Origin of the sequence: Paenibacillus sp. JCM 10914 (assembly GCF_001315105.1) — a bacterium.
Lineage (GTDB): Bacteria > Bacillota > Bacilli > Paenibacillales > Paenibacillaceae > Paenibacillus_AQ.
Genome location: NZ_BAZR01000010.1, coordinates 1 through 57671 on the forward strand (window position 1 = coordinate 1; position 57671 = coordinate 57671).

Sequence of the window (57671 nt, forward strand, 5' to 3'; positions counted from 1 at the left end):
CTATTTTGGTACGGGGGATGGGGCTTGGGCGAAGTTTGCTCTCCGGCGTGTTAACGATGACCTTGCTCGTGCTTCCGATCATCATTGTGGCCGCACAGGAAGCGATGCGGGCTGTGCCTAAGAACCGGCGCGATGCTTCGTATGCTCTTGGGGCAACCAAGTGGCAAACGGTATCGAAATCGGTGCTTCCATCCGCGATGCCGGGCATCATGACCGGGGTCATACTCGCCTTGTCGCGTGCCATCGGCGAAACGGCGCCGCTGATTATGATCGGTGCGTTGACGTACGTCGCCTTCTTACCGGAGAATCTGCTCGATTCCTTTACGGTAATGCCGATTCAAATCTTCAACTGGGTATCGCGTCCGAGCGAGGCGTTCCATGAACTGGCGGCCTCAGGCATTATCCTGTTGCTGATTATGCTGTTCATTATGAACATTCTGGCGGTATGGATTCGTCATAAGTATTCGAAGAACCTCTAAGCCTCAGACAGAGCCATCGCGAATCATAAAGGAGACATGAATGACCAATGGAACCCATTATCCAAATCGATAAATTGAATTTGTACTATGAAACCTACCATGCGCTAAAAAATGTGAAGTTGGATATTCCCGAGAAGGCGGTAACGGCTTTCATCGGTCCCTCCGGCTGCGGTAAATCAACTTTGCTGCGCACGCTTAACCGAATGAACGACATGATTCAGGGCACTCGAATCGAAGGTAGCATCCAGATTGGCGGAACCGAGATTTACGGTGACGATGTCCACGTAGAAGCTCTGCGCAAGAAGATCGGCATGGTATTCCAACAAGCGAATCCGTTCCCGAAATCGATATACGACAACATTGCATATGGACCGAGACTGCATGGTATTCGGAACAAGGCAGAGCTTGACGTAATCGTAGAGCAAAGCTTAAAGCAAGCGGTCCTCTGGGATGAGGTCAAGGACTATCTGAAGCGCTCAGCATTAAGCTTGTCAGGTGGACAACAACAGCGTCTGTGTATTGCGCGCGCGCTTGCCGTTCAGCCCGACATCCTGCTAATGGATGAAGCAACGTCTGCACTGGATCCGATTTCTACGCTGAAGATTGAGGAGCTTGTCCAGGAACTGAAGAGTAATTATACGATCGTTATGGTTACGCACAACATGCACCAGGCAGCGCGGGTATCCGGGCAAACCGTATTCTTCCTGAATGGTGAGGTTGTAGAGTCGGCGAATACAGAAGTGTTGTTCTCAACACCATCCGATGCCCGGACAGAAGACTATATTTCCGGCCGCTTCGGTTAAAATATCGCAAGATTTTCATATATGGGACAGGAGGAGCAATAGATGATCCGGAGAATCGAGTTTGATCAGCAACTGAATGAACTTAGGTCATTGCTTCAAGATATGGGGAAGCATATGGAAGAGGCATTGGCGAATGCGGTCTTGTCGCTTCAAACGCTGGATGCGGACAAAGCCCAGAGCATTATTAAGAACGATATACAGTTAAATGCAATGGAAGAGCAGATCATGGAGATCGGATCGAAGTTGATCGTAACACAGCAGCCTGTGGCCAAGGATTTACGCCGAATTCTGGTCGCATTTCGGATTGCCAGTGACTTGGAGCGAATGGGGGACCTGGCCCGAGATGTCGCCAAGGTTACGATTCGTCTGCAGGGTCAGCAATTGATCAAGCCCCTGGTTGACCTTCCGCGTATGTCGGATATGGTGCGGGTCATGGTTTCTGAATCGATCGAATCGTATTTGTCGGAAAACACGGATCTCGCCTATAAGATGGCCCAAGATGATGATCAGGTGGATCACTTGTATAGCGTCATTCTTCAGGATCTGTATGCGCATCTCACCTCCGATCCCGATTCTGCGAATCAGGCGATGCTGCTGATTATGGTCGGCCGCTATATTGAACGGATCGCAGATCACGCCACGAACATCGGCGAGAGCACGGTCTATCTGGTGACAGGCCACCGCCCAGATTTAAATCAATAGAGAAGGTGGGAAACGCTGGCGAAAGCCGGCGTTTTGCCGTTTACGGGATTGAATTTAACGGAATCCGTTGGATTGTTCGGAAATAGGGGAAACCTATGTTATCATGTGGAAAGGAAGTCATATTGTGCGAGGTGTTTTCATGGATAAGCTGATATTAATTGATGGAAATAATATTATTTACCGCGCCTTTTTTGCGATGCCGCCGCTGACGAATGCAAGTGGTCAGCAAACGAATGCGGTCTATGGCTTCACAACGATGCTGCTTCGATTGATTGAAGAGCATAAGCCGACGCATATGATGGTCGCTTTTGATGCCGGTAAGGAAACATTCCGACATGCAGATTATAAAGACTATAAGGGCGGACGACAGAAAACGCCGCCAGAGCTGTCTGGCCAATTCCCACTCTTGAAAGATTTGCTGCGCGGCCTTGGCGTGTCACAGTTCGAGATTGGCGGTTATGAAGCCGATGATATTATCGGTACGATTACGCGCCAAGCAGATGAGGCCGGCCGCAAGGTGATGGTAGTATCCGGGGATAAGGATATGCTGCAACTTGCTTCGGAGCATACCACGATTGCGATGGTTCGCAAGGGTGTGACGGAGATTGAGTATTATGGACCGGAGCAAATTAAGGAGCGTTATGGACTCACGCCGGATCAGATCATCGATCTGAAGGGGCTTATGGGCGATGCTTCCGACAATATCCCGGGAGTACCAGGCGTAGGGGAGAAGACGGCGCTGAAGCTGCTTCATGAATTCGGCTCAGTTGAGGCCGTCGTGTCACGGACGGATGAGCTGAAGGGCAAGATGAAGGAGAAGATCGAAGAGCATGCAGAATCGGCTGTTCTAAGTAAAAAGCTCGCCACCATCTTCCGCGAAGTGCAGTTGGAACAGTCACTGGACGACATGGCCTTTCCCGGCTTGAACGAGGAGACGGCTGGCCCTGCATTGGCTAAGCTGGAATTCAAATCGCTCATCGAACGACTGAATCTGAGTGCGAGCGGGATGACAGCAGATGGGGCAGAAGCCCCTGCGGCAGCAAAGATCAATGTAACGGTAATCGATGAAGACGGGGTATCCGAGGTTGCGGAGCTGTTGGATCAGATTGGGCATTTGCATGTCGAGACACATGGAGACAATCCGCATCATGCTGATGTCATCGGTCTGTCGCTGGCAACGGAGGATCGGCAGTTCTATCTTCCGTTTGATGTGCTCCAGTCCGGGGCTGCACAGCCGATTCGTGATTGGCTCGCGGACAGCGGTATTCCCAAGCGCGGGTATGATCTGCATCGAATCGAGATTGCGCTGCACTGGCAGGGCATTGCCTTTGCAGGCGCATCCTTTGACGTACATCTTGCCGGGTATCTGCTCGATCCAACCGAATCGAATCAAAGCCTGAGTTCGCTCGCGGCGAAATATGGATTAGCCTATCTGCAGGCAGACGAGGAGATATTCGGCAAAGGAGCTAAGTATAAGGTGCCTGAGCTGGACAAGCTTAGCGAGCATATGGCACGGAAATGTCTGGCTGTTACGGAGCTTGTACCGGTTCAAGAGCAGGAACTGTCTACCAACGGTATGCTGCCGCTCTTCTATGATCTGGAGATGCCGTTATCCCGTATTCTCGCGGATATGGAGAAGCAGGGAATAGCCGTCAATGCAGAGGACCTGAAGCAATTGGGCCATGAATTCGAGAGCCAGATCGAGAAACTGGTCGCCGAAATCTACGAGATTGCGGGAACGGAATTCAACTTGAACTCACCTAAGCAGCTTGGTGAAATCTTGTTCGTCAAATTGGAACTACCGGTGATCAAGAAGACGAAGACGGGTTATTCTACCGATGCTGAGGTATTGGAGAAGCTGGCGCCTTATCATGATATCGTACGCTTGATTTTGCAGTATCGCACGCTGGCGAAGCTGCAATCGACGTATGTGGAAGGACTGCTCAAGGAAATTTCGACCGAAACGGGAAAAGTCCATACGTACTACCGGCAGACGATTGCAGCGACAGGGCGCCTTAGCAGTCAGTATCCCAATTTGCAGAATATTCCGATCCGGCTGGAGGAAGGCCGCAAGCTGCGCAAGGTATTTGTTCCTTCTGAGCCAGGCTGGAGCATACTGGCAGCCGACTATTCCCAGATTGAGCTTCGTGTGCTCGCACATATATCCGACGACGAGCGACTGAAGGAAGCTTTTGTCCATGATATGGACATTCATACGAAGACCGCAATGGACGTATTCGGCGTAGGCGTCGATGAGGTGGACTCGAACATGCGCAGATCCGCTAAAGCCGTTAACTTCGGGATCGTGTATGGCATTAGCGATTACGGTCTGTCCCAGAACCTGAACATCACGCGTAAGGAAGCCGCGGCGTTCATCAACCAGTATTTCGAAGTGTTCCAGGGTGTTCGCAGATACATGGATGTCATCGTCAAGCAAGCGAAGGAAGATGGTTATGTGAAGACGCTGCTGGAGCGCAGACGGTATTTGCCGGAGATCAATGCCAGCAACTTTAACCTGCGATCATTTGCTGAGCGCACGGCGATGAATACGCCGATTCAAGGCACAGCAGCCGATATCATTAAGCTTGCCATGGTTCATATGGACACTGCTCTACAGGAACGCAGACTGCGCAGCCGCATGCTGCTCCAGGTGCACGATGAGTTGGTGTTCGAGGTGCCGGAAGATGAGCTGGAAGTGATGAAGGAACTCGTTCCGGAAGTGATGAGCCATGCGCTTGAACTCTCCGTTCCGCTCAAATCCGAGGTGAGCTTCGGCACGAATTGGTATGAGGCGAAGTAGGGTTCCCGCAAGGTGCCGTCTTCCGGTATAATGAGAATGAGGTGAAGGATTATGCCGGAATTGCCGGAAGTTGAAACAGTCAAACGAACCTTGAATCAATTGATCAAGGGTAAACATATAGATCATGTAACTGTGAATCTGCCCCGAATTATTCAGCGACCAGATGACATCGATGCGTTTGCATTCATGTTGCAGGGCCACACCATTGAAGGTGTGGAGCGTCGCGGGAAGTTTTTGCGGATATTGCTGGACGGATTGGTGCTGGTCTCTCACCTTCGCATGGAAGGACGGTACGGTGTGTATCGATCCGGAGAACCCGTGGAGAAACATACGCATGTTATCTTTCATTTCTCGGACGGAACGGAGCTGAGATACAAGGATGTGCGTCAATTCGGTACGATGCACTTGTTCGCGCCGGGAGAGGAATTCACCCAAGCTCCTCTGGTTAAGCTCGGCTACGAGCCGCTGGGCGATACGCTGACGCCGCGGACCTTTCAGGAGATTATCGGCACGAAGAAGACGAAGATCAAAGCTGTGCTGCTGAATCAGGCATATGTCGTTGGGATCGGCAATATATATGTCGATGAGGCGTTGCACCGGGCCGGCATTCATCCGGAGCGTAACGCCAACAGCTTGTCTGAGACGGAGCTTGAGATATTGTACCACGCGGTTGTGGATACGTTGAACGAAGCGGTTGCAGCCGGAGGATCTTCCATTAAATCCTACGTCGATGGCCAGGGTGAGATGGGGATGTTCCAGAAAAGTCACAAGGTATACGGGCGTAAGGACGAGCCGTGTTATAAATGCGGTGGTCCGGTCCACAAAATCGTGGTCGGCGGTCGCGGAACTCACTTCTGTCCTGCCTGTCAGCCGGACAAGAAATCATAAAATAGGCATGCACCCATTCTTTTCTCCCCACATATACTGTGAAACATATGTGGAGCGCTGGAATAACAGCTCTTCTTCAGGAATGAGCTGGTGAAGATGGCGCTTTTTTCGAGGAGGGAACAGGGTGCTCAGTCATATTATCCCGTCTGTGCTGCTGGCCATGGCCATTAGCCTCGATGGATTCGGGGCTGGTGTTACATACGGTCTGCGCAAAACAAAGATCCCGGCGTTGTCTGTGCTGATCATCTCATTCTGCTCAGGTCTGGTTCTGTGTATATCCATGATGGCAGGCTCGTTGTTACAGCGATATTTATCGCCAGACGTCGCTTCCATCATCGGTGCAGCTATCCTCATCGTGCTCGGCGGTTGGTCCTTGTACCAACAGCTGATCAGGAAGCCTGACTCGGACGTGGCGTCAGGCAATGCTAGCAGGGAAGAACAGACGATCAGCAGTGGTGAAGTCGTGATGGAAACAGCGGCGGCGACGGAGGTCAATGACATGACTGCCCGTAACGAGCCAACGCTGATTCCCAAAGCCGTATTCTCTTTAGAGATTCCCAAGATGGGTGTCGTTATTCAGATTCTGCGGAGCCCTTCCAAAGCCGATTTGGATGACTCGGGCAGCATCTCTCCTTGGGAAGCAATGTGGTTAGGAATCGCGTTATCCCTCGATGCGTTTGGTGCGGGGCTCGGAGCAGCCATGCTAGGCTTCTCTCCGCTTGGAACAGCGGCGATTGTCGCGTTATTTAGCGGTATTTTTCTCATCATGGGGATGAAGGTTGGTCTTCGATTTGCATCCAGAAGCGGGATGCGGTTTATCTCTTTCGCGCCTGCTCTTCTGTTAATGGTAATGGGTATTATGAAGCTGTTATGAGGTGAAGTCATGAAAATCGGTTTAACCGGGGGAATAGCAACAGGCAAGAGCACCGTGTCCTCGATGTTGGCCAAGAAGGGAGCACTTCTCGTCGATGCAGATGCCATCGCGCGGGAAGTGATGCTTCCAGGCCATCCGGTGCTGGCTGAAGTGACCGCACATTTTGGACAAGATGTGCTGCTCGAAGATGGTACGCTTAATCGTAAGAAGCTAGGAGAGATTATATTTCATCAACCTGACCAACGGCAGGTGCTGAACGAGATCACGCATCCTGCGATTCGCAGAGAGATCGAGGAACGGATGGCGCGCTATGAGGCGCAGCACCCACAGCGGCTCGTGGTGGCCGATATTCCGCTGTTATTGGAATCCAGAGCGCAGTATCCTTACCTGGAACAGATTGTGGTAGTGTACGTGCCGCGGGAGGTGCAGATTGGGCGTCTGATGGAGCGAGATGCTCTGACTAGAGATGCGGCAGAAGCCCGCGTTGCCAGTCAGATGGACATTGAAGAAAAGAAGCAGATGGCGGATTGTGTCATCGATAATAGCGGTACTCTGACGAATACGCAGTTGCAAGTGGACAAGCTGTGGCTGCAGATGGTACAGCTATGAGGTGGCTGCGTAAAAAAAGAGTGCTGCTATTGTTGTTTATATCCTTTGTCGCGTTGTTGTTCCTGAGCTCCAACTGGATGGTTCTCTTGTATCCGATCCATTATAAAGATGAAATCCGCAAGCATGCGGTCCATTATGAAGTGGACCCGTTTCTCGTAGCGTCGATCATCAAGGTGGAGACTAACTTCAAGACGGGGAAGGAATCGAAGAAAGGTGCGCTCGGTATCATGCAGTTAATGCCGGATACGGCGAATTGGGCCATGGATATGGCCAAGCTTCCAGCCGTTACGCTGCAGCATGTGAGGAATGAGGCGGATGCAAATATACAGCTGGTACATGGTATATTCAGAAACTTCATCAAGAGATGGATGGCAATCCGATTGCCGCTATTGCGGCTTATAATGCCGGTCCAGGGAATGTGAAGAACTGGATCAACAAAGATATGTGGGACGGAACGTACGATAACGTCAAGAGCATACCGATCGGTGAGACCCGGCATTATGTACAACGTGTCATTTATTATTATAATCAATATACGGACCTGTATAAGGACGGCTTTTGAATAATTGAAAAAGAGCGTTGGCACGGCTCTTGCGAGCTGCCAACACTCTTCTTTAGAGGAAGAATCAATTATTTGAATTGACCAGCCAATTGTTGTTCAGCCAGGGTTACAAGACGCTTCGTGATGTAACCACCGATCGAACCGTTCTCGTAGGAAGTCATGTTACCTTGGTATCCGTCTTGTGGGATGGAAATACCAAGTTCTTGAGCTACCTCGTATTTCAGTTGCTCAAGAGCAGCGTTAGCGCGAGGTACAACCAGGTTGTTAGAGCTGTTGTTTTGTGCCATGTGAATGTTCACCTCCTTGAGTTGGTAAAAGTATTATGTCTCGGGTTTCGCATTTTCATAACATAATCAACAAAAGATTTACTGGTAATTTTTTCTGATGCCAGAATGACTTATATAGCTTGAGTTTAAGAAAGTGAGGTCACCATATGAAATGTCCCTATTGCAGTTTTTCGGGCACCAAAGTGCTGGATTCCAGGCCAGCTAACGAGAATAAATCGATCCGCAGGCGCAGGGAATGCGAGCAATGCAGCAAAAGGTTCACTACGTTCGAGATGGTAGAGGAAACGCCGCTGATCGTGGTTAAGAAGGATGGAAGTCGTGAGGAGTTCAGCCGGGAGAAAGTGCTGCGCGGTCTAATCCGTGCGTGCGAGAAACGTCCTGTATCCGTTGATCAGCTCGATATGATCGTCTCCGATGTGGAGAAAGCGCTGCGCAATACCGCTGCTGCCGAAGTCGAGAGCCGATTAATCGGTGAACTGTTAATGGAGCGGCTGTATCCGGTGGATGAGGTTGCTTACGTGCGGTTTGCGTCCGTTTACCGTCAGTTCAAAGATATCAATATGTTTATGAAGGAACTGAAGAGCCTGTTGTCCAAGGATGGTCAAGGTCAGGAACTGTAAGAGCGCTCTCGCGAAAAGCGAGCGGTGCTCTTGTGGCGTCTTCTTTTTAGAGTAAGGCTATGGGTCTGAGTTTCTGAGTTGTCTAAGTCCCATTGAAAAAGACCTTGTCCTGAACAGCCGCGCATGGCGATTGTTGGAAAGGTCATGGTGTAGATCGTTGCTGGATCGTTCATCATGTCATTAAGGTTCGCGGTTGTTTCTCCACTCATCCACAATCTTTGTTGACAGTAGTAAGGAAACGAGTCCGGCGATGGTCAGATAGCCGAGTTCTAACAAGCTCTGATACAGCAGTGAATCGAGCTGGAAGAGATCGAATAGGACAAACCGTCCGAACAGATAGAATAAGGTTATTACAGGAATGAAGATGATCGTTCTTAATACGTAGGTCATAGGATGGCACCACACTTTATATTTATGAGGAGTCTTTAGCTCCGAGCTATGTACCATTATAACATCTGACACGTCAATTTCAGAAATACGATATAACCTACCTTGTTCACCAAAAAATGCTTGCAGCGTTGTGCTCTCATATGTTATATTATTCGAGCGGGAAGAAATCGACAGCTCGTACGCAATTTGAATAAGGGGCCTTAGCTCAGCTGGGAGAGCGCATCGCTGGCAGCGATGAGGTCAGGGGTTCGATCCCCCTAGGCTCCATAATTAGAAAACCCTTGAAATCAAGGGTTTTTTGCTATTTTAATACCTCTTTTGTCCTGGCCATAGATGGTATTGGGGACGAAAATTGAGCATAATAAAAGGTGAAACGACGATGCGCCGTTCTGCTGTGGAGAGAAAATAAAGTAATAGACTAGATCTGCTGGTTGCCAAGTGATTTTTCAAATACCGTCAGTGTCCGAGAAATAAGGTTTAGACTAACCCAAATATAAAAACAGCGGTAAGCCTTGGACGAGAAAATAAAGTCCTAGACTGCGCTGTTTATTAAGCAAACGTTAAGCATGTATACATCTGTCGTAAAAGGACAGTTACTTTTGCACAATCTGAATAAGGTTGCCGCATGTATCGTCAAAAACAGCTATGGTGAGTTCGCCCATTTTTGTCGCTCCATAGTAAACTTTACGCCGTGTCCCAATAATCGTTTGTACTCGTTATCAATATCTTCAACGTTAAACATTGTTGCTGGGATGCCATCCGCCGATATCTTCTTTTGAAACTCTTTGGCGGCAGGATGGTCATTCGGTTCAAGTAAAAGCTCGGTACCGTCTTGCTCATCGGGAGAAACAAGCGCTATCCACCTAAATTCTCCGACGGGAACATCATGCTTTTTTACAAAGCCCAGTGTTTCTGTATAAAACTCCAATGCTTTATCTTGATCTTGAACGAATATACTGGTAACAATGATTTTCATAAATGCCTCCTTTAATATTTGCGACGTTCGTGCTCTGTTAACATTGGCTCCAAACAGAAAAACATACATTCATCAGAACTTATTAATAAAAATTATTCTATCCATCGTTTCAGCAAATTTTTAAGTGGTTCGTTGTTGAATATAACCACTCGATATTTCCCCCGTTTTTCAGATTTTACGAGCCCTGCATCTTCCAATGTTGTAAGATGTTTAGCTATCGCTTGTCGTGAAATGGTGAGGTGGTGCTTCATAATGAGACGGGTCGTAAGTTCATACAACGTCAGCTCGTTGCGTTCGGATAGTTCGTCTAATATAAGCCGCCGAGTCGAGTCACCAAGTGCATTGAATATAGCGTCTTTGTCCCAATTCATATATTGATTATATGCAACTCTGAGGTTGCTTGTCAAGATAAGAAACCCTGATGTTACTTGTAATTGGCTATTCCTTGACCTAAAGCAACATACAGTCCCGGTTGCCGTACTGGGACGGATTATGGATCCCATGTTTTCGATTCGGTATGATCTTACTTTGAAACAATCGCTTTTGGATTTCTATAAATTGAATCTAGCAGCGAAGGGCATTAGATATTTATTTTGATTTGTTAGCTGCTTTTCACCTGTCGTTTGGTAGGCAATTGATTCCCGAAAATCGTTGGGTCATATAAGCGTGTTTATGTGAGATCTGCAGAACAGGGGGATGATGGAATGGACATTAATGATAGGGAGTTCGCGCCCATTGAAGAGTTTCGGTCAGAATTAACCGCATACTGTTATAGGATGTTAGGGTCCATCTTCGAAGCGGACGATGCCGTTCAGGACACCTTATTGCGTGCATGGCAGAGTTGGGATAAGTTTCGGCAGGAATCCTCGCGCAGACACTGGATGTATAGAATTGCGACCAACGTATGCTTGGATAGACTGAGGACCGCGAAGCGACGTGCCCTTTCCATGAACCTGTCAGAACCCGCCTCGCTCATCGTGGAACCTAGCGACACATTGCCACATTCCGCGTGGATCTGGCCGGCACCTGATATTTTTTCGGCGAATCCAGCGGAATGGGTCGTTCAAAAGAATACGATTCGATTGGCGTTTATTGCAATACTGCAAACCTTGCCTCCTCGTCAACGCGCCGTGTTCATTATGCGTGATGTCTTTAGCTGGTCTGCCCAGGAGATTGGCGATGCGATGGGGATGACTGCAACTGCAGTCAACAGTGCGTTACAACGGGCTCGAGCGATCATGCATCGCACCAATCTGCAATCGGATACACTGCGTGATACAGACAGTACCATCGACAGCGAACTGCTTGACCGTTATGTTGAGGCTTTTGAAAAATACGACATTGAGGCGCTCCTGGCCTTGTTCCACGAAAAGGCAAGCTTATCGATGCCGCCTTTTGCCATGTGGGTTCGCGAACGCGACAACCTCGCTTCATTCTATGAAGCGACAAGGAGTCATTGCTTTGGATCCAAGCTGCTTCCCATCAAAGTCAGCGGACAAAGCCCTGCTTATGCACAATATTTCCCTGCTGGAGCCGAAGGGGATTTGAAACCGTGGGGCATCCATGTACTTGAAATTCAAGGTGGAAAAATCGCTCATATCCATACATTTATCGATTCTGCTCTGTATTCCCGGTTTGGTCTCCCCTCACATTTGAAAAAATAGCTGCATGTATTTTTTTGAGGAAGGACCGATGAATTTGGAACCGCTTGTTCGTCTATATCTATAGAAGTAGCTGTAAGCATTTCAAACAAACGACGAAGGAGAAGGTCACTATGTTTCTAAATAATTATTCTTACAGCAGCTTTGGGGTAGACGACATCGCCAAGGCTGCCATTTTCTATGGAAATACGCTCGGACTCAAGGTTGAAGAGGATGGTTTTGGCTTTAAGCTGTCGCTTAATGGCACCGAAGTGTATGTTATGCCAATGGGTCCCCATTACCAGCCAGCCGCTTATCATGTGTTAAACTTCGATGTCAGCAATATTGAACAAGCTGTTGCCGACCTCAGGCAGCAAGGTATCGCCATAGAAGTCATTGCCGGAATGGAGCATGATGAACTTGGGATTATGCGAGGCAAAGCTGCGGGTACAGGCCCAGATATGGCCATTTTTAAGGATCCGTCGGGCAACATGTTGGCGGTTATAGAAGAGTAAAGCTTATGCGAATCGAGCAATAAAGAAGGAGGCAGCATGAAAACAACCCAATCCAAAGATGGAACTCCCTTAGCGTACGATGTCTACGGCAGCGGGCCTGCGCTCATATACATTACGGGAGCTAGCTGCTATCGCTCATTTAAGCCGGTAGTACAGGATGCCAAGGTATTTGCCGCTGCATTCACCGTTTATACCTATGACCGCCGTGGACGCGGTGATAGTGGCAACACGCTGCCTTATTCTATGGAGCGTGAAATTGAAGATATCGAAGCGATGATCGATGCAGCCGGCGGCAGAGCTTATTTATATGGCCATTCTTCAGGTGCCGTGCTGGCACTTGAGGCTGCTCTGCGGCTTGGCGGCAAAATACAAAAGGTAGTGATGTATGATGCCTCCTATGTGCACGATGAACAAGAAAAGGCCGAATATCAACAGTTAAGCCAAACCATACACAAACTTCTCGATCATGGCAAAAACGCCAAAGCCATGAGCACCTTCTTGAAGGGGATTGGCATGCCCAAAGCATTTGTGCTGCTATTGCCGCTATTTCCTGGCTGGCGAACGATGAAAGCTCTGTCCCCAACCCTGGCTTATGACATCACGCTAACTCAGGACATGCCGCCAGTTGAACGAGCCACTCAAGTTTCTATACCGACGCAAATCATTGTTGGCGAAAAAGTCCAGCTCCATCCATGATGTCGGCCGCCAACTCATGGAGGCCATTCCCGACGCAACGTTCACACAGCTTGCAGGGCAAGACCATATGGTGAACGCCAAAAGCCTGCTGCCCCTGCTTTCGGGCTTTCTCAAATCATAACTGACAAGGAAAAGAACAAAGGTATGGATCAGGTGCACCTTCGGCTCCCGTGGGAGAGTGCATCGCTGGCGGCGATGAGGTCAGGGGTTCGATCGCCCTAGGCTCCACTATAATTTTAAGCGCACACTCATTATTAGAGTGTGCGCGTTTTTTCTGTGTTCCAGCATGGTACTAACCAGGTTATACGCTTTTTGATTCAACATAATACTGAAAGGTATGTTGCTTAGTACAAGCGAAGCAAACTCTTTGCTGAAGATGTGCATGGCCTTTTTTAAAATGGCGATTTCTTTTTTTAGATCGTCAATTTCACGCTTTTGATCGTCGATGACCTCGGTTTGCTGGCGAACCATTTCCATTTGGTTCACGGGCTCATGTTCAAATTCCCGGTACTTGCCGACCCAGTTGCGAAGCGTGCCTAGATTAATATTTAAATCATCAGCGAACTGGACGATCGATTTGGACTGCTTGAACATATTTTACAGCTTCACATTTAAACGTTTCATTGTAATGTTGTCTGGACTCGTTCATTTTCGCGACCTCTTTAGTCGTAGTATACTTATTTTCAAATGTAAACTAAGAAGTGTCTACTATTTATTCTAGCTGCAGTCCGCATCGCTAAAGCGCCGGGAACGCCGAAATTGTGAGTCGTAAGGATGTATCGCATCGCTGCTACAGCAGCACATAACGCGAACGGCGTGCGTATGGGATCTCTTCCCATAGGCACGCCGTTCCTCTTGAAAAGTCAGCCTCCCGCCTGCCCTTTCACGGAGCCGCTGCGGTAAACTAACCTACGCAGCAAGACGTCCAGCGGACCGCGTTGATTCCGCTTTTCCAAATAAGTTGCAAACAACACCGATACCCCCCATGCGCCTATGGCAACGAGCGCCGCACCCGCGCTGTGAATCTTCCCGCCCAATCCGAACAGCGGCTCTGACAGCACGACAGCGATCAGCGTGGATTGCAGCACGTAACACGTCAGCGATCGTTTGCCGGCCGCTGCGAGCATTCGAGCCACGACGCCCGGATTCCGCTGAATGCGGATGCTGATCAGCCCGAAGACGGCCGCATAGCCGATCCCGCCGAACATGCCGGTGAGGACTTGCACCCCGAACATCAATCCGCTTATCTCGACACCCGGCGCCCACCATCCAATCTCCGTCAGTGTGATGGGTAAGGCGCCCGCGACGGAAATGGGGATTCCGATGAAAGCCACCTTTTTCAACAATGACACATGACTTTCCGGTTTGAACAAAATGCCGCGCCGCCCGGCCCACATGCCAATGACGATAATGAGCAAAATTGGGAAGAGCACCAAACTGAACAAAATAGCAAAGGGATAAGAGAAAATGCGTTCGATCAAGCCCGCAATGGAATAATCCGGAACGGGTGCCATAACGTCGTTCGTAACCATGAAGATGCCGAGAACCCAGGCGGTCAGCACCAAGATCGGCGCCATAATCAGAACGGCTTTCTTAAGTGCGCGGTCTTGCCGGAACAGAAGCCAGCCCAGCAGCAAGGTGGCGATGCCGTAAGGGCCAAGAATTTCGCCGCCGTAGACGAGAACGCCGTGAACAAAGCCGAATAACAACAGGAACAGCCCGCGCCTGCGAACCAAGCGGCGGATTTCCGGATCAGGCAAGCCCGCTGAACGTTGTCTAACCACGAGTGCGGCCATCCCGAAGCCGAACAAAACGGAAAACATCGGATAAGCCCGGCTGTCCAAAAACAAAAGGCTCATCACATGCACAAACTTATCCGGCAAACCGCCTCCGGCGGGATGGGTGTACAGGCCGACTTCTACGTTGAACAAGTAAGTGGGAGCGTAAGCCATCGCAATAAGCAGTAACATAAAGCCTCTGGCCAAATCGGGAGCCAAGGATCGATTTTTGTCTGTTACAGGTGCTGGTTTCATATCATTTCCCTCCTATGTCGTATCTTACCCCTAGCCTAGCAAACGCGAGGTATTGTTTCCTAGTGAAAAATGTCACGATATGCACGTGATTTCTTTCATGATCCTTTTGCATAGATTTCGGTATGCTTTTTTGGGGCTAACAGAATTATCTGAACTAAGTGGGTATTCTTACAATCGCTTAGAACCTCCTACATTCGACTTATTCTCCCTGTGATAACATAGTAAAAGGATTATCAAGTCGTCATATTTGTGCATCTTCCATTAGTAAGGAATTGCTCATGTTTTCAGGTGCAACTTCGGCTCACGCGGTAGAGCGCATCGCTGGCAGCGATGCGGTCAGGGGTTCGATCGCCCTAGGCTCCATTATAATTTTAAGCGCACACTCATTATTAGAGTGTGCGCGTTTTTTGCGTTTTCGGGAGGATATGCTTAATGAAACTTGTGAAGAAAATAGGTGATTTGTTTTGGGTGGATTTGAAGTCGTTAGATATTGAAAAGACTCAGCCATTGTACCGGGAATGGTTCGGCTGGTCATTTAGAAATGAAAATTGGGGTCATCGAAATCAAACGGTGATTTATTCCGGGTCGGAACGCGTCGTAGCTAGAGATTTCCATCCGCACTGTAGAAGAGCTGCCGATCAAAGGGGGTATCATTGTTGGCCATGACATCAGGATTGGAAGAGGTCTACCTGATCCTGATCGAAGGACATTTTTGGACTTTACAATGGAAAAATCATGGTATATCATACGATATATATTACATATTATATAACAAGTGATCTATATCATGCGTGACTTCTTCATCTGCTAATTACCTTTTCAGGTAGTAGAAAGAGGGTGAAGCGGTTCAATGGAGGGGAGCAGCGTAATGAAGATAGTAAAGAAAGCGTTGAAAATGAGATTACTGTTAAGTGTGCTTGCAGGTATCGTATTGTTTGCGAATGTTTCGAATGTACGTTATGTAAGTGCATTAACGGAAGAGGCTTCTGTTCAATCCTTGGAAGCAAAAGAGGTGGAGCAGTTTTTAGACGCCATTATGGAGGAGCAAATGGAATCGCATCATGTTCCGAATGCGACAGTTTCCGTCGTTGCAGACGGAGAAGTAATACTGGCGAAAGGCTATGGCTATGCCGATTTGGATAAGCGGGAGCCTGTGCACGCCGAGAGGACGCTTTTTCGAATCGGATCGACTTCAAAGCTTCTCACCTGGACGGCTGTCATGCAACTGGTGGAGCAAGGGAAGCTTGATTTGGACACGGATGTGAATCAGTATATTGATTTTGAGATTCCTGCCGAGCTTGAATTTGCTTCGGGATCATCGCAGCCGACACCGATCACACTCAAGCATCTGATGAGTCATACTCCGGGGTTTGAAGACTTTTCATCCTTAATCTTTCAACTGAGGCAAGATCGGATGCCTTCGCTCGAAGAATACGTACGGGAGTACAGGCCAGCGCGTGTTTTTCCAGCTGGAGAATTGATCGCCTATTCGAATTACGGCACAGCATTAGCCGGTTATATCGTGGAGCAAGTGTCCGGGCTGCCTTTTGCCGAATATGTAGAAACTCATCTTTATGCGCCGCTGGACATGCGGCACAGCACATTCCGCCAGCCGCTGCCCAAACCTATAGCCGCGAAAATGGCCAAGGCGTACCGCTATGTTGATGGCGAATACCGGCAGGGTGAGTTTGAGTATATGCCCGAGCCCGCAGGCAGCATGAGCAGTTCGGCAGCGGATATGGCCCGATTTATGCTGGCCTTTTTGCAAGACGGTGAGTATAATGGACAGTCCATCCTTGAACCGGAAACGGCGAGAACGATGCTCAGTCCACTATTCAGCCACCATCCAAGCTTGAATGGGATGGCATACGGCTTTATCGAGGGAGAATTTAATGAGCGGTATGTGCTTCTGCATCCCGGCAGCACGATGCTGTTTAACACAGCTCTATATTTGCTGCCCCAGGAAAGAACGGGGATTTTTATTTCTCATAGCGGAGGAAGCCATTTTATCAACAATGAAGTATTTCAAGCGTTCATGGATCAATACTTTCCTTCCAATGACACGGAATTCTTAGTTCCTCCCGATGGAATGCTGGAGCGTTCAGGCAAGTTTGTTGGCGAATATCAGCAAAACCGGAGATCATACACGACAGATGATAAACTCCTCAGCCTTGTCAACAATGTGATTCATGTTGCAGCTGATGAAGAAGGCTATCTACTGGTTACTCTTTTAGGGGAGACGAATCGTTTTATTGAAATAGAGCCTGGTGTTTATTACAATTTGAGAGAAGGAAGAACACCGGATTTTACCGGCGACTTCCGGACTATTGTGTTCGGCTCGGATTCGTTTGGAAAAACGATGCTGATGACGGATGGCCCCATGAGTTATTCCCAAGCGGTTTGGTATGAGGCGAGCACTTTTAATATGATGCTAATCGCTTTGACTATCCTTTTTGTTATTGGTAGCCTGCTATATTGGGGAATCAAGGTTGTTGTGCAGAAAGTCCGTCTTATAAAAAACAAACCGACAAAAGTAAACGAGCAGCCAAACGCGGCGTCAGTTGGGAAATGGTTCGCGATCTTGTATGGACTGCTTGCGATTATTTTTATTCTGGAATTTATGCTGGCGGGAGCACCACATCCTGTCTATCAATTGCCGGCGATCGCCTATGGGGAAGCTCCTGCATGGAGTGCATGGACGAAATTCGTGCCTTATGCGATGGCGGTCATTGGATTAGGCACGATTATATTTGCCGCGCTTGCGTGGATGAGAGGTTATTGGCGGGTGCCAGGGCGCATTCATTATACATGCTTTGCCGGGGCAACTCTGATCTTGTTGTGGGTCTTTAATTTCTGGAATGTGATTTAAACTGGAATGTGATTAAAAAGGAAAGAAGGTTCAGCATGCCGCCCAAGAAGAAGTTTTCGGAGGAACAAGTTGTAGATGCCGCTTTCAATGTGGCGAAAACCGAGGGAATAGACAATATTACGATCAGGAAAGTGGCGGAGTTGCTGGGTAGCTCCATTGCACCAATCTATGTTAATTTTACGGATGTGGAAGAGCTCAAACGGGCTGTGATTAAAAAAGTAAGCCAACTGAGCCATCAATTGATCGCCGAACAAAATACGGGAAGTCCGTTCGGTGATATCGGAGCCGCGAGTTTGCAATTTGCTAAAGAGTATCCGGTATTAATCAGAGATTTTATCATGAAGCCGAACGAGTATTTACAGGATTACGATCAGTCAATGGGTGCAGAGCTTGTGAGCCATATGAAAACCGATCCGGAGCTGGAAGGCTTTACCGACGAGGAGCTCGCGATGATTTTATTCAAGATGAGAGTTTTTCAAGTAGGATTGTCTATTATGGTTGCCAACGGTCTGCTCCCGCCAGAGATTGACTTGAAGAAAATGAATGAAATTTCGAACAGCGCTGCTGAAGATGTTATAATCGGCACCCGATTCCGTAAAGAAGGGGGCTAGTTCAAGGATGGACGCCAGTCCCCTTCGCATCGAACGGAAGATAAACGAATATGAAATGGCATAATCATTCCGTTAATCACTTTATGAATCAATTGAGTTTTACTTATCACGATCAGGAGAAATAAAACGGTTCCATATCTGTTGGCGGAGCCAATGATAGAATTAATGGCCTGTTTAGAAGGAGAAGGGACGGTTCATATTTCCGGACAGTATGCTTAGCTTCGAGAAGGGTCCTTATCAATGAGACTTATTCATTCTGAAAAAGGAGAGTATCACTTTAGTTTACCAGTGCTCATGGTCTATGAGAGGAAACAAGAACATTTATTCGATTTCGTCTATGTTCAACAAATGCAAAGAACACGCCACATTAGCATGTTTTTTGCATCCCGTAGTGGTTCGTGAGTCGAATGATTTTTCACTCTTTCCAAGCGATCTGAGGATAAATCGGCATACGCTGGAGATCGCATCGCTGGCAGCGATGCGATCAGGGTCGATCACCTAGGCTCCACCAAACATTTCAAGCGCACACGCGCACACTCATTTATTAGAGTGTACGCGTTTTTTGTGTTTTCGGAAGAGGATATATTAATGAAACAAGTGAACAACGTAGGTGATTTTTTTGGGGTGGATTTGAAGTCGTTAGATGTTGATAATACCATAATCTTTTACCGGGCTCGGTTCGTAATTTAGAAATGAAAATTGGGGGTCACCGAAAGGAAACGGTGATTTTTCTGGAAATAATGCTATTGGAGAAAATACCGATCTTCGCTCTCCGATCTACCCGCCTGGGATGGAACCGCATGCCAGTATCTATACTTAGTTGATCAAGTAGATGTTACTGAAGGAGCCGCAAGGTGCTGAAAAGACGTTGCCTTATCGTTGATTTGACATTATATTTGAATCAATCTTTTGTGGGAATGTTTCTTCAAAGCGGTTTTTCTTATCGTATAAATCATACCATGCTTCTGCAATAAGATCGGGGTCTCCATCCGTACCCACCTTAATGAAGGTTCCAATTGATAAATGTCCAACATAAATGCCTGTATCCTTTAACTCATTATAAAGATTTGTAGCATAATTGCGAAGACCTGCCATGACGATTCCGACATTACCTAGTTCATCTTTCCTTCCAGTAATTTTATTGTATTCCCATAAAGTTGTATCGCATTTTTTCGGTCAAAGGTTTTCTTCGTTAGACTTACTTCTTTTCGCTGGATATAAGCCGTCAACTGATTCTTTGGAGGATTGTCCAACAATTCAATGATTGGAAGGACGGCTTTATCGACCGGTTTTCCGACTATTTTGAACAGGAGCTTCGCGATAGACCTAGTGACAGGATTTTTAATGGAATTCATCATACCGTCAGTCGCTACAGCCCAAGGATTAAAGAGAACGTACTTGATCTTTTTAATCGTATCCTTGTTGGTAAAAGCAACACCGAGCAAATCATTTAACCGGCTGCCATGAAATCCGGCTTTAGAGCCGTTATAATTTTTTTTGTTTTGGATATCATTTAGATCAACTGTCCCCTTCATGCCTGGTGCACAAACGTTAACAATAACGGGCATTTCAGCTTTTTCTAATAGCTCTTTCAATCCGAAGCTAAGAATAAATCTACTTAAATATGCCAACCCGAAGTTAAATTCAAATCCTTCTTGTGTTTCCGTATATTCTTCTTTAATCGTGTGACTGGTTGCAGAGAACACGACCATATCTAGGGATTCAACCCTGTTCTTTACTTCCTCAATTATACGCATGTTCTCTTTAACTAAACTCAAATTAGCTTGAAGAAATATAGTGCGATCTTCTGCTCCTATTTGTTTCGCCTCATTTAAGAATAGCTTGCCTTTAGCAATTGAACTGCCTACAACCATTACGCCATAGCCCATTTTTAAGTAGTGCGAAGCTACCCCTTTCCCGATTCCATCTGTTCCGCCTGTAATTAGTATTGTTTTCATTATTGTTACCTCCCGGTCTATTTGTTGTAGCGTTGTCGTATTGAAAATTGTTTATAAACTCCTCAAATGTGATATATTAAATAAACATGTGTTGCTTTAATGAATATACAGCTAATATATGAGTAGAACAACCAACAATAAGGTGGGGATGTTGCTATAGCAACATTCATGAAAAATTGTCTAGCTGGGTTGAATACGCTAATGAAGAGGTGAATGAAGTGGGGACAAAAGTCAGGAATTTAAGGATGACTCGAACAAAGCAGTCTTTGATTGATGCTTTTATTAAACTAGTAAATGAAAAGGACTTTGAACAAATAACAATTGCTGATTTAGCAGAAGGAGCTCAAGTGAATCGAGCTACTTTCTATGCGCACTTTAATGATAAATATGAATTACTGGACTACCTCGTGGGAGATACTGCCTCGACTGCAATCGTAAATCGAACGAAAGGCGAGGTGGAATTCAATGAGGAGGGCATTACTCAACTTGTCTTGGCAATATGCGATTTCTATCAACAGCCAGATGTCGATTGCCGCAGAAGCTATATAACCTTGGTTGTACCGCAATTGAAAGACAAAGCTATTTCGGAATTAAAAGCTTATTTGTTGAAAGCCTTACCCTCCCATTGTTCAGCGGATGAAATCGTTCTTTACTCAGCTCTCATTGCACAGATGATTCATGAAAGTGCATCTCAATGGGCCTCAGGGAATACAGCTTTAGATAAAGAGGATATTGCCAAGAAGGTTGCATTATTAGTACTTCATGGCTTTCAGTAAAAGTGGATATTAGATTCACTACATGACGTCGCTGAAAAGAACAGAAAAACGCCAATTCTTGGCTTATGATCCATTGCTGCCTGCTTCAGAGTTGCGTCTTAAAAAGTAGAGTATCTGCACGGCGTAGCGGAGAGGGCGAAGCGTCTCCCAGCAGCAAAAGGGCATCTCGCAAGATCTAAAGATCTTATGAGACACCCTCTTTTTTTGGCATTACAGGATGTGTTGGGTCAAACGATATAACTTCATCGCATCCTGCTTATTAAGAGTAGGAAGCGACAGATCGACGGCTTTAGTCCGGTCCCAGGCAATCAGTGGCTGCGATGGAGGGTTATCCATCAGTTTGATAATAGGCCCGATACTCTTATCCACCGGCTGAGCGAAGAGCTTCCCCATGACGTGCAAGATGGTTTTAAACGGTTGAGCCAAGTGATTCGTGCCACTATGAGTATATCCGGGATGATTAAGAATGAAGCGTGTTTTTGCGTTCTTATTGTTCTCGGCGTAGGCGACTCCAAGCAGGTCGTTCGCTCGCCCTCCCTGCAGGGTAGCTTCAGCACTCCATACTTGTGTTGAAGATTGAGGTCATTCCAATGAATTTCTCCTTTTGTCATCCCGGTACCGCCGATGCTTACAATAACAGGATGGTTCCCGCGCTCCAGCAATTCCGTCAAACCGTAGCTCAGAACAAATCGGCTGATATAGTAGAGAGCAAACGTGCTCTCATATCCATCCGGAGTTAATTTGCGTTTGGGAAATTGTTGCATCGCTGTGAGAACCAGTCCGTCAAGCGACTCATGCCGTTCTCGAACCTCTTGAATGACACGACGATTTTCCGACAAAGATAATAGATCAGCTTGAATAAAGGAGGCGCGGTTTGCAGCACCCAAACGTGCCGCCTCGTCCAGAAATTCTTGTCCCCTGAGACGGTTGCTTCCGGTAACGGTCACTTTACTCCCTTGGCGCAAATAGTGAATGGCAAGCCCTTTGCCCATTCCGGAAGTACCCCCTGCTATGAATAAGTCTTGCATTCTCCCCACTCCTTGCATATGAATTAAAACTATATATGTTGACTAGGCAACAACTGTCAATTAATATACTAATAGCAATATCCAATACGAATCAATAAGCAGTGTTGCTGATTCGTTGTGTAAACAACAATTTGACTCAATTGTGATTTATCCGGAAGGGAGATGATAAGATATGAGTTTAGCCAATCCTAGTGACCCTCGAGCGAGACGGACGAGAAAATATATTCAAAATGCATTCACGGATTTACTTGCGGAAAAGGACTTTGAAGCCATCTCCATTCAAGATATTATGGACCGGGCTGGGTTGAATCGCGCAACCTTCTATAATCACTACCAGGATAAATATGAATGGTTAGAGTTAACCCTGAATGAAGCGTTTACGGATATTTTATCAACATGGATTCCTCCAGGTACAGTAATGCAGGGTCCCGAGTTGTTGCGCAGGTTAATGATGGCTGTTTGCGAATGGCAGATTGAAACGACGAAGCGGTTAAATTCGCGGCGCACGCTGTCGCATATGATGGAGGAAGTGGCCAAACAACAGCTGTACAATGTCATTATCTCTTGCTTGACGAACGTCAAAGACATTCCGGTGCAAGAACAGAGAACATTGGAAAGGAGCGCAACGATGATTAGCTGGTCGATTTACGGTGTGATCGTGAAATGGAGCCATACGCAGGAGGAGCCGGCCGAAGTCTTGATTGAACAAGTGCTTCCTATTCTGATGTCCAACTTACGTACGCTTGATTTCATGGATGGAGAGTGAGAAGAGAACGAATTACACTTTTCGGTTGGACTTGGCTAACTCGGGGAAATAAAAGACAGAGCGGCAAATGTATACATACCGAAAGAACGGCGGAGACGCTGTTCTTTTTTGTGTTTCCGGCAGTAACTTCAAGGTTGTCCGTATCATTGCTAGGGTAACGGTATATGACATAAGTCGAAAGCACAATATAATCCAATCTGTGGCCTACCATGTTAACGGGATACCTCTTTGCGGGGCATCCCGTTATTTAGTTCCACAGATTATTTGAGAAAGGAAAACATTGACAGTGTAAATAATGTAAAGTAAACTTTACGTAAATCTTACTTTACATTATGATTACCGCATTTGGAGGGGTTTGCATTAAAAATTATATCCGGTCATTGCGCAACGAGCATGGCATGACGCAAGAGCAACTGGGGGAGATCATTGGAGTCTCTCGGCAATCGGTCATAGCGATCGAAACGATGAAATACAATCCGTCGCTGGAACTCGCTTTCAAAATCGCAAAAGCGTTCCACATGCAAATCGAGGAAGTATTCGTATTTGAAGAAAAGGAGGAGAAGTAGATGGTATACGTAGGTATATATGGAGGTCTGTTGTTTGGGATTGCAGGTTGGTATTTCGGCAGGCGAGCCGCGGCCAAAAATAACGGTCTGGATGAGATGCGCGCCTATATAGTAGCCAAGTCTCGCTCGATCTCATGGTACTTCACGATTGCGGCGATCTCTGTGCTGTTGTCACTGGAAATATTCGGCCTGTCCATTGGTACAATTCCGTCGTTGGCGATTCTGATGTTCGTTCATCTGGGTAGCTGGGGGCTGACTTCCCTCATCCTACATGCTCGTATGACAAACGATCCCGACGAGACGGGCAAAGGCAAGCTTCAGCTCGTGCAGGGCATTGCAATCGGCGTATCGATTCTGATCCTGTTTGCCATCATCTCTGTTCTATCAGGCGACTGGCGTTTCCTGCTTGCGGCTATCCCGATCGTTCTGCTGAACGTGATCATTATTATTTCCGTTCGGAGGAAGCATGCAGGAAGCGGGAAGGCGAACAGCTAATAAGCTTGACCGCATCATGCATATTAAATAAGATTGAATCTCGGGAAGATGTGTATATCATACGAATGCCCTTGTATGGTTCGATGGATTTTTGGCGACCAGAGACAGGGGGAATGGGGGACTGTTGATGACCATCAACGTAATCATTGCGGATGACAATGCCTTTGTTCGGGAAGGGTTGAAGATTATTCTGACTTCCTTCCAAGAATTCGAGGTGCTTGCCGCTGTACATAACGGGGAAGAGGCGGTGGCCTATTGCAACCAGCACAGTGTGGATGTGGCCTTGCTTGATATTCAAATGCCTGTCATGAGTGGTGTGGAAGCTGCCAAGCGGATTACCGAAAGTACCCAGACCAAATCCCTCATACTCACCACATTTGATGATGAAGCGATTATCGTCGATGCGATCAAGAACGGCGCCAAAGGCTATTTGTTGAAGAATAACGATCCTGAGCGCATTCGGGATGCGATCATTGCCGTTTACAACGGACACAATGTGCTGCAGGAGACCGTTTTCGAAAAGCTGAAGACCGGATGGGTCCCCGAGAAAAACGTGAACGAAATCCAGGAGAGCAAAATCGATCGCAGTTTGTTCACAAACCGAGAGCTTGATATCATGTCCCTCATATCCAAAGGACTATCCAATCGGGAAATTTCCAAGGAATTGTTCTTGTCAGAGGGGACCGTAGCCAATCATATTACATCCATATTGGGCAAGACTGCCTTGGATCACCGAACCCAGATCGCCATCTATTACCTTACGGGAAAAGGAAGATGAGCGCCATGCAAGGAAACAATCAAGAACTTTGGGCGATTGGCTATAAAGTTGTCTTGTCGCTCTTCATGATCACCTTGATGACCTTGGAAAGCATGGCCTTATCGCCTTGGTATATTCTCGTCGTGCTGCTCTTTTTTTGTTTAAACCTGAGCGTATTTTTGCTGAAAAACAAGCTGATGAAACAAGGGGTCTTGCTCTTGTCTCTTTTGCTTCTTCTGATTTCTTCTTACTTGATTGATCCGCTGTTCATGCTGTTGTTTCCGATTAACGTATATGAATGGATGGGGTATCATACGAAGAAAAGCATCATCGGCCTGATACCCGCGGCCATTCCCGTGCTCTTCCTTCCCGCCGAAACTTATCTTCCTATGGCTTCATTGCCTTGGTCAGTTTCTTGTTCCATGCCTTGCTCACCCAACATCTGCGTCGAGTCGCCGACTGCCGCGAAGAAATCGACACGTTGCGGGAACGGGTGGATACCTTGAACCAGAGTCTGGACGAAAGCAACGCCTATATCCGGCAATCGGAATACGTCATCAAGCTGGAGGAACGCAATCGAATCTCGCAGGATATTCACGATCAAATCGGCCATGCGATGACCGGTGCCTTGATGCAGATGGAAGCCTCTAAACGGCTGCTGCAGACCGATCCCGTGAAATCGAAAGAACTGCTCGATAATGCGATCCAAATCTCTAAGGACGGGATTGAAAGCATTCGTCTGGTTCTCAAAAATATGAAACCTCCGCGCGAACAACTGGGCATTCATCGGATGAAACGTATCGTGGATGAATTTTCTGCGCGTCACACAATCAAGGCTGTTCTGACCCATGAGGGAGATCTCGATTACATCACCGCGAACCATTGGCACATTCTAATGACGAATACGCAGGAAGCGATGACCAATGTGCTGAAATATTCGCAAGCATCCGGCGTGAAAATCCACATCCAAGTGATGAATCGCTTGATTCGTCTCGCCATATCCGACAACGGGCAAGGCGCCCGCAAAGTGATTAAAGGACTCGGGATCATCGGCATGGAGGAAAGAGCCGCCCGGGTGAACGGGACCGTCATCGCGGACGGTTCCCAAGGGTTTTCCGTTACCACGCTCCTTCCTTATCAAAAATGAATGAAGATTCTCATGTTTAAGGGATGAACTTGTGCACTGTCGCAGGTACATCCCTTTTTTTATAATGAAAACAAGCAGAAACGAGATGGGAGTGTTCAACGTGAATGTGTTGGAAATCAAACAACTAACGAAAAAATTCGGCGATTTTATCGCCGTGGACAGGATTTCATTGGAAGTGAAGGAAGGGGAAATCTTTGGCTTCCTGGGCGCGAACGGCGCCGGTAAAAGCACGACGATCAACATGATCGCTTCCTTGTTGCGAAAAACCAAAGGGGAAATTGAAATCTTGGGCAAGACCCTAAGCGGTCACAGTAAATTTGCCAAGTCCAATATCGGGATTGTGCCGCAGGAACTTGCGATCTACGAGGACATGACGGCTTATGAGAATGTTCACTTTTTTGCCGGGTTGTACGGACTGAGAGGCTCCTTGTTAAAAGAACGAACAATCGAAGCGCTCGCCTTCGTCGGCTTGAGCGACAAATTGTCCGCCTACCCCAAAACGTTCTCAGGCGGGATGAAACGAAGATTGAACATTGCTTGCGCCATTGCGCACAAACCCAAGCTGCTCATTATGGACGAGCCGACCGTGGGCATTGATCCCCAATCGCGAAATTATATTCTACAATCCGTCAAGAAGCTCAATCGCAACGGCATCACGGTCGTGTACACCAGCCATTACATGGAAGAGGTCGAAGAATTGTGCACCCGTATTGCCATCATCGATCACGGAAAGATCATTGCGGAGGGGACGAAGAAAGAACTGAAAACGCTCGTGACGCATGAGAAAAACTTGTGGATCGAAGTCCGCTCGACCGAACCGCCGCATCCGGACATCTTGAAGGGCATTCCGGGAATCCACGAGGTGACCGTTGAAGAGCGGATGGTGAAAGTACGTTCCGACGTTGAGGTACACAATCTCAATCAAATCATTCAAACCTTGATCGAGAATCAGCTTGAGATTCGTTCGGTGAAAGAACAGGAGCCCAACCTGGAGTCCGTCTTCTTGACCTTGACCGGCAGAAGCTGCGTGACTGACTCGGTATGGAGAAAAGGAGATGAGATCGATGAATGTTTGGCGCATTGCGTTCAGAGAATTAAAGACGATTCGGGAATTCAAAGCGTTGCTGTTCCTCATTGCCACTCCCCTGGTGTGGATTCTGATCTTGGGAACGGTTGTCACAAATGCTTTCAATGGCAGTATAGAATTAGGTGACATTCGGGTGCTCTACAAGCATCAGCACACGGACAACGAGTTGCAGCGTCAATGGGATGCGTTCGTCGCCCAAAGCGAGTCATCCGGCATGGTATTCGAGCCTGTAAACGAAAATACGGATGGAAGAGTGGAAGCGGAGAACAATCGGGCTACGGGTTATGTTGAACTGTCCCAGGCAGGGATCGTTTATTATGGCAATCCCCGAAACCCGATCGAAAGCGATATCGCCGAAACGCTTATGTATTCTTTTGCCGATCGCTATAAACTCGTGTCTGCCTTTCCGGATATCGTCATGCCCGAGCAAGCGATTACGGATAATGTCCGGGAAATGAAATTGGACGGCGGGAGGCAACCAAGCGCGATGGACTACTATGCCATTGCCATGATCACGATGATTATTTTATACGGCTCGTTGACCGCCGCGAACTTGATCGAGGGAGAGCGGACACGCAACACGGCAACTCGTCTGCTTGCGGCCCCTGTAACGAAAGCGGAGATTTTCACCGGAAAAATAGCGGGTAGCGTGCTGCAAAATTTGCTTGCGGTTGCCGTCGTCGTATTTGTTTGCAAATTTATGTTCAATGTATATTGGGGAGAACACTTAGGGCTGGTTTTCCTTGTCCTGCTTTCCCAAATCATATTTGCGTTAAGCTTGGGACTCGGATTCAGTTACTTATTTAAAGGAAACGTGGCCACCACCCTGTTGATAACGATTATCCATATAGGAGCCTTTTTTGGCGGATCGTATTTTCCGCTTGAGGACGTGACGGGAGTTCTGCGGATTTTAACGTATTTCTCTCCGTTACAGTGGACGAATGAAGCTTTGCTACAAATCATTTATGAGAACAATATATCCGCCTTAGGTAGGGTGATGATGCTGAATATCGGGTTTTCCGTAGTGCTACTGGGCTCTGCGATCCTCATCATGCGGAAACGGGAGGGATTGTAACGATGCGTGAAACAATCTGGTTAATTCGTAAGACGTTTCGATCCACGTTCAAAAATGTGAAAAGCTGGTTGCTTTATTTGGGGTTGCCCGTCGTAGCCGCCGCTTTGGCCATGTTGCTCCATGGAAGCTCGGGAGAAAGCGAGTTCCGAGTCGGAATCGTCAATCACGACAGCGGAGCGGCGATCACGCAGGAGGCGATTGATTTCGTCGGGCAGATGGATGCGGTCAACGTAAGCATGATAAGCGATGCGGACATTCATGAGGAACTGGACGCAGGTGATTTGGACATGGTGATCGTGTTTCCGGCCGCTTTCTCGGAAGCATTAAGGCAAGGCAATCCACTGCCGATTGACCTGCATTCGGTTGAAGGTGTTGGGGTAACGGACTACTTGAAGTCCAGTCTGAATCAATTTATCGACAATCGGACAGCGATTGCGGTCGCAAGTCAAGGGGATGCGGCAGTTTTTGACGCGATGGTTGAGAACTACGTCCAACAGACGTATTCGTTCACGGCCGAACAGGTGGAAGATCAGTCGATTCATCATAACCGTGCCAAGCAAACAATCGGATACTTGCTGATCTTGATGCTGTTTGCCTCAGCGAGTTTGTCTGGTATCATCCTCAAAGAGAAGGAGAATCGGACGTACTTTCGGATGCTGACCACGCCTATTTCGGGATCAACGTATGTATTCTCTAACACCTTGCTGAATTTGTTCATTATGATTCTGCAAGTCGTATTTACGCTGATGATCCTGACGTTGGTTTTCCGGGTGGATCCCGGCATTTCAATCTTGGGCTTGCTCTTCATTCTGACGTTGTTTGCTTTTGTTGCGATCGGTTTTTCGCTCGTCATTGTCGCTTTCGCGAAGACGACGATGGAAGCGACCGGACTGCAAGCGTTGTTGTTTATTCCGACCAGCCTGCTGGCGGGGTGTTTATTCCCGCTGGAACTCATGCCGGATTTCATGGAGAGAATCGCCTACTTCATGCCGCAGTATTGGGTGTTGGATACGATTGATCGGTTGCAACTGGGCCAATCTTGGAGCAGCCTGTCGCTTAATCTGGTGATCCTGCTCGCCTTTGCTCTGACGCTGCTCGTCGTGGCGATCTATAAGTTCAATCGAAATAACGAGACGGGGAGTTTTGTTTGAAAATTCATTATTTATGCACATGAGCCATATGTGATGAAGGGACACCATAGAGTCGGTTTCATAAATTTGATTTTGAATTATGAAATCGACTCTATATACAATGTTTTGGCTGTGACCTCGGATCATGCGGGAGAGCAATCGCTGGCTTAAATATGCTGAATGGTAGTCAATGACTTTTCACACTCATTAACATATACTAGAAACATCTTATTAAAGTGTAGGCCGATGCGATCAAGTTAGGCTTGAATATGAATTATGATGAGAAGAAATGACATGAGGAGGCGATAGGATGAAAAGCTATCTTATTTTTGGCGCTAGCCAAGGTCTCGGAGATGCGTTTGTGAAAGGGCTGCCTGATCGGGGCGATCAAGTTTGGATTGTTTCCCGAAGCAAGCCGGGCAGTATAGATCTTGAGGATGGTGTTAAGAGAAGATGGATTGCAGCAGATCTTGCGCAACCGGATGCGGCTCAAGTTATTACAAAAAGCATATCCACGGAAAAGCTTGATGTACTGATTTATAACGTAGGAATCTGGGAAAAGGAAGGGTTTGAGGACCACTACACGTTTGACATGGACGAACCGAACGATATTTCCAAAATTATACATGTGAACATCACTTCAACCATCACCTGCATACAGGCGCTATTGCCTAATCTCCGCCAATCGGAAGCAGGTAAAATCATTTTAATCGGCTCCACGGCAGGCTTGGACCATACGAATAACGCTCAAATATCCTTTGTTGCTTCCAAGTTTGGTCTGCGCGGTATTGCTCATGCACTGAGAGAACACGTGCGTCAGGATGGCATCGCCGTTACTTGCGTGAATCCAGGCGAACTGGCAGCAGAAATTCCTTTCGAGTATGGGGCGGATAAAGCGATTGAGGCATATAACGGCACTAGAATTCCTGTACAAGACATTGTATCCATTGTGAAATGCGTTATCAACCTGTCCAAAGTTTCCTGTGTCAAAGAAATACATATCCCGGCTATAACGGATGTAAATGCGTAGTTCATAATCAGAACAGATAAACGGTAAAAGCGGTTGGGGGACTACGATAGATGGGTTGTGAAGAGGAATTTTGAGTAAATCGCACCTCAGATATTACTCCAAAGAAATTTAGAAATAAATACTTTTTTTGCTGCTCGTCGCCGGCACTTCAGAACAATTAACTGCAAATACGGAACAAAACAGCAAGGCAAGCCGTGAAATGACTGAAGCCGTACAAGAAATTTCTGAAGGGGCAGCCACACAGCTCAGCCAAATTCAGCTTGCCTCAGGTGCATTCCGAGAAATCAAAGATACGTTGGAATTATGTCAATCATCGAGGCTTAGTCACGTATGCTTGGCCGATCAGTACGGTAACCGATAATCCGGACGAATATGCCCATTTTGCCATACAGGTGGAAGCGCCATCCGAATTAGCCTTAACTGTAGGCGATACGGCGGCATTCACCGGATTCGTTCGCAGCCAGAACGGCAACGTTTTGGAGACGTCGTTGAACGTGCGCGCATTGGGGCCTGTTGCAGGTTTGCTGGACTTAAACGAGGTGGAGGGTGAAATGACGGCGCTAAGCGCCGGAGTGGTTTGGGTTCAGGGTTATTACCGCTTTTCGTTTCGAAACGAGGAATGGACCGTGTACGCGCGGCCGACAAAAGTTACCATCAACGCTCCTTAAGCCGTCGATATAAAAATCAGTAAGCAGAAAGGCAAGCGCGTAGACTGTTTCTCAGTCAGCGCGCTTGCTTCTTTTTTTGTAACAGGAGCGCAACGAACGAAAGACTACTTATCGACGCGCCAATCTACTTTTTTCAATATCAACACGATCGAAACAAGTGAGAACAACAACAGAATGAGTGTGTTCCAAGCGACGGAGCTGGACCACCCGGAGATCAGCACCTCCCGCATGGCTTCAGCTGCGTAGGTCGTTGGGAAGATATAGGAGACCCATTGCAACAGGGCAGGCAGTTGATTCATGTCGACCATGACGGGCGTCAAGAACGAGATGAACATCATGAGCGCTTGGACCAGCATGTTGGTCAATTGATGGCTTGGCGACCAGAACCCGATCAGGACTCCCGCGCCTACCACGCTAAAGACGGTAAGCATCAGTACGGGGATCAATCCCCAGCTGTAGTGAAATTGAATGCCGTAAGCGAACTGGCCGATCATTGCCAGGATGACAAACGAAGGTACGCAAGTGATCAAGCCTCGCAGCAGATTAGCAAAGATGAAATTCACTTTGGCGATTGGCAGTGACGAATAGTAGGTGAAATGCCCTTGATGCTTCTGCCAGGATATTTCCTGGGCCATGGAATTGAGTCCCATCACGATTAAGCCGAAGAGCATATTTCCCGTAATAATGCGTATCATGACCTCTGGCGTCGGGTCGACCGTAAAGAATTTGAGGAACAGCAGCGTCGTTAACGGGAACATGCAGGCCATGATGAAAATCCAAACCCATGCCTCACGGATGATCGTGAATTGAATACGGGCGAGGATCAGCCATTCCATAATGCGGCGCTGGATCGTGCCCTGCTGCTCTTGTCCTTGCAGAAAGATCGCTTCTTGCAGCGGAGAGCCTTGATTTTGCGTAGACGGGTTCATATTTTCCATGTTTATACCACCTCTGCTTCAACAGGTTTATCCTGCTCGTCATCGATATGAAAATAGACATCCTCCAGATTCGGCGGAACCAACGAGTACTCTTCGATCGGCAAGTTTGGTTGCGTCAGGACTTCAATTGCGCGACTAGCGTCTTGCTTCTCGATCAGCGCACGGATGCGGTTTTCTCCTGTTTTGGTCCAGTGGCCCAGCGTACTTAATCTTTCGCAAACGTAATCGCTCTCCCCTAGTGATGTTGTGATCTCTAGTTTCATTCGCTGATCGACACGCTGTTTCAACACGCTCACATGATCGATCGCTAGCAGCTTGCCGTGATTCACGACGGCCACCCGGTCAACGACTTGCTCGGCTTCCAATACGTTGTGCGTCACCAGGATGACGGTCACCCCTTGGCGGTTACGTTCTTGAATCAGGTCCCACACGAGTCTTCTCTTCTTGGGATCCAGTTCATTGGTCGGTTCATCGAAGATCATGACAGGCGAAAAGCCGATCAGGCAAGTGCCGATCCCGATTAACCGCTTCTGTCCGCCCGAAACGTTCTTAAGTAGTTTATTCCGCAAATCCTCCATACCGAAGCGGGCCAGCAAATCTTCGCTTTGTTGTACGGCCGCTTCTTTTGTCAAGCCCCGCAATCGACCGGTAAAATACAACGCCTCCCAGGTTTTTAAGCTGGTCAGCGCGTGTGGCTCCTGCGAGTAGTAAGCAACCTCCTGGGCGACGCGTTTGGTTTGGGACTGCACGCTGATTCCATCATAGCGCACTGTGCCTGAAGTTGGGGCGAGATGACCGACCATTTGTTTGATCAGCGTGGATTTGCCGGCCCCGTTGGGTCCGAGCAGACCTAGGATCTCCCCTTGTTGAACGTCAAAGCTAATGTCTTGATTGGCGATGACTTTTCCTTTTTTGTACGTCTTGTTTACTTGTTCTAATTGATAAACCAGCTTCATGATCCCGGCTCCTCTCACTTGCGTTTCCAAATTGAGTGTAATGAAATGCGTTGGCATGACGTTGATTATGTATGCTGAACGGTCGTCAATTGGCGTTAAGATAAAGATATAATATCCGTCTTCACGGAGTGACGGGCGGCAGAATGGTTTTTATCTCCGTCTCGGGACCGAGATGGAAGTCATAGATAAAGAGGGATCGCCAGATCTTAGATCTGGCGATCCCTCTTTATTCCTGTCCATAAATCCTTCGCGCTATGGATCGTTCTATTTTATATAAGGTACAAATTTCCTTAACGCTTTTGCATTCTCCAATCGTCCAACTGCTGCTGTATTACGGCCTGAATTTCGTCAAGCCCTGCTTGATGCAGCTCCTCGTTGAAGCGGGGAAGGATCTTCTCCACGTCTACCGAACCGGTCATGAGGCTGGGGTAATACTTCTGCCAGACGATCTCGACGTTGTTAATGGTTTCGCTCAGCCGGACGAGATCCGGGGTGAAACCAAGCATGGCCGATTGGACGAGCTTCGCATTGTATTCGCGGAATGTATCCCATTTGTCGAGCGGTTCGGGATATTCCCCGCCCATGGTCTTTAAGATGAACCAATTGCCCTGAGTGTATTGCACGCCGGAATAGCGGCTTGCAGGTATGTCCGACTGCAAGTTATCCTCGTTGTCCTTGCCTGGCGTCAGCACGATTTGCCCGTCATCGTTCAACGTATAATGCAGACCTTCGATACCGTAGTTGAACAAGTTCCGAATTTCGGGATCGGTATTAAGCAGATTGAGAAACCGAATCGATTCCACGGGATGCTTAGTGTTCGCATTCACGGCCATGATGCCGCCCCGCACGGATTCGGTAGTCACCGTACTCGGCGTCACCGGATGGGTGACAACCCGATAACCACGATCCTTGCTCCAAGTCGTTTCGGAGAGCGGACCGCCGCCGGAGGATTTCCAGAACACCTTCGCTCGCTTGAGTCCCCCCGGCTCGCGCAAAGCGGCGTCTTCATTAATGAAGCCCGCTTGGTAATAACGACGCAGCGTATCCAGCACTTGCCGCGCTTCCTGTGTCTCGAAGATATTCACTACCTGCCCATCCGGATCCAGCGATTGGACCATCAGCGGAACCTTGGAGTTCAAGACGTATTCATACCCGTGGAGCGCGAAGAAATTGTGGGAATCACGATCCAGTTCCATCGGAAGGTACTCCGGTTCCTTCCGCTTGATCATGCGAAGCAGCGGTTCCAGCGATTCCAGCGTATTGTACCGGGTGATGTCAATTCCGTATCGGTCCACGATGGTGGCCGGGTACATCCAGTGGTCCCTCACGGCGAGTTCCTTGTTCGTAGGTACGCCGTAGATGAAGCCGTCGTTCATGCGCACTCCTTGCCAAAAGACGGGATCGATGACGTTATACATGTCCTTGCCGATGCCTTCCAGGTATTCATCGAGCTTGAGCCAGGCCCCGCGTATGGCGCCTGTGGCATAATCCGGTGCAAAGGCGATATCAAACGGGCTTCCGGCTGAGATGAGCGTGTTTAGCCGATCCTCATATTCTTGCCAGCCGATCTTGAGATATGTGATCGTGACGCCGATCTTGCGCGAGAGAATCTCGTTGATCTTGTCGTTGACCAACTGCAGATCCGGATCGGGTTCGCCGATCGTGTAGTAAATAAGGTTTACCGTCTCTTTACCTTCGAACGAATCGGTACCCGCGTCAGGCTGAGGAAAACAGCCGCCCAGAAGCAGCAGGAACGGCAGCACGAGGCAGAAAGCGGCCCATTCTCGTTTCAGCCTGCGATGATTGAACACGGTTATGCGCTCCTTTTTGCGAATAGTCTATGGTTATCATTTGCCCCGCAGCTCAGAGGGGGATTTTCCGAAATAGCTCTGGAAGTGGGTGTAGAAATAATTGAGATTGTTATAACCGACGGAGAAGGCGATATAGGAGATTTTCTCGTCGGTCGTTTGGATGCGATCCTGGGCCATGAGCATGCGGTAAGCCATCAAATACTCGGAGAATTTCATTCGCGTTTCCTTCAGAAACAATTGCCCGAGATACGTGCTGTTCATTTGAAACCGCTCAGCCACGGATTTCAAGGTGATATTTTGCGCATATTCGGTTTTGACCATCAGTACAATGCGGTTGACCAGTTTGGATAAACTGTCATATGCCAGATTGAGCACGGGATCGCGGTTTATGCTTTCACTGGTCATGGTTCCAATCGATCCGTGAAGATCCTCGACGATGATCTTCTCGATAGTATGCTGAAGCTTGGTGCGTTCGACGGGCTTGAGCAGATAGTCCCTGACGCCGCAGCGAATAGCTTCCTGTGCATACTTGAATTCACTATAGCCGCTCATGATGATGAACTTCGTCGGTACATGGAATTCATTCAACTTACGGATCGTTTCATAGCCCAAGTCCTTGCCGATGCAGACGTCGAAGATGGCGATGTCCGGCAGGAGGTCCACGATCCTGGACATGGCTTCATCCGTCGTTTCGCACGTTTCGATGCGGACGAACCCGTACCGCTCCCAATCCAGTATCCGCTTCATCCCCTCCAAAATTTGCGGCTCGTCATCCACAATCATCAATTTGTACAAGTTCAATCACCTCTTTCGATAAATGTACGGATATCTTGACGCCGGCTTGCTCGTTATGGGCAATATCGATCGAGCAGTCGTTTCCATAGAAGAAGTGAAGGCGCGTATACACGTTGCGCAGCCCGATGCTGTTAGAAGAGGTATCATCATCGCTAGTCAGTGTGCTGCGAACAGCGGTTAACCGTTCTTCGGCAATGCCGTGTCCATTGTCTAGGAATTCCAGTACGAAGCGGTCTTCCGTCTCGTAACCGTTCACGACGTAGAGGTTAAACTCATGGGCGGTCTTAAATCCGTGAATGAAGAAATTTTCGGCCAGCGGCTGCATCCAGAACTTTACGGTCGGAATCATGAGCAGCGCGGGTTCGACGTCGATCTGATAGTAGAAGCGGCCCGAATGCTTAAACTCCATGATCTCAAGGTACTTTTTCAGTAGATCGAGTTCACTGCCTAGGGTAATAATGTTTTCTTTTTTTACGATGTCCCGATAGAGCGCTCCCAGCGTTGCGATTGCGTCCGCAGTGTCCGGGTCCTGATTGACGAGGGCCGTGGAACGAATCACTTCGAGCGTGTTGTACAGAAAATGAGGGTTGATTTGATTCTGAAGCGCTTTCATTTCGGTTTCCTGCTGCTTGATTTTGAACAAGTATTCGTTGCGGATATGTTTATCCAATTGCTGAATCATGTCATCCAGTTCCCGGGCAATCATCCCGTATTCGTTCTTGCGGTAACGGGCATGACGGTTTGGGGTAAAGTTGGCTTGCTTCACCCGCCCGATGGATTGGATGATGCGGCGCAGGAAGAGGGCATCATCGCGCATGTTGTAGGCGATGAGCATAAGTACGCTGATCATCGCGCCCAGCATGATCAGAAAGACGGTGACCAGCGTTCCGGCATGCTGGCGGATCAGCATGGACAGATCGGTGACGGTGACGAATTTGAAATGATGCTTGGTTGACGGAAAGGAGACGTAGAAGGTATAGCTTGCGAGACCGCTCGAAATCATCCCGTGACTGCGACCATGGCCCGCAGCTGTTCGGAATAGCTCCACTTGGTCCCGTTCCGGGGTGTTGCCGAGAAAATAAATTTCGCCCGTGTTGCTGATGGCAGCCGCATGGCCGATCCGAAAATTTTGTACCGATTTGAATATCTGTTCGCTGCCGATCAAGAAGCGCATTTCCCCGAACCCCTGGGGACGAAGCGCCGGATCGGACAGTTTCTTCCGATAGACGAACCCCTCTGTAATGGTGTCCCTAAAGGTTTCATCCGTGTTGGGAAGTCCGAAAACGAAGCTTGGACTGCCGTTGTCGTTGAAGCGAATGACATTGCCGTATTCACCGTTGTGCACGCTGATTTGGGTAATTTCACCTTGAGCCCAGCTGTATAAATACGTCTTTACATCCTCCGGGAAGGAGACGAGCGGGAGCGAGAAATGGCTGTTATGCAATCTCCGTGTCAAGTATTCCTCGGCGGTTTTGCTCAAGAAGCTTCTCGCGTCCTCCATCAGCCCCGGCGTAGCGTAGATGCGCTGCATGTATGCTTCGATCCGGTCAGCGTCATACTGCAATTCATTCTCGATGCGCGTGAAGGCACTGGCCGCTTGGAAACGGGCGTCGCCGACCCACTGATTGATGAGCATGGCGCAGGTGAGCGTGCCCAGCGCCACACCAATCGCCACAACGAAGACAACGTAAGCGATGAATTTATGGCGGTAAATTTTGATTTTTAAGAAAGAGCCCATGGGACACCTCTTTTGTGAGCGGATCGTCAGCTTTACCTTTGTTATTACTCAATGTATCATGTTAAACCCCGTCTTCATAGTGAGGAAGGGAAAAGCATCCCTTCAGCGTGACTCGTAAAGGGATGCGCAAGAATTGAAGCTATTTAAAGTAATTGTTGATTTGCTCTTGGGCGGCTTGCATGATCGCGTCCATGCCGGCCGTTCTCAGCTCAGCCGTAATTCTCGGAATCATGGCTTCCGGGTCGGATGCGCCAGTGATGAGTTCATACTTGTATTTATCCCACACGGCTTGGCAATTCGCGACTTCGGTCTGCAACTCGCTGATGTCCAGCGCGAAGCCGAGCACGGCAGAGGAGGTGGCTGCATCGTTCAGCTTCTTGACCTGCTCCCATTGATCCTCCGGGGCACCTTTGGTCACCGCCAAATTGAAGAACGTAGCTTGCGAATATGCCGCCAGCGGCCACGTATCGGAGGTGCGCTCGATCACCTTTTCTCCGTCAACGAGATTGTAGTCCACGCCCAACTCGCCGAAGGCCAGCATGTTGCGCAGTGTCGGATCCGTGTTGACGAGTTCCAGGTATTTCAGCGCTTCCGCCTTGTATTTGGAATTCGCGGAGATGGCGTTCAGCGAGCCCTGAATCGTGCTGGTCGTATAAATCGGCCCGAAATGCTGGACCATGTTGTATTTCTCGACGGCGTCGTTGATCTGCCAACTGACCTCCGCTCCGGGGAAAGCCTGGGCCGCGAAGAATGGCCGCCCTTTGTCGTTCTCCGTCTTCGTTGGTGCGTCCGGGTTAATGATACCGTCCTTATACCAGCTATGCAGTAGTTTTAGATTAGTGATGACGTCTGGCTGTTCGAGCACGGATACGACCGTGCGCGAAGCATCGTCGGTCTTGACCCCGACCGGAGGGAAGCCTAAAGTAAGATCGTCATACGCGTTGAAAAACCCGTTCAAGCCTTCGCCCTGCGTCATCGGCAGCGGATAGAAGCCCTTGCCTTCGCCTGCTTTCATGTCGCGCAGGGGCCGATCCAGGTCCGGCAGCGTCTTGATATTCTGGATATCGATGCCGTACTTCTGTACATACTTATCATCGAATACCCAATACTGCGTGAGGGAAGAGTCCTTGTACGTCGGTACGGAATAATATTTGCCGCCGATTTTCGTACCTTCCCATACCTTTTCCGGGATGAACCCGTACAGATCCGGCGTCTCGCTCTGAACGAGGTCCGTGATATCGGCAAAAGCGCCCATGGCGACTTGCTTGCTATACTTGCCGCTGTTAGTGAACATGATGTCGAAGGCTCGCCGGTATTGACGATCGTGTTCATTTTGGTGTCCCATTCGCCCCAGCTTGCGACTTTGATGTCGATCTTCACGCCGATTTTGTCAGCCGTGTAAGCATTCATTGCTTCGATGGCTTTGTCAAAATTATTCGGCACTTGGCCGCCAATGGTCCACCAGAGCAGTGTCGGAACCTCTTTGTCAGTTCCTGCGGGTTCCTTGGCCGAGTCGGTACCTGTTCCGGGACTGTTCGTTGCGGCTGGAGACGGCGAACCGCCGCAGGCTGCAAGTGCCGTCAGCATCAGGATGAGCACGCACAGCGACGAGATGAGTTTCATCGATTTTTTCATATTCCATTCCCCTTTCGAATCGCGATTCAATGGCATTGCGGAAGCATGTATCATAAACCAAGCAAACTTGGTTTATTTCGGGTATTAACCTTTGACGGCACCAACCGTTAATCCGGAAATGAAATACTTCTGGAAGAACGGATATGCGAACGCCACGGGCAGTACAATGAGAATGGCAACGGCCATGCGCGCAGCCTCTTTCGGCATGGTTGCGACAAGCAGGGCGTAGCTCACACCCATGCTGGCTGCATTTTTGGCCAAGGCATCCACGTTGCTCATCAAGCTGTTGAGCAGGGCTTGCAGGGAGTACAGGTTTTGGTTATCGATGTAAAGCATCGACTGGAACCAATCGTTCCAGTAGGCGAAGCAGAGAAACAGACCGATGGTCGCGATCACTGGCAACGAAATCGGCATAATGATCGAGAAGAATATGCGCAGCTGCCTTGCCCCGTCGATCTCGGCCGATTCGATCAGGCCGTCGGGAATCGTGCTCTTGAAGAAGGTCTTGCAGATGATGACGTTAAAGGAAGAGACGGCGAGCGGCAGGATCAGCGCCCAGACACTGTCTTTGAGTCCCAGTAGATTGGTATTGATGAAGTAACTGGACACCAAGCCGCCGTTGAACACCATCGGGATGAAGACGACCCAGGTCAGGAAGCCCCTCAGCTTATAGTTCGGACGCGACAGAACATAGCCCATGGTAGCGGTAAGCAGCACGCCCAGGACCGTCCCAATAGCCGTGACAAAGAGCGATACGCCGAGCGCGCGCAGGATCATCGTGCCCTGCTTCATGATGTAGACGTACGCTTCGCCGGAAAAAACGAGCGGCAGTAGCTGATAGCCCGACTCGCGGATCGAGTCCTCGCTTGAGAAGGAGATCGACAGGACCACGATGACGGGAATGACGCAGAGCAGGGCGAGCAGAATAAAGATGAGATGGAAGCTGATATTGACGAGTTTGTGTATGCGATTGAATTTCTCCAGTCCCGAGTCGTAAACGGTTTTGGATGACATCATAGTCCCTCCTTACATCATGGCGCTGTCGGGATCAATTCGGCGAACGATCCAGTTCGCGATCAGTATCATGCGCATCCCAGAACCGACTGCACGAACGCAGCGGCGGATGCCATGCCGACGGTAGCGGATTTGAGTTGCTTATAGACCATGACATCGATCGTGGTCGACACGTTAAACAGCGAGTTGGAATCTCGGGTGACCTGATAGAACAGGCCAAAGTCGGTGTAAAAGATGCGGCCCACGGCGAGGATGAACATCATGACGATCACGAGTTTGAGCATCGGCAGCGTAATATATCGCGTTTGCTGCCCAATGGACGCCCCATGATAACGGCCGCTTCGTAATACGTGTTATCGATACTCGTGATGGTAGCCAAGTATATGACCATGCCGTATCCTAGGCCTTTCCACACATTTAATAGAATCAGGAAGTACGGCCAGTACTGTGGCTCCATATACCAGTTGATCGGATCGCCGCCCATGCTGACCAGCATCTGGTTAAGAATGCCTTTGTCGAAGCTTAAGAATGCCCAGCCCACCGCTGAGACGACGACCCATGACAGGAAGTAGGGGAGGAACATCATCGTCTGATAGACTTTGCTCGCTTTACGGCTGTGGAGTAGACCGATCATGATGGCAAATGCGACGGGCAGCACGATCCCGAGCACGATAAAAACGATGTTGTAGCCGATCGTATTGCGTATAATGATCCAGGCATCGTTCGATTTGAACAGGAATTCAAAATTTTTAAACCCGATCCATGGGCTGTTGTACACGTTGCTCAGGAAACCGCCGCTGATCCTGAAATTTTTGAAGGCGATAATAATCCCGAACATCGGCAAGAAGCAGAACAGAACGTACCAGATCGTGGTTGGCAAGGCCAAGAGGGTCAGTTCTGTATCCTGTGTGCGCCAACGAATTCGTAAGCGCTTTCTTTTCTTGGTGATTTGATCATTCGAATCCATTCCTCTCACCCCTATCGTCATTCTCGTATGCGTGTTTGTTGCTTTTCATTATTGTATAAGGGGAGGGATTCAGGCTGCCAGACCATAAACTTGATACTATAGTCAACAAACGTTAGTTGAGGACTGGCTTTACGAGTAACGTCCATCACAAAAGAACCGCTAAACACAAGGGAGTTCCGAGTGTTTAGCGGTTTTTTTTTATGGTGTATTGGAATTAAAAATAGTTGTTTAGACCCACTAATGTTTGAATTTATACCGAAACGTACCTGCTAGGCAGACTGATCTATACGCTGCAAGATGAGGACGCCGGCTCTCGCTATTGGGAGCTCGTGCAAGCCGTCCTGGAGTTCAACTTGGCGAGAAAGAACAACTTGGCCGCAGCAATTCTTCACCGTTAGATCGTAACGTCCCTGATGGCGGCAACGGAGTATTATATGATCGTTATAGGTTCCATTGGCTACAATAAATCGATCACAGGTACCCTCCATCGGGACGACCATATTGGCGTAAACCCCGACAATTTCTGTGCCGCCGCTTTGGGCGCTAACGAGTGGGTAGAGCAACTCGGGCTGTTTCGGAGTAAGCTTGCCTTTTAGCAGAACGCTGCTGTGCTCCTTGCAGAAGGAGAGCCAGAAGCGGAGCATCTGCGTGTACACTTCTCCGATCTCATCAAGGCGGACCGATATTTGAGGCACAGAGAACAGGATATTGATAAGCTGCATGGCGGCGCTTTCGATAGGTTCCTGAGGATTGAACATGATCATATCGGAATGAACGGCTGTATTTCCTGACAATAGACGCAGGTCGAGCGTGCGGACTCGGTTCTGGATGGAGTCGTTCGGGCAATCGTTGGCACGGAACATGTTGCCGTATTTTCGCATCAGCGGTCCGATGTAGGTCTGGCGGAATTCGATGAGAATGTCTGGCTTGATGGCTCTGAGCTGTTCCATAACATCGGAGAGCAGGCGGTCCACCGCTTCAGGCACTGACTCATAATCCCGTCCTTGGGCTGTCCCCGCTTTCTGATCCGGACTCAGTCTGAAGCTGTCCACGAAGTCCAGCTTCAGACCATCGATATCCCACCGGGTTACGGCCTGTTCGTAGGTATGGATCAGATATTCCCGGACATCAGGGTACCGGGGATCCAGGACGCCCGCGTTCAGTTGCTCGTCGACCCGTAGCAGCTTGTTCTCGAACTGGCTCCATATCTTGCTGCACTTGCCCACAAACGGTACGGAGTACCATAGGATATATTTCATTCCCATCCGATGTACGGTATCGACATGCGCGATCATGTCGGGAATTTTGCCGGAATAGACTTCCCAGTCCCCGGTAAAGGCATACCTCCGGTTGTTGTCGTCCGTCTGCCAGCCGTCATCAACGATCATGGTGTCACAGCCGAGTTCCTTGGCAAACTTGCATTGCTCCTCCAATTTGGCGGCTGTAAGATCCTGGTGATAGGAGTACCAGGTGGAGTACATAGGGCGGAGAGCGACTTCAGGAACCTCGGCAGGCTTATAGCCCGGAAGGGTCTCCCACCATTCGGTCACCTCCTCCAGCGCCTTATAGTAGGAAATATCTCTGCGATCGATCCGGAGCGTGGCTTCATAATGGTCGAGCTTCGGCATTGCTTCTTCGAACAGGGTAACAGAGCATAGGAAGGTAGAGTCCTCTTCATGGATCCCGGCTTTAATGGACACGTTGTTTAAGGCATCGGAAAAAGCAAAGGTCATGCGGTTCCGCCCATCCAGATTGTACAGCGAGGCCACCGGCGCGAGGGAAGTGCTCTTGGATTGGAATCCGTCGCCCCAATCCACCTGAAAGGCTTTATTTCGGTCCGTTCCTGGATGCCACAAGGAATGAACATCAACGGCAGGAAATGCCCACTCAATTCGGCATACTGGGGGGTATTCTTTTTGTATGGCTTTGAGTCTGATATGAACCAGATATACATGTTCCGCGATGGTTTCGATTTCGGTAGAACTGTCGAATAAGGGGCTGTTGCTGACGATAGTCACGGTGGGATACGTGTTGTTGATTAAAGTTTTCATAATGCCTCCTGCTTGTAAAATAGATAATGGGTTGGTTTTCACTTGTTATGAGTATATTATTTACGAAATATATAGTAAACAAAATTTTTTAGATAGGTGAATTTGATTATATGTATCAAGATATCGACTGAAAAATCAGATGTAAGCGATGACAACTAGGTATTGTAAAACAATTTGATCTCTGTTATATTGAATTCGAATATTAGTTCGCTAATATTTAGTAAACAAAATTACTTTTTAATTGGCAAATGCTTGACCAAACGATAAAATAATGGTGAGGGGTGTTTCCCAAATATGAAGTGAAAAGGTGATTAGTTGTGGCAACGATTCGTGATATTGCAAATCTGGCCGGTGTATCTCCATCTACGGTTTCCCGTGTGTTGAATGCAGATCCTTCCTTATCGGTCTTGGAGGAAACAAGAAGAAAAATTCTTTCCGCTGCGGAACAGTTGCAATATAAAATGAGCCAGCGGCGTCAGGCCAATCAAGCGGCGCAGTTGAAGGATTATAAAATAGGACTGGTGATCTTCTGTTCCGAGCAATTCGAATTAGAGGACTCGTATTATCTATCCATCAGGCTGCAAATCGAGAAAGAATTCAATCAGCTTGGGCTCCACATTACCCGGACGATCCGCTGGGTGAACCATGAGTCTTATGAAAGTCTGGCAGGGCTTGATGGCCTTATTGTGATTGGCAAGTTCGAATTTGATCCTTACAACCTGTACTTCAGCCGGATACAGAATGTTGTTTTTGTCGACTATTCACCGGACGAGGATCGATTCGATTCCGTCGTCGTTGACTTTGACAAAGTGACTCGAATGGCATTGGATCACTTGATTGGACTTGGATATACCAAGATCGGCCTGATCAGTTCACGTGATTTCATTAACCGATTCGGTTCCAACTCCGGCACGGATTCGGTGGATCAGCGGCAAAGCAGCTTTGAGAGTTATATGAAGCATAAGAATCTGTACCTGCCCGAACATGTCCACATCGGACATAATTTCTCCATGTCGACGGGATATCAGCTTATGAAGGAAGCGATTGCGAAGCAGGACTTACCGGAAGCTTTCCTGATTGGCTCCGATCCTATGGCCATTGCAGCCGAAAGGGCGCTGAAGGAGGCCGGCTTGAAGGTTCCGAAAGATATCGCAATGGTCGGCATTGATGATATTGAGATGGCCTCTTATGCCAATCCGCCGTTAACCACGGTGAAGATCTACACGGAACAGATGGGACAGAGCGCGGTAAAGATGCTGCTCGAACGAATCGATGGTCGAGAAGTGCCGTTGAAGATTGTGCTTCCGTCCAAGCTCATCGTCAGAAGCAGCTGCGGTGCGGAGATTCAGTCATCTACAAGGGGCGTGTAGAGTCGCCCCAACATTCAATAGGGGGGAATAAGATGAAAAAATGGCCTGTTATTGTGTTATCGCTGCTGGTTGTAATCGCATTATCTGCTTGCTCAAGCAACGGAGGAAGCTCGGAGCAGAGTGACGGTGGCGACGCTACCAAGGGGAAAATCACGTTTGCATTCTGGGGAGCTCAGTCAGAATCTGATGCGATCAGGCAGGCGATTGACAACTTCACTCAGACGTACCCTGACATTCAAGTAGAAAGCCAATGGATTCAGAAGGATTACCTCACCAAGCTGCAGACGATGATCGCCGGTGGAACAACTCCGGATGTTATGCTAATATCCGGCGGGGATTTACCTGGTTTTGCAAACGCTTTCCAAGAGTTGCAGATTGATGATTCAATCTTCAGCTCGCCCTCCCTCGTTGATTCGATGAGTGTGGATGGCATAACATATGCAGCACCATTTATTATCAAGCCCAAAGTCATGGCAATTAACGTTGACCTTTTCGAGAAGAATAATATTCCGCTCCCAAGCAAGACCGAGCCGATGTCTACAGAGCAATTCAATGACATCGCCAAGAAGCTCACCTCCGGCGAGGGAACGACAAAGGTTTTCGGTTCAGAACCACTGTGGCTCGGAAACTGGATTTATGCGTTCGAGGGTCAATTTTACAGTGATGATCTTAGTAAGTCTACACTTGATGCACCGGAAGCCATTGCGGCTGCTGAGTATATCGTCTCTACCAAACAAGCAGGCATCGTACCGAACGACAGTGAGAAACAGGGACAGAGTATGATGAACTGGTACTTGGGGGGGAGGATCGGAATGTTCACTGACTTTGGCCCTTGGTATCTGCCACAGATGGCAGAGGTACAGAACTTTAATTGGGATCTTGTGCCATTCCCTGGAAACGGAGGTTCCAAAGAAGTCAATGGACTGGCCCTCAGTAAGAACAGCAAGAATGCAGAAGCTGCCACAACTTTCATTAACCACCTGACACAAAACGAAGAGGTTCAGAAAATTATCGGAGGCAACAAGAATGCCTATGGGGTTCCTGTTATTGCCAGCGCTACTAGCGCCTTCGAGGCTGTTTCTCCCGACAAGAATCTCAAAGCCTTTGTGCTTGCGGCGGAGAAGCAGCATATACAGGAAGCCCAGAAGAGTACGAATGAAATCAGCAATGAGATGAAAGTGATCGATGATACAACGCCGATTGGAATCGGTCAGAAGGATGTCAAGGAAGTATTCCCGCAGGTGGCTGAGAGGATAAACAAGATTATACAACAAAACTAACGGAGCAAACTATGAATGGAATAATAGAAGGAATATACAATTTTTATGAAGGGATTGGGGCACCAGCGGCTGTGCTGCCGCTTCTCCCATTCCTGACGGTTATCGCACTGGTGTTCGCCATCATTTTCATCATTGCCAAGGTTCTAGTGAAGAAGAAGATTGTTCATACCAAAACAGCGAGCTTTTATTTGTTCGTCTCTGTGTGGATCATTGGTTTTCTGATGTTTACGGTGGGTCCGATGATTTTCTCTTTCATAATCAGCTTTAACAAATGGGAGGTTGTCAGTGATCCGGAATGGATTGGTTTGGACAACTACCGCATGCTGTTCCAGGATACGCTGTTCTATAAATCGCTGTCTGTGACCTTCTATTACACGATTATTAGTGTACCGTTACAGGTCATTCTCTCGTTAGCGATTGCCTTGTTGATGAATTTGAAGTTACGAGGGATCTATTTTTTTCGTACCATCTACTATTTACCGACACTCGTGCAGGGCGTCGCGCAAATGGTGTTGTTTATCTGGATCTTTAACCCGAACGTCGGTCTGGTCAATTCGATATTGCGTATGGTCGGTATCGAAGGGCCCGGCTGGTTCTCCAGTCCGGATTGGTCCATGCCTGCGGTCATTATCATGAGTCTGTGGACGGTCGGAGGCAATATGATCATCTATTTAGCCGGTCTATCGGATATTCCGCAGAGCCTGTATGAGGCGGCCGAGATTGATGGTGCTACGGCAGCGAGAAAAGCCTGGCATGTGACTTTGCCGCAGATTTCGCCGATTCTGTTCTTCAATACAGTTACAAGTATGATCGGGGCATTCCAGACCTTTACTCAAGGTTTCATGGTGAATGGCGGTCCGGAGAATTCGCTACTGTTCTATGCCTATTATCTATATCAAAATGCCTTTATGTGGTTCAAAATGGGCTATGGTTCGGCGCTGGCCTGGGTGCTCTTTGTGATTATCCTCCTGTTGACTGCGCTGGTATTCCGAAGCAGTGCTTTATGGGTTTATTACGAAACAGAGCAATCCGGAAGGAGGAAACGTCGTGTCCGTCACAAAAAAACATAAATCTACCAGTAAAAAGATGAAATGGCTAGCCTATCTAATACTGCTGATTGGGAGCGTTGCATTCCTGTATCCATTTCTCTGGATGATCTCTGCATCCCTGCGGAGCCTTGAGGAAATTGCGGTCTCCGAGTTGAGTATCTGGCCCGATAGCTGGCGCTGGGAGAACTACGCCAAGGCGCTTACCGCGTTCCCTTTCGGTCGTTATTTCGTTAACACCTTGATTACTACGGTGCTCCCCATCATTGGCACGGTCCTCTCTTCTGCGCTTGTCGGCTATGCCTTTGCTCGTCTGAAGGTGAGAGGGAGCGGGGTGTTGTTCGTGCTCGTATTGTCAACTATGCTGTTGCCAGGCGAAGTGACGATGATTCCGCAATTCATTTTGTTCAAAAATCTGGGTATGCTCGATACGCTATACCCGCTGATCGTTCCAGCCTTCTTTGGATCGGCGTTCTATATCTTTTTATTACGCCAGTTCTATTCCCGTCTTCCTGTTGCATTAGAGGAAGCGGCGATCATCGATGGCTGCGGCTACTTTAAAATTTGGTGGAAAATTTTCCTGCCGTTGTCCAAACCGGCTCTGATGGCAGTTGCCGTCATGGTCTTCATGGGTTCCTGGAACAACTTCATGGGACCGCTGATTTATATCAATAGCGACAAATGGAAGACGCTCACGCTGGGTCTTGCCGGATTCCAGGGTACTTATGCTACAGATACCAACTTGCTGATGGCTGCGGCTGTCGTGATTACGTTGCCGTGCATCCTATTGTTCTTTACGGCGCAAAAAGCATTTATGGAAGGTCTGACCTTCTCGGGTTCAAAGGAAAGCTAAATGATAAAAGGGTAGGAGTGACTTTACTTGACTCATGAGAGAGATATAAAATCCAAAGCTGGTGCGGTGTCTTTTCAATCCTCCGATAAGGACTTGAATGAAGGTTTCACCTGGGCCAAAGGCCAGGCACTGGAGTATGCTCACTTCGGTGAAGACCCCGTCGGGCTGTGGTACGAAGCCGCACTACCAGCCAGAGAAGCGTTCTGCATTCGTGATGTCATGCATCATAGCACCGGAGCTGCCGTTCTGGGACTTCGTCTCCACTCTAAGAATATGATTATGCGTTTTGCCGAAAATATCGCCGAGTCGCGCGACTGGTGTACCTACTGGGAGATCAACAAGGATAATATGCCTGCCCCGGTGGATTATGCAAGTGATGAGGACTTCTGGTATAATCTCCCTGCCAATTTCGATATTATCGATGCCAGCTGGCGTCAATACTTATGGACGGGTGATCCTTATTATTTGAAAGACAGCAAGCTTTGGGAATTCTTCAACTTAACCTTGAACGAATATACGAGCACCTGGGATAAAGACGGCGACGGAATATTGGAATACTACCCGGAGTATGGCCGCAGGGGGCTGGCTACCTTCAATGAAGCCGGACAGCAGCCTTTAATCGGTGGTGATATGATCGCTGTACAAATTGCCGGTTACCGCGCATTTGCTCATCTGGCCGGTCTTAGGGGAGAAACGGAGCCAGCACAGGTGTATGCCGCCAAAGCGCAAGAACTGGAGCTGCATTATGACAAGGATTGGTGGAACGAGGAGAAGGGGCGCTTTTGCGGTGCTAAGTTGCAGGACCATTCCTTTATAACGGCATATCATGCGGAAGGTACTTTCCTTCCGCTCTACTACGGGGCAGTCAGAGATCAGGAGAAGCTGCATAAGGCGCTTGAGGATGTGAAGATCAACCGAGTTGCCAACGTTGAGGGCAAGACCTATCTTCCGGATATCTTTTATCGATATGGCCACAATGAGGAGGCCTTTGTTGAATTGAAGGAACTGGTGGATCCATCTTTGGATCGTCGAGATTATCCGGAGGTGTCCTATTGCGTGATCGGTTCCATGGCTGCCGGATTGATGGGAATTGCAGCGAACGGAGTATCCGAAATCAACACCTTGCCAAGACTTGCGCATTCACTGGAATGGGCGGAGATGGGCGATATCCCTATCCTTGACCGCACCATAACGGTTAAACATAAAGGTAACACAGAGAGTGTAGTGACGCTGCAATCCGGAAGCCCTATGGTCTGGAAGGCAGCTTTTCCCGGAAATGTCGGCACGTTGTACTATAACGGCACAGCCGTCGCAACGAAACAGGAATTATCAGAAGGCGGAGAGCCGGTCAGCTATATTACGATAGAAGTGGCTGCAGGAGAGACGCACCAGGTGTCCACTGAGCTGGAGGGATCGAATTAAATCATTATGGATGTTTGAAGTGAATCCTGGTTCCTGTTTCGAACACGTTGTATTGCTCGGTATTGCATTAAGCCATTGTAGCTAGTGATGAGCCGTAAAGAACACACCTTGAAATTCTCAGGTGTGTTCTTTTTTGCGCTTGAGGATCCTTTTTTATCTTAATTTTAGTATAGACAAGATGAAGAGACATCCGTAAGATGGTTTCTAAATCGTTAGGGCAGGACACCCGAGAAACACGGCGAACGATCAAATGAGAAGAAAGCAGGGAAGAGATATGCGAAGTCAAGGGACGATATTCAGTAATCCGATCGTGGAACAAGCGGCCGATCCATGGGTGTACAAGCACCATGACGGCAATTATTATTTCATGTGCACCAAGCGAGGATACTTGGAACTTACGCAATCCACGACCTTAACCGGACTTGATCGGGGACGGAAAAAAACGATCTGGTCGCCGGCATCCGGTGGTCGCTACAGCTATAACTTATGGGCACCGGAAATTCATTACATCAACAACAAGTGGTATATATACTACACCGCCAATGACGGGGGAGGCGACGATACACGACGCATCTGCGTCTTGGAGAATGAACGCCCTAATCCGATGGAAGGGGAATGGGAGTGGAAAGGCGCGCTGCCGACACCGGTTCCGGGCTTGGACGGTACGGTGGCATTTATCGGGGATGAACTTTATTTCCTATATGCGGGGTATGGTCATTTTCCCAATTATGGCTCAGCGATCTATATCATGCGGATGAGCAATCCATGGACAATTACGGGAGAGCATGTCTTGCTTACGGCACCTACCCTATCATGGGAACAACAAGGCGGGATGGCCATCAACGAAGGTCCCGTCATTCTTAAGCGGAACGGTCGTATTTACCTCGTGTATTCCGCGAGTACGACTTGGTCAGAGGATTATGCGCTCGGGATGCTCACAATGGAGGAGAACAGCGATCCGATGGATCCGCGCTCGTGGCACAAGTCCATGGAGCCCGTATTTCGTAAAAGCGTGGAGAACGGAGTATATGCAACCGGTCATAACAGTTTTACGCAATCTCCTGATGGCACAGAGGATTGGATCGTCTACCATGCCTTGCCTGCTCCAGGAGCGGACACGGCATTGCGTGCAACTCGAATTCAGCGCTTCGGCTGGCATCCGGATGGAACGCCGGATTTCGGAATTCCTGTCGGAGATACGGAAACGCTTGATGTCCCTTCCGGTGATGATTCACGTTCATAAACACATTTATATCCAAAGGCCTATTCATTACAGATAATCTGTAATGAATAGGCCTTTGTTACGATGATACAAAAAAAGAAAAAATGATGACTATTACGAGAGATTGACAACGAGATCGGATGATCCCTTTATATAAAAGGATTTATCAAACGTTTTTATTGGAAACCAATATCGAGTATATAGGTGATTACCAAATATAATTACAATAATTATAAATGAAAGCGTTGACAATATAATCGAATGATCATATAATTCGGTCTAAGATACAGAAATATTGTATTAAACAGAAGGTGTTGGTCAATGGAAACGGATGAAACGAAAGGAGAAGGTGGTAGGAGTTAGCATGTTAAGTTATGGATTCTGATAACAAGGTATAATCGATTTTTTGGATCTGAAATCTATGCAAGTTATCTAATCATGGGAGGTTAAGCATGAAGATCACAATGAAACGGTGGTTCACGCTATTATTGGTATCGATATTGATTATCTCTGCAGTAACCGCGTGCAGCGGCAAAGGCGCAGAGGGTGAGCAGGATCCAACGGCGAAGCAAGAAGAAAATACTCCCAGAGAAAAGAATCAAGTAACCTTCGAAGACATTAGCGCAGATATTCGCGGGAATACAGCACCGACGCAGGCACAGATTGACGAAGTGAACAGCACGTTAAACGATACATACCTCGGTGATGTTTACGAGGAGACGATTCCTAGCGATTATTCGGCATATCCGGTCCAGGGTGATGTCGTATTGGATGTGTGGATGCCGGCGAACTCCAACATTCCGGATATGAATAACCACTTGGTGCAGAAGCAAGTGGAGAAGTTGACCGGAATCAAAGTGAATTTCATTACCCCGCCCGTCGGGCAGGAAGCGGACGCCTTTACCTTGATGATCTCCTCCGGCGAGCTGCCGGATATCATTATCGATCCGGGACGTTACCCGGGCGGTTTTGAAGCTGGGGTCAATGATGGCGCTTATATTGATCTAACCGACAAGATGGAAGAGTTTGCCCCCAATTACACGGCGTGGCGCAATTCCGATGAAATGAGAAGAAAGACGACTGTAACCGACGATGGCAGACTCCTTGGCTTCTACGGCATCGCCCCGTATTCCGAGTGGACCTGGTTCGGGACACTGATCAAGCAGGAGGCACTGGACAAGACGGGATTGGAAGTACCGACAACGATCGATGAATGGTACACATTCCTGAAGAAGTGCAAGGAAGTCGGATACAAAACGCCACTCAATTACGGATCGACTTACGGCCAAATTTTTACCGGCATTATCAATGGCGCGTATGGCGTTTGGGACTGGACCTTCATCGATGAGAACGGCAAGGTCGCATGGGGACCGGCCCAGCCGAAAGCGAAAGAATACTTGGCAACGATGCAGCAATGGAACAAGGAAGGTTTATTGAACCGGGACTGGGCGACCGCCGATTTCAATCAACGGATGGCCAGCGCGATTTCCGCTGATACGGCTGTCATGATGGACTCTCCGGATACGATGTGGAGTTATTGGAAAGTGCAGAACGATATCGATTTTGTCGGAGCGCTGAATCCTGTGCTGGGTACAGGGGATCAATCCGCAACTACCTATAAGAATTTCAAGAGAGCGGGAACCAATGCGGCCATCACCACGCAGAGCAAGAACGTAGAGGCTGCAATGGCATGGCTGGATTTCAACTACACCAAAAAAGGCTGGGAGCTCATTAACTTCGGTGAGTATGGCACGGTGCATTTGGTGGATGAACAAGGGATGCCGTATTACCCGGAAAACAGTTATATCTACAATGATCCGGATGGCCAGCCGGTCGACGTGACGCTCTGGAAATACCGGATGCACAATTGGCCGAATATTCGTGACGAGCACCATGCCAATCCACTGATCGCGGCAAAAGGAAGCTATTCGGGCGATATTCGTAAAACATGGACCGAGAATATGGACACGAGCATGGCGATGCCGCCGATCACGTTCACCAAAGAGGAGGCTTCGCGGGAAGCGGAGCTTGGGAACCAATTGTCAACGCTGCGCGGGGAGTATTTTGCCAAGATCATGATGGGTGAATTGCCGGTGGATGCGTACGATAAATTTTTGAAGGAAGCGCAGAGCATGGGGCTGGAAGAATTTTTAAGTCTCCATCAAGCAGCCTTGGAGCGGTACAACCAACGCTAGCGTCACTTTCGAAGAACAGGTGGTTGATTCATGGAGATCTTACGGAAACACAAGGGCATAGACCATGTTGGCATGAGCCCGCAGCCGAAGAATAGAAAGCGATTGATCCATAAGGATCTGAAGAAGAATTGGTTTGTCTATCTGATGGCCCTACCGGTCGTAGCCTGGTTCCTGATCTTCTGCTACGGCCCAATGTGGGGCGTCATGATCGCCTTCAAGGATTTCAAGCCTTTGCTCGGATTTGCCGATAGCGATTGGGTCGGGTTCAAGCATTTCGTTGATTTCTTTTCAGGGCCTTATTTTTGGCGAGTGGTCAAGAATACGCTGCTTCTGAACGTGTGGGGGATCGCATTCGGATTTACGGCTCCGATCATCCTTGCCTTGCTGTTGAACGAGGTTCGTTCGTCCAAATTCAAGCGGACCGTGCAGACGATTACGTATATGCCGCATTTCATCTCACTGGTCGTCGTGTGCGGGATCATACACATTTTCACAGCTAACGAAGGGGTCGTAACCCAGCTCCTGTCGTTCATTACAGGGAAAGATTACTCGTCGCTGCTCGGGTATTCCTCCCTCTTCCGGCCAATCTACACCTTCTCCGGGATCTGGCAGAGCATCGGATGGGATAGCATTATTTATTTGGCCGCAATGAGCGGCATCGACCCTTCGTTATACGAAGCAGCCGATATCGACGGCGTGGGCCGGGTGAAAAAAATGTGGTACATCACGCTGCCGCAGATCAGTCCCGTCATCATCATACTGTTTATTTTTGCAATCGGCGGCTTGATGTCGTCCGGTTACGAGAAAATCATCCTGCTGTACAATCCACTCATCTACGATACGGCGGATGTCATAGCATCCTATGTCTACCGAAGGGGCTTAAGGGAAGCGAGCCTTAGCTATTCTACCGCTGTGGGACTGGTCAGCTCCATCGTGAATTTCGGACTGTTGTGGATGACGAATACAATTGCGAAGCGCAGATCCGAATCCAGCCTATGGTAAGAAAGAGGGACGGTTATGAATGATATCATGCAACCCAAAGCGAAACGAAGCAGGAAGCATAAGTCCGTAGGGGACCGCGTGTTCGATTGGACCAACTATACGGTACTAACCGCCTTGACCTTGGTGTGCTTTTATCCGATCCTGCATATCCTGTTCGCCTCCGTCAGTGACCCGAGTGCCTTGATGGCACATAAAGGCATTCTGCTGAAGCCTTTGGGATTCACGCTGGACGGTTACAAGCTGGTGTTTAAAGACAACAGTCTCTTGAACGGTTACAAGAACACGATTATCTACGTCGGACTCGGCACGCTGGTCAATATGGTCATGACGATATTGGGTGCGTATGTGTTGTCCAGGCGGGACTTGTATTTCAAAAATTTCATTATGATCCTGATTACGATCACGATGTTTTTTGGCGGGGGGTTGATTCCCTGGTTCCTGTTAATGAAGGACATCGGCCTGTACAACAATCTGTGGGCCATGATCCTGCCAACGGCATTAAGCACATGGAACATCATCATCCTGCGGACTGGATTCCAATCCATTCCGAAGGAGCTGGAGGAAGCGGCAGTGATTGATGGTGCCAGCCAGTTCAACATCCTGGTGACGGTGATTCTTCCGCTGTCAAAAGCGACGCTGGCCGTTATTTTTCTGTACTACTTGGTGGGGAATTGGAACTCCTGGTTTAATGCGATGGTGCTGCTGAAAGACAGGGGACTGTTCCCGCTGCAGCTGCTCATGAAGGAAATACTCGTGGCTAATGACGCTACGGCGACAACGATCGGCAGCGCGGGCGGAGTTGTCATCAACAGTGCCCAAAGCTCCACCGCGTTCAGGGAACTAGTGAAGTATTGTGCGATCGTGGTTTCTACAGTTCCGATTCTCTTGGTGTATCCGTTCTTGCAGAAGTATTTCGTGAAGGGCGTGTATGTGGGCTCGATTAAGGGATAGACGATGAAGGAATCGAAAATGAAACAGATAGAGATAAATCGAATAGGAGTGAGTCACATCTTGATGACAGACGTTAGCAAGACGCAGACAGGTTTACGCAACGAATATCCGAGACCCCAGTTTCAACGCAAGGAGTGGCTGAGCCTTAACGGCGAATGGGAGTTCGGATTTGATGACCTTGGCATCGGTGAGGATGAACGGTGGTACCTTGGGGATGTACACGGTCCCTTGACGCGGAAAATCGTTGTACCCTTTACGTTCCAAAGTAAGCTAAGCGGCATCGATGATCCTTCTTTTCATGATGTGGTGTGGTATCGTAGAACGTTCGAGATTCCGCAAGAATGGGATGGACAGCGGATCGTGCTGCATTTCGGGGCCGTGGACTATTTGGCAAAAGTATGGGTGAACGGGCAGATGGTGGCCGTGCATGAAGGCGGGCATACGCCGTTTCAGGCCGACATTACGGCTTCGCTTGTAGCCGGGAGTAATACGGTTGTGCTGCGGGCGGAGGATTTCAGCCGCGATGTGACCTTGCGCGCGGCAAGCAATATTGGCTTGAACAATCGGCCAGCATTTTCTACACCCGCACGACCGGCATCTGGCAGAGTGTGTGGCTGGAGCCTGTGTCTACCGTGCATCTGAGCAAAACGATGATGACACCCGACATCGATCGCAATGAAATTCGCATTCGCACGTTCGTAGAGGGAGTTAAGCCAGCGGATGAGCTCAAGCTGCAGATTACCATCAGGTTTCAAGGAGAACTAATCGCGGAGGATCAGTATGCGATCCGTCGTGCGGAACAGCTGCGGACCGTCGGTTTGAGCGATTTCACGGATCATGGTTTGGGAAGGCTGTGGAGCCCGGAGCATCCAAATTTGTATGAGATCGAGTTCCGCCTCATTCAAGCCGAAGCTGTCGTAGACCAGGTGTCCAGCTATTTTGGCATGCGCAAGGTATCGATCGAGGACGGCAAGCTGTGCTTGAATAATCGCCCTTATTTTCAGAGGCTGGTGCTGGACCAGGGATATTTTCCGGAGGGCATTCTGACGGCACCGTCGGATGAGGCATTGAAGCGCGATGTGGAACTGGCGAAGGAGATGGGCTTCAACGGCGTGAGGAAGCACCAGAAGACAGAGGACCCCCGGTTCCTGTACTGGTGTGATCGTCTCGGCCTACTGCTGTGGAGCGAGGCGGCGAACGCGTATGAATATTCCGAGGCGTATGTCCGCCGGTTCACGACCGAATGGCAGGAAATCATGGAGCGCGATTATAATCATCCGTGCATCATCACGTGGGTTCCGCTGAACGAGAGCTGGGGCATTCCGAATGTCCAGATGGATCGGCGTCAGCAACAGCACGGACTGGCAATGTACCATCTGACGAAATCGCTGGATGACAGCAGACCGGTCGTATACAACGACGGGTGGGAGCAGATGACCACCGATCTGGTCACGATTCATGACTATGAGAGTCGACAAGCAGTGCTGGAGGAGAGGTATGCAAGCGTGGAATCTGCAGTGCAAGCCATGCCAGCCAACCGGAGAATATTCGTCGGCGGGGCCGTCTATCAAGCCAGCCGTTATTGGTATCGGAGTTTGGCGGCATTGCCTTCAAGAAGAGCGAGTGGGAGGGCTGGGGTTACTCCGGCGCAGAGAACGAAGAGGATTTCATGGTCAAGCTGAAGGCGGTGGTCGACCCGATGTTCTCATCTCCCGTGATTCAGGGATATTGCTACACGCAGCTAACGGATGTTGAGCAGGAGATCAATGGTCTGCTGACGTATGACCGCAAGCCGAAAGCGCCGATTGACAGCATTCGCAAGATCATGATGGGAATCTAATGGGAGGTGAAGAGCGCATGAACCAAACGAATGCCTATGAAGGTATATATCATAACGAGAGAGCAGTTTATTTAAGGGCAGGGGATTATGAGGCGGTCATGCTTCCGGATATCGGAGGGAATCTGATTTCGTTTCGGGATCTCCAGAAGGGATACCGGTTTCTGCATGAGCCGACGCAGGAGGAGATGCCGGCATTCAGGGCTAGACCGATGATTCACGGTATTCCGGTGTTGTTTCCACCGAACCGTTATGAGAACGGCAACTTCCGGTGGAATGGCAAAACCCATCACCTCCCTGTCAATGAAGAGGCAACCGGTCATCATCTACATGGTTTCTTGTATAACATCCCATGGGAGGTTGATGAATACGGACATTCCAAACAGGAAGCTTATGTGACTGTATCTGTCCGCGTGGATGAACAGCATCCGGTCTATCAACACTTTCCGTTCCAGTTTCATATTCAGCTGCGATACGGTTTAAGCGATCGGGGACTGTCCCAGCGGGTCACGATCATCAATACAGGTCAAGAAACCATGCCGTGTCTGCTTGCCTTTCATACGTCCATGAATGCGCCGTTTGTAGAGGGAAGCGACGCCCGGGATTACCGGATGAAGCTGACCATCGGCAAGCGGTGGGAACTCGGTGGAACCATGCTGCCTACTGGCACCCATCAGGAACTGTCCGCGAACGAGGAAGCCATGCAAGGTGACGGCGTCTATCCGTTCTTCGAGCGCATGGATAATCACTATACCGCCGTCGCCCAGAACGGGAGGAACCGGATGGAGCTTACCGATGAGGCAGCGGAGTTGACGCTGGTATATGACGTGGGCACCTCCTACAAGCAATGGATGATCTGGAATAATGAAGCCAGGGAGGGTTTCTTCTGCCCGGAACCGCAGACTAATCTAGTGAATTCGCCTAATATGGACATGCCGGCAGAAGAGGTCGGATGTTTCAGCCTACAGCCGAATGAAATATGGGAAGAGACCAGCAGGCTGTATGTGAAGTAATATCCCTACTATATAAAAAGGAGCTCAACCATAAGAGAACGGACTGTATCCCGAAGTGATACGCCGCATTAACTCGCGCAAGGCCGCCAGCGAAGATTGATGCTTGCCCCATGACCGCTCTGCGAAATGCCGGAATCTTGGATGGGCCTGATGCATGGTGGTACATTATCCAAAAAAAGGACGTGACCGGTAATGAAGGTGAACATTCGGAAACAATGGTTACTCGCGATGTGCGCACTTCTTATTTTTCCTATGGGGCAGGTGACTCATGCCGTCTCCAGTCAAAACAACTTCTATAATGTTGTCATGCAGGACGGAGCCGATCCATGGGTCTACAAGCATACGGATGGCTTCTATTATTTCACGAAAACGACCGGTGGCAACGTTACCATCTGGAAGTCAGCCCAGCTTACTACGATCGATGCAGCTCCGACCACGGTCGTGAACACAGGTTGCTGCGGGATCTGGGCTCCTGAACTACACTACATCAACGGCGCTTGGTATATATACTACGCCAAGGACGATGGGGATAATGTCAACCACCGGATGTATGTGATGGAGAATACATCCGCCGATCCGATGCAGGGAACCTGGCAGTACAAGGGCCAGATCACCGATCCGACCAACAAGTGGGCGATTGACGGCACCGTGCTGCAATCAGAGGGGCAGTTGTATTTTATCTGGTCCGGCTGGGAAGGGAACGTCAACGTACGGCAAAACCTGTACATCGCCCGTATG

General features: G+C 48.6%; 53 protein-coding genes, 3 tRNA genes and 5 pseudogenes (1 of these 61 running past the window's edge). 43 read left to right on the top strand and 18 right to left on the bottom strand.

Going from position 1 to position 57671, the window contains the following annotated elements; genetic code table 11:
- The 8 genes and pseudogenes from JCM10914_RS13395 to JCM10914_RS13430 all read left to right on the top strand — a co-directional run.
- Positions 1-479, top strand: a 479-nt coding sequence (locus JCM10914_RS13395) for a PstA family ABC transporter permease (RefSeq protein WP_036718161.1), incomplete at its 5' end; no start/stop codon positions are given.
- Positions 480-526: 47 nt separating this feature from the next.
- Positions 527-1282 carry a phosphate ABC transporter ATP-binding protein PstB gene (pstB, locus tag JCM10914_RS13400; protein WP_023961711.1) on the top strand — a complete coding sequence of 252 codons (756 nt, stop codon included), beginning with the start codon at positions 527-529 and terminating at the stop codon, positions 1280-1282.
- Between the two features lie 42 nt (positions 1283-1324).
- Complete coding sequence (phoU, locus tag JCM10914_RS13405; RefSeq protein ID WP_023961713.1) at positions 1325-1984, top strand: phosphate signaling complex protein PhoU; 660 nt, start codon at positions 1325-1327, stop codon at positions 1982-1984.
- A gap of 139 nt (positions 1985-2123) precedes the next feature.
- A complete protein-coding gene (gene polA, locus JCM10914_RS13410; RefSeq protein ID WP_023961715.1) occupies positions 2124-4784 on the top strand; it encodes a DNA polymerase I in 2661 nt (886 codons plus the stop codon).
- A gap of 51 nt (positions 4785-4835) precedes the next feature.
- The gene (gene mutM / locus JCM10914_RS13415; protein ID WP_023961717.1) at positions 4836-5672 is read left to right on the top strand and encodes a DNA-formamidopyrimidine glycosylase; all 837 of its coding nucleotides are present in this window, start codon (positions 4836-4838) and stop codon (positions 5670-5672) included.
- A gap of 124 nt (positions 5673-5796) precedes the next feature.
- Entirely contained in the window at positions 5797-6546 is a 750-nt protein-coding gene (locus tag JCM10914_RS13420; protein ID WP_023961719.1) for an MntP/YtaF family protein, read from the top strand.
- 9 nt (positions 6547-6555) lie between these two features.
- Positions 6556-7155 (top strand): dephospho-CoA kinase, encoded by a 600-nt coding sequence (gene coaE, locus JCM10914_RS13425; RefSeq protein WP_023961720.1) that lies wholly within the window; start codon positions 6556-6558, stop codon positions 7153-7155.
- A pseudogene (locus tag JCM10914_RS13430) lies at positions 7152-7717 on the top strand (lytic transglycosylase domain-containing protein). The gene coaE and the pseudogene JCM10914_RS13430 overlap by 4 nt, the downstream one beginning before the upstream one ends.
- A 68-nt stretch (positions 7718-7785) precedes the next feature.
- Here JCM10914_RS13430 and JCM10914_RS13435 read toward each other — a convergent pair.
- Positions 7786-8004 carry an alpha/beta-type small acid-soluble spore protein gene (locus JCM10914_RS13435; protein WP_023961723.1) on the bottom strand — a complete coding sequence of 73 codons (219 nt, stop codon included), beginning with the start codon at positions 8002-8004 and terminating at the stop codon, positions 7786-7788.
- Between the two features lie 146 nt (positions 8005-8150).
- Between JCM10914_RS13435 and nrdR the strand changes: the two genes are divergently transcribed.
- Positions 8151-8624: a transcriptional regulator NrdR gene (gene nrdR, locus JCM10914_RS13440; RefSeq protein ID WP_023961724.1), complete on the top strand. Its 474-nt coding sequence runs from the start codon at positions 8151-8153 to the stop codon at positions 8622-8624.
- Positions 8625-8804: 180 nt separating this feature from the next.
- Here nrdR and JCM10914_RS28410 read toward each other — a convergent pair whose 3' ends face one another.
- The gene (locus JCM10914_RS28410; RefSeq protein ID WP_023961725.1) at positions 8805-9014 is read right to left on the bottom strand and encodes a hypothetical protein; all 210 of its coding nucleotides are present in this window, start codon (positions 9012-9014) and stop codon (positions 8805-8807) included.
- A gap of 194 nt (positions 9015-9208) precedes the next feature.
- Here JCM10914_RS28410 and JCM10914_RS13445 point away from each other — a divergent pair.
- A tRNA-Ala gene (locus JCM10914_RS13445) sits at positions 9209-9281 on the top strand.
- A gap of 326 nt (positions 9282-9607) precedes the next feature.
- On the opposite strand, the pseudogene JCM10914_RS13450 reads toward JCM10914_RS13445, so the two are convergent.
- Together JCM10914_RS13450 and JCM10914_RS13455 are read right to left on the bottom strand one after the other, a co-directional pair.
- Positions 9608-9990, bottom strand: a pseudogene (locus JCM10914_RS13450) (VOC family protein).
- Between the two features lie 92 nt (positions 9991-10082).
- Positions 10083-10361 (bottom strand): helix-turn-helix transcriptional regulator, encoded by a 279-nt coding sequence (locus JCM10914_RS13455; RefSeq protein WP_036718205.1) that lies wholly within the window; start codon positions 10359-10361, stop codon positions 10083-10085.
- 333 nt (positions 10362-10694) lie between these two features.
- On the opposite strand from JCM10914_RS13455, the gene JCM10914_RS13460 reads away from it, so the two are divergent.
- The 4 genes from JCM10914_RS13460 (at position 10695) to JCM10914_RS13475 (ending at position 13069) form a co-directional block, all read left to right on the top strand.
- A complete protein-coding gene (locus JCM10914_RS13460) occupies positions 10695-11654 on the top strand; it encodes a sigma-70 family RNA polymerase sigma factor (protein ID WP_023961729.1) in 960 nt (319 codons plus the stop codon).
- A 110-nt stretch (positions 11655-11764) separates the two neighbouring features.
- Complete coding sequence (locus tag JCM10914_RS13465; RefSeq protein ID WP_023961731.1) at positions 11765-12145, top strand: VOC family protein; 381 nt, start codon at positions 11765-11767, stop codon at positions 12143-12145.
- 36 nt (positions 12146-12181) lie between these two features.
- Positions 12182-12841 carry an alpha/beta fold hydrolase gene (locus JCM10914_RS13470; RefSeq protein ID WP_023961733.1) on the top strand — a complete coding sequence of 220 codons (660 nt, stop codon included), beginning with the start codon at positions 12182-12184 and terminating at the stop codon, positions 12839-12841.
- A 163-nt stretch (positions 12842-13004) separates the two neighbouring features.
- Positions 13005-13069, top strand: a tRNA-Ala gene (locus tag JCM10914_RS13475).
- Here the strand turns inward: JCM10914_RS13475 and JCM10914_RS28415 are convergent.
- Both JCM10914_RS28415 and JCM10914_RS13485 read right to left on the bottom strand, forming a co-directional pair.
- Positions 13070-13435, bottom strand: a complete 366-nt coding sequence (locus tag JCM10914_RS28415; protein WP_023961735.1) for a hypothetical protein — start codon at positions 13433-13435, stop codon at positions 13070-13072.
- A 269-nt stretch (positions 13436-13704) separates the two neighbouring features.
- Positions 13705-14874, bottom strand: a complete 1170-nt coding sequence (locus JCM10914_RS13485) for a DUF418 domain-containing protein (RefSeq protein WP_023961737.1) — start codon at positions 14872-14874, stop codon at positions 13705-13707.
- 298 nt (positions 14875-15172) lie between these two features.
- Between JCM10914_RS13485 and JCM10914_RS13490 the strand changes: the two genes are divergently transcribed.
- From JCM10914_RS13490 to JCM10914_RS13505, 4 genes are all read left to right on the top strand, one after another.
- Positions 15173-15237 (top strand) — tRNA-Ala (locus JCM10914_RS13490).
- Positions 15238-15306: 69 nt separating this feature from the next.
- The gene (locus tag JCM10914_RS13495; RefSeq protein WP_036718169.1) at positions 15307-15540 is read left to right on the top strand and encodes a hypothetical protein; all 234 of its coding nucleotides are present in this window, start codon (positions 15307-15309) and stop codon (positions 15538-15540) included.
- 202 nt (positions 15541-15742) lie between these two features.
- The gene (locus JCM10914_RS13500) at positions 15743-17743 is read left to right on the top strand and encodes a serine hydrolase (protein ID WP_023961739.1); all 2001 of its coding nucleotides are present in this window, start codon (positions 15743-15745) and stop codon (positions 17741-17743) included.
- A gap of 35 nt (positions 17744-17778) precedes the next feature.
- Entirely contained in the window at positions 17779-18354 is a 576-nt protein-coding gene (locus JCM10914_RS13505; RefSeq protein WP_023961741.1) for a TetR/AcrR family transcriptional regulator, read from the top strand.
- Positions 18355-19227: 873 nt separating this feature from the next.
- On the opposite strand, the gene JCM10914_RS13510 is transcribed toward JCM10914_RS13505, so the two are convergent.
- Positions 19228-19449 (bottom strand): hypothetical protein, encoded by a 222-nt coding sequence (locus tag JCM10914_RS13510; protein WP_023961743.1) that lies wholly within the window; start codon positions 19447-19449, stop codon positions 19228-19230.
- Between the two features lie 17 nt (positions 19450-19466).
- Positions 19467-20312 carry an SDR family NAD(P)-dependent oxidoreductase gene (locus JCM10914_RS13515; protein WP_023961745.1) on the bottom strand — a complete coding sequence of 282 codons (846 nt, stop codon included), beginning with the start codon at positions 20310-20312 and terminating at the stop codon, positions 19467-19469.
- A gap of 218 nt (positions 20313-20530) precedes the next feature.
- Here JCM10914_RS13515 and JCM10914_RS13520 point away from each other — a divergent pair, with 218 nt between their 5' ends.
- The gene (locus tag JCM10914_RS13520; protein ID WP_036718172.1) at positions 20531-21088 is read left to right on the top strand and encodes a TetR/AcrR family transcriptional regulator; all 558 of its coding nucleotides are present in this window, start codon (positions 20531-20533) and stop codon (positions 21086-21088) included.
- Between the two features lie 335 nt (positions 21089-21423).
- Here the strand turns inward: JCM10914_RS13520 and JCM10914_RS13525 are convergent, their stop codons facing one another.
- Positions 21424-22116, bottom strand: a complete 693-nt coding sequence (locus tag JCM10914_RS13525; RefSeq protein ID WP_023961749.1) for an SDR family NAD(P)-dependent oxidoreductase — start codon at positions 22114-22116, stop codon at positions 21424-21426.
- A 172-nt stretch (positions 22117-22288) separates the two neighbouring features.
- Here JCM10914_RS13525 and JCM10914_RS13530 point away from each other — a divergent pair, with 172 nt between their 5' ends.
- The 11 genes and pseudogenes from JCM10914_RS13530 (at position 22289) to JCM10914_RS13575 (ending at position 30837) form a co-directional block, all read left to right on the top strand.
- Positions 22289-22882 carry a TetR family transcriptional regulator gene (locus tag JCM10914_RS13530; protein WP_023961750.1) on the top strand — a complete coding sequence of 198 codons (594 nt, stop codon included), beginning with the start codon at positions 22289-22291 and terminating at the stop codon, positions 22880-22882.
- Positions 22883-23214: 332 nt separating this feature from the next.
- Positions 23215-23448, top strand: a complete 234-nt coding sequence (locus tag JCM10914_RS13535) for a helix-turn-helix transcriptional regulator (protein WP_023961751.1) — start codon at positions 23215-23217, stop codon at positions 23446-23448.
- Positions 23449-23943, top strand: coding sequence for a hypothetical protein (locus tag JCM10914_RS13540; protein ID WP_023961752.1), 495 nt, complete (start codon positions 23449-23451; stop codon positions 23941-23943).
- A 127-nt stretch (positions 23944-24070) separates the two neighbouring features.
- Positions 24071-24721, top strand: a complete 651-nt coding sequence (locus JCM10914_RS13545; RefSeq protein ID WP_023961753.1) for a response regulator transcription factor — start codon at positions 24071-24073, stop codon at positions 24719-24721.
- Between the two features lie 5 nt (positions 24722-24726).
- A complete protein-coding gene (locus JCM10914_RS30290; RefSeq protein WP_023961754.1) occupies positions 24727-25206 on the top strand; it encodes a hypothetical protein in 480 nt (159 codons plus the stop codon).
- Positions 25203-25847, top strand: coding sequence for a sensor histidine kinase (locus JCM10914_RS30295; protein ID WP_023961755.1), 645 nt, complete (start codon positions 25203-25205; stop codon positions 25845-25847). The genes JCM10914_RS30290 and JCM10914_RS30295 overlap by 4 nt, the downstream gene beginning before the upstream one ends.
- Positions 25848-25947: 100 nt before the next feature.
- Positions 25948-26871, top strand: a pseudogene (locus tag JCM10914_RS13555) (ATP-binding cassette domain-containing protein); the annotation flags it as partial.
- A 40-nt stretch (positions 26872-26911) separates the two neighbouring features.
- Positions 26912-28009, top strand: coding sequence for an ABC transporter permease (locus JCM10914_RS13560; protein WP_036718175.1), 1098 nt, complete (start codon positions 26912-26914; stop codon positions 28007-28009).
- 2 nt (positions 28010-28011) lie between these two features.
- The gene (locus tag JCM10914_RS13565) at positions 28012-29160 is read left to right on the top strand and encodes an ABC transporter permease (protein ID WP_023961761.1); all 1149 of its coding nucleotides are present in this window, start codon (positions 28012-28014) and stop codon (positions 29158-29160) included.
- Positions 29161-29449: 289 nt separating this feature from the next.
- Positions 29450-30169 carry an SDR family oxidoreductase gene (locus tag JCM10914_RS13570; RefSeq protein ID WP_023961763.1) on the top strand — a complete coding sequence of 240 codons (720 nt, stop codon included), beginning with the start codon at positions 29450-29452 and terminating at the stop codon, positions 30167-30169.
- Between the two features lie 269 nt (positions 30170-30438).
- Positions 30439-30837: a hypothetical protein gene (locus JCM10914_RS13575; RefSeq protein ID WP_148300212.1), complete on the top strand. Its 399-nt coding sequence runs from the start codon at positions 30439-30441 to the stop codon at positions 30835-30837.
- A gap of 104 nt (positions 30838-30941) precedes the next feature.
- On the opposite strand, the gene JCM10914_RS13580 is transcribed toward JCM10914_RS13575, so the two are convergent.
- The 6 genes from JCM10914_RS13580 to JCM10914_RS13605 form a co-directional block, all read right to left on the bottom strand.
- Positions 30942-31775: an ABC transporter permease gene (locus JCM10914_RS13580; protein WP_023961769.1), complete on the bottom strand. Its 834-nt coding sequence runs from the start codon at positions 31773-31775 to the stop codon at positions 30942-30944.
- 2 nt (positions 31776-31777) lie between these two features.
- Positions 31778-32731: an ABC transporter ATP-binding protein gene (locus JCM10914_RS13585; protein ID WP_023961771.1), complete on the bottom strand. Its 954-nt coding sequence runs from the start codon at positions 32729-32731 to the stop codon at positions 31778-31780.
- A 290-nt stretch (positions 32732-33021) separates the two neighbouring features.
- Complete coding sequence (locus JCM10914_RS13590; RefSeq protein ID WP_023961773.1) at positions 33022-34542, bottom strand: ABC transporter substrate-binding protein; 1521 nt, start codon at positions 34540-34542, stop codon at positions 33022-33024.
- A gap of 36 nt (positions 34543-34578) precedes the next feature.
- Positions 34579-35337, bottom strand: coding sequence for a response regulator (locus tag JCM10914_RS13595; RefSeq protein WP_023961775.1), 759 nt, complete (start codon positions 35335-35337; stop codon positions 34579-34581).
- Positions 35312-37075: a sensor histidine kinase gene (locus JCM10914_RS13600; protein WP_023961776.1), complete on the bottom strand. Its 1764-nt coding sequence runs from the start codon at positions 37073-37075 to the stop codon at positions 35312-35314. Before JCM10914_RS13600 ends, JCM10914_RS13595 begins: the two co-directional genes overlap by 26 nt.
- Positions 37076-37214: 139 nt before the next feature.
- Positions 37215-38420, bottom strand: coding sequence for an ABC transporter substrate-binding protein (locus JCM10914_RS13605; protein ID WP_231638645.1), 1206 nt, complete (start codon positions 38418-38420; stop codon positions 37215-37217).
- Between the two features lie 72 nt (positions 38421-38492).
- Between JCM10914_RS13605 and JCM10914_RS30300 the strand changes: the two genes are divergently transcribed.
- Positions 38493-38798 (top strand): hypothetical protein, encoded by a 306-nt coding sequence (locus tag JCM10914_RS30300; protein ID WP_231638646.1) that lies wholly within the window; start codon positions 38493-38495, stop codon positions 38796-38798.
- Here the strand turns inward: JCM10914_RS30300 and JCM10914_RS13610 are convergent.
- The 3 genes and pseudogenes from JCM10914_RS13610 to JCM10914_RS13620 all read right to left on the bottom strand — a co-directional run bounded on the left by JCM10914_RS13610 (position 38795) and on the right by JCM10914_RS13620 (position 42742).
- Positions 38795-39724: a carbohydrate ABC transporter permease gene (locus JCM10914_RS13610; protein WP_036718181.1), complete on the bottom strand. Its 930-nt coding sequence runs from the start codon at positions 39722-39724 to the stop codon at positions 38795-38797. The genes JCM10914_RS30300 and JCM10914_RS13610 overlap by 4 nt on opposite strands.
- A 12-nt stretch (positions 39725-39736) precedes the next feature.
- A pseudogene (locus JCM10914_RS13615) lies at positions 39737-40691 on the bottom strand (ABC transporter permease).
- Positions 40692-40960: 269 nt separating this feature from the next.
- A complete protein-coding gene (locus JCM10914_RS13620) occupies positions 40961-42742 on the bottom strand; it encodes a glycoside hydrolase family 36 protein (RefSeq protein ID WP_023961787.1) in 1782 nt (593 codons plus the stop codon).
- Between the two features lie 317 nt (positions 42743-43059).
- Between JCM10914_RS13620 and JCM10914_RS13625 the strand changes: the two genes are divergently transcribed.
- The 12 genes and pseudogenes from JCM10914_RS13625 to JCM10914_RS13680 all read left to right on the top strand — a co-directional run.
- The gene (locus JCM10914_RS13625; RefSeq protein WP_023961789.1) at positions 43060-44112 is read left to right on the top strand and encodes a LacI family DNA-binding transcriptional regulator; all 1053 of its coding nucleotides are present in this window, start codon (positions 43060-43062) and stop codon (positions 44110-44112) included.
- Between the two features lie 32 nt (positions 44113-44144).
- Positions 44145-45392, top strand: a complete 1248-nt coding sequence (locus JCM10914_RS13630; RefSeq protein ID WP_023961790.1) for a sugar ABC transporter substrate-binding protein — start codon at positions 44145-44147, stop codon at positions 45390-45392.
- A gap of 11 nt (positions 45393-45403) precedes the next feature.
- A complete protein-coding gene (locus tag JCM10914_RS13635; protein ID WP_023961791.1) occupies positions 45404-46462 on the top strand; it encodes a carbohydrate ABC transporter permease in 1059 nt (352 codons plus the stop codon).
- The gene (locus JCM10914_RS13640) at positions 46440-47291 is read left to right on the top strand and encodes a carbohydrate ABC transporter permease (protein ID WP_023961792.1); all 852 of its coding nucleotides are present in this window, start codon (positions 46440-46442) and stop codon (positions 47289-47291) included. The genes JCM10914_RS13635 and JCM10914_RS13640 overlap by 23 nt, the downstream gene beginning before the upstream one ends.
- 27 nt (positions 47292-47318) lie before the next feature.
- Positions 47319-48713, top strand: coding sequence for a hypothetical protein (locus JCM10914_RS13645; protein WP_023961793.1), 1395 nt, complete (start codon positions 47319-47321; stop codon positions 48711-48713).
- 274 nt (positions 48714-48987) lie between these two features.
- Positions 48988-49956 (top strand): family 43 glycosylhydrolase, encoded by a 969-nt coding sequence (locus JCM10914_RS13650; protein WP_023961794.1) that lies wholly within the window; start codon positions 48988-48990, stop codon positions 49954-49956.
- 431 nt (positions 49957-50387) lie between these two features.
- Positions 50388-52130, top strand: a complete 1743-nt coding sequence (locus JCM10914_RS13655; protein WP_023961795.1) for an extracellular solute-binding protein — start codon at positions 50388-50390, stop codon at positions 52128-52130.
- A gap of 30 nt (positions 52131-52160) precedes the next feature.
- The gene (locus tag JCM10914_RS13660) at positions 52161-53132 is read left to right on the top strand and encodes a sugar ABC transporter permease (protein ID WP_023961797.1); all 972 of its coding nucleotides are present in this window, start codon (positions 52161-52163) and stop codon (positions 53130-53132) included.
- Between the two features lie 15 nt (positions 53133-53147).
- The gene (locus tag JCM10914_RS13665; protein WP_023961799.1) at positions 53148-54083 is read left to right on the top strand and encodes a carbohydrate ABC transporter permease; all 936 of its coding nucleotides are present in this window, start codon (positions 53148-53150) and stop codon (positions 54081-54083) included.
- Positions 54084-54146: 63 nt separating this feature from the next.
- A pseudogene (locus tag JCM10914_RS13670) lies at positions 54147-55923 on the top strand (glycoside hydrolase family 2 protein).
- Between the two features lie 17 nt (positions 55924-55940).
- Entirely contained in the window at positions 55941-56933 is a 993-nt protein-coding gene (locus JCM10914_RS13675; protein ID WP_023961807.1) for an aldose 1-epimerase, read from the top strand.
- Positions 56934-57125: 192 nt separating this feature from the next.
- Positions 57126-57671, top strand: partial view of a family 43 glycosylhydrolase gene (locus tag JCM10914_RS13680; RefSeq protein WP_023961808.1) — the beginning only. It continues 852 nt past the right edge of the window; the window shows 546 of its 1398 coding nt (coding positions 1-546); its start codon is at positions 57126-57128; its stop codon lies beyond the right edge, outside the window.

What these genes read in the sequence shown, in the direction of transcription:
- pstB (WP_023961711.1), top strand. Translation starts at nt 527, where the DNA reads ATGGAACCCATTATCCAAATCGATAAATTGAATTTGTACTATGAAACC.
- phoU (WP_023961713.1), top strand. Translation starts at nt 1,325, where the DNA reads ATGATCCGGAGAATCGAGTTTGATCAGCAACTGAATGAACTTAGGTCA.
- polA (WP_023961715.1), top strand. Translation starts at nt 2,124, where the DNA reads ATGGATAAGCTGATATTAATTGATGGAAATAATATTATTTACCGCGCC.
- mutM (WP_023961717.1), top strand. Translation starts at nt 4,836, where the DNA reads ATGCCGGAATTGCCGGAAGTTGAAACAGTCAAACGAACCTTGAATCAA.
- coaE (WP_023961720.1), top strand. Translation starts at nt 6,556, where the DNA reads ATGAAAATCGGTTTAACCGGGGGAATAGCAACAGGCAAGAGCACCGTG.
- JCM10914_RS13435 (WP_023961723.1), bottom strand. Translation starts at nt 8,004, where the DNA reads ATGGCACAAAACAACAGCTCTAACAACCTGGTTGTACCTCGCGCTAAC.
- nrdR (WP_023961724.1), top strand. Translation starts at nt 8,151, where the DNA reads ATGAAATGTCCCTATTGCAGTTTTTCGGGCACCAAAGTGCTGGATTCC.
- JCM10914_RS28410 (WP_023961725.1), bottom strand. Translation starts at nt 9,014, where the DNA reads ATGACCTACGTATTAAGAACGATCATCTTCATTCCTGTAATAACCTTA.
- JCM10914_RS13455 (WP_036718205.1), bottom strand. Translation starts at nt 10,361, where the DNA reads ATGAATTGGGACAAAGACGCTATATTCAATGCACTTGGTGACTCGACT.
- JCM10914_RS13460 (WP_023961729.1), top strand. Translation starts at nt 10,695, where the DNA reads ATGGACATTAATGATAGGGAGTTCGCGCCCATTGAAGAGTTTCGGTCA.
- JCM10914_RS13465 (WP_023961731.1), top strand. Translation starts at nt 11,765, where the DNA reads ATGTTTCTAAATAATTATTCTTACAGCAGCTTTGGGGTAGACGACATC.
- JCM10914_RS13470 (WP_023961733.1), top strand. Translation starts at nt 12,182, where the DNA reads ATGAAAACAACCCAATCCAAAGATGGAACTCCCTTAGCGTACGATGTC.
- JCM10914_RS28415 (WP_023961735.1), bottom strand. Translation starts at nt 13,435, where the DNA reads ATGTTCAAGCAGTCCAAATCGATCGTCCAGTTCGCTGATGATTTAAAT.
- JCM10914_RS13485 (WP_023961737.1), bottom strand. Translation starts at nt 14,874, where the DNA reads ATGAAACCAGCACCTGTAACAGACAAAAATCGATCCTTGGCTCCCGAT.
- JCM10914_RS13495 (WP_036718169.1), top strand. Translation starts at nt 15,307, where the DNA reads ATGAAACTTGTGAAGAAAATAGGTGATTTGTTTTGGGTGGATTTGAAG.
- JCM10914_RS13500 (WP_023961739.1), top strand. Translation starts at nt 15,743, where the DNA reads ATGAAGATAGTAAAGAAAGCGTTGAAAATGAGATTACTGTTAAGTGTG.
- JCM10914_RS13505 (WP_023961741.1), top strand. Translation starts at nt 17,779, where the DNA reads ATGCCGCCCAAGAAGAAGTTTTCGGAGGAACAAGTTGTAGATGCCGCT.
- JCM10914_RS13510 (WP_023961743.1), bottom strand. Translation starts at nt 19,449, where the DNA reads ATGGCAGGTCTTCGCAATTATGCTACAAATCTTTATAATGAGTTAAAG.
- JCM10914_RS13515 (WP_023961745.1), bottom strand. Translation starts at nt 20,312, where the DNA reads ATGAAAACAATACTAATTACAGGCGGAACAGATGGAATCGGGAAAGGG.
- JCM10914_RS13525 (WP_023961749.1), bottom strand. Translation starts at nt 22,116, where the DNA reads ATGCAAGACTTATTCATAGCAGGGGGTACTTCCGGAATGGGCAAAGGG.
- JCM10914_RS13530 (WP_023961750.1), top strand. Translation starts at nt 22,289, where the DNA reads ATGAGTTTAGCCAATCCTAGTGACCCTCGAGCGAGACGGACGAGAAAA.
- JCM10914_RS13535 (WP_023961751.1), top strand. Translation starts at nt 23,215, where the DNA reads ATGATTACCGCATTTGGAGGGGTTTGCATTAAAAATTATATCCGGTCA.
- JCM10914_RS13540 (WP_023961752.1), top strand. Translation starts at nt 23,449, where the DNA reads ATGGTATACGTAGGTATATATGGAGGTCTGTTGTTTGGGATTGCAGGT.
- JCM10914_RS13545 (WP_023961753.1), top strand. Translation starts at nt 24,071, where the DNA reads ATGACCATCAACGTAATCATTGCGGATGACAATGCCTTTGTTCGGGAA.
- JCM10914_RS30290 (WP_023961754.1), top strand. Translation starts at nt 24,727, where the DNA reads ATGCAAGGAAACAATCAAGAACTTTGGGCGATTGGCTATAAAGTTGTC.
- JCM10914_RS13560 (WP_036718175.1), top strand. Translation starts at nt 26,912, where the DNA reads ATGAATGTTTGGCGCATTGCGTTCAGAGAATTAAAGACGATTCGGGAA.
- JCM10914_RS13565 (WP_023961761.1), top strand. Translation starts at nt 28,012, where the DNA reads ATGCGTGAAACAATCTGGTTAATTCGTAAGACGTTTCGATCCACGTTC.
- JCM10914_RS13570 (WP_023961763.1), top strand. Translation starts at nt 29,450, where the DNA reads ATGAAAAGCTATCTTATTTTTGGCGCTAGCCAAGGTCTCGGAGATGCG.
- JCM10914_RS13580 (WP_023961769.1), bottom strand. Translation starts at nt 31,775, where the DNA reads ATGGAAAATATGAACCCGTCTACGCAAAATCAAGGCTCTCCGCTGCAA.
- JCM10914_RS13585 (WP_023961771.1), bottom strand. Translation starts at nt 32,731, where the DNA reads ATGAAGCTGGTTTATCAATTAGAACAAGTAAACAAGACGTACAAAAAA.
- JCM10914_RS13600 (WP_023961776.1), bottom strand. Translation starts at nt 37,075, where the DNA reads ATGGGCTCTTTCTTAAAAATCAAAATTTACCGCCATAAATTCATCGCT.
- JCM10914_RS13605 (WP_231638645.1), bottom strand. Translation starts at nt 38,420, where the DNA reads ATGGGACACCAAAATGAACACGATCGTCAATACCGGCGAGCCTTCGAC.
- JCM10914_RS30300 (WP_231638646.1), top strand. Translation starts at nt 38,493, where the DNA reads ATGGCTTTGTCAAAATTATTCGGCACTTGGCCGCCAATGGTCCACCAG.
- JCM10914_RS13610 (WP_036718181.1), bottom strand. Translation starts at nt 39,724, where the DNA reads ATGTCATCCAAAACCGTTTACGACTCGGGACTGGAGAAATTCAATCGC.
- JCM10914_RS13620 (WP_023961787.1), bottom strand. Translation starts at nt 42,742, where the DNA reads ATGAAAACTTTAATCAACAACACGTATCCCACCGTGACTATCGTCAGC.
- JCM10914_RS13630 (WP_023961790.1), top strand. Translation starts at nt 44,145, where the DNA reads ATGAAAAAATGGCCTGTTATTGTGTTATCGCTGCTGGTTGTAATCGCA.
- JCM10914_RS13635 (WP_023961791.1), top strand. Translation starts at nt 45,404, where the DNA reads ATGAATGGAATAATAGAAGGAATATACAATTTTTATGAAGGGATTGGG.
- JCM10914_RS13650 (WP_023961794.1), top strand. Translation starts at nt 48,988, where the DNA reads ATGCGAAGTCAAGGGACGATATTCAGTAATCCGATCGTGGAACAAGCG.
- JCM10914_RS13655 (WP_023961795.1), top strand. Translation starts at nt 50,388, where the DNA reads ATGAAGATCACAATGAAACGGTGGTTCACGCTATTATTGGTATCGATA.
- JCM10914_RS13660 (WP_023961797.1), top strand. Translation starts at nt 52,161, where the DNA reads ATGGAGATCTTACGGAAACACAAGGGCATAGACCATGTTGGCATGAGC.
- JCM10914_RS13665 (WP_023961799.1), top strand. Translation starts at nt 53,148, where the DNA reads ATGAATGATATCATGCAACCCAAAGCGAAACGAAGCAGGAAGCATAAG.
- JCM10914_RS13675 (WP_023961807.1), top strand. Translation starts at nt 55,941, where the DNA reads ATGAACCAAACGAATGCCTATGAAGGTATATATCATAACGAGAGAGCA.